Annotated in this window: 45 protein-coding genes (2 of these 45 running past the window's edge); 19 read left to right on the top strand and 26 right to left on the bottom strand. The window is 36.2% G+C overall.

Annotated features, from left to right (window positions below):
- The 4 genes from EV201_RS13770 to EV201_RS13785 all read right to left on the bottom strand — a co-directional run.
- On the bottom strand, nt 1-338 hold the 5' end (the start) of the coding sequence (locus EV201_RS13770) for a hypothetical protein (protein WP_130308225.1). The gene continues 874 nt to the left of window position 1, outside the view; 338 of the gene's 1,212 nt are visible here — the first part of the coding sequence; it begins with the start codon at nt 336-338; its stop codon lies beyond the left edge, outside the window.
- 104 nt (nt 339-442) lie between these two features.
- Nucleotides 443-1,219: an ImmA/IrrE family metallo-endopeptidase gene (locus EV201_RS13775; RefSeq protein WP_130308226.1), complete on the bottom strand. Its 777-nt coding sequence runs from the start codon at nt 1,217-1,219 to the stop codon at nt 443-445.
- Nucleotides 1,206-1,613, bottom strand: coding sequence for a hypothetical protein (locus EV201_RS13780; protein WP_130308227.1), 408 nt, complete (start codon nt 1,611-1,613; stop codon nt 1,206-1,208). The genes EV201_RS13775 and EV201_RS13780 overlap by 14 nt, the downstream gene beginning before the upstream one ends.
- Entirely contained in the window at nt 1,610-2,197 is a 588-nt protein-coding gene (locus tag EV201_RS13785) for a hypothetical protein (RefSeq protein ID WP_130308228.1), read from the bottom strand. Before EV201_RS13785 ends, EV201_RS13780 begins: the two co-directional genes overlap by 4 nt.
- A 310-nt stretch (nt 2,198-2,507) precedes the next feature.
- On the opposite strand from EV201_RS13785, the gene EV201_RS13790 reads away from it, so the two are divergent.
- Nucleotides 2,508-2,648 carry a zinc ribbon-containing protein gene (locus EV201_RS13790; protein WP_130308229.1) on the top strand — a complete coding sequence of 47 codons (141 nt, stop codon included), beginning with the start codon at nt 2,508-2,510 and terminating at the stop codon, nt 2,646-2,648.
- A 1,480-nt stretch (nt 2,649-4,128) separates the two neighbouring features.
- Nucleotides 4,129-5,136, top strand: coding sequence for an NADPH-dependent aldehyde reductase Ahr (gene ahr / locus EV201_RS13795; RefSeq protein ID WP_130308230.1), 1,008 nt, complete (start codon nt 4,129-4,131; stop codon nt 5,134-5,136).
- A 45-nt stretch (nt 5,137-5,181) separates the two neighbouring features.
- On the opposite strand, the gene EV201_RS13800 is transcribed toward ahr, so the two are convergent.
- Entirely contained in the window at nt 5,182-6,873 is a 1,692-nt protein-coding gene (locus EV201_RS13800) for a M56 family metallopeptidase (RefSeq protein WP_130308231.1), read from the bottom strand.
- A gap of 2 nt (nt 6,874-6,875) precedes the next feature.
- On the bottom strand, nt 6,876-7,241 hold the full coding sequence (locus EV201_RS13805; protein ID WP_130308232.1) for a BlaI/MecI/CopY family transcriptional regulator: 366 nt from the start codon (nt 7,239-7,241) through the stop codon (nt 6,876-6,878).
- Between the two features lie 379 nt (nt 7,242-7,620).
- Here EV201_RS13805 and EV201_RS13810 point away from each other — a divergent pair, with 379 nt between their 5' ends.
- Nucleotides 7,621-7,956, top strand: coding sequence for a rhodanese-like domain-containing protein (locus EV201_RS13810; protein ID WP_130308233.1), 336 nt, complete (start codon nt 7,621-7,623; stop codon nt 7,954-7,956).
- Between the two features lie 306 nt (nt 7,957-8,262).
- Nucleotides 8,263-8,655 carry a carboxymuconolactone decarboxylase family protein gene (locus tag EV201_RS13815; RefSeq protein WP_165389667.1) on the top strand — a complete coding sequence of 131 codons (393 nt, stop codon included), beginning with the start codon at nt 8,263-8,265 and terminating at the stop codon, nt 8,653-8,655.
- Between the two features lie 84 nt (nt 8,656-8,739).
- Here EV201_RS13815 and EV201_RS13820 read toward each other — a convergent pair whose 3' ends face one another.
- From EV201_RS13820 to EV201_RS13875, 12 genes are all read right to left on the bottom strand, one after another.
- A complete protein-coding gene (locus EV201_RS13820; RefSeq protein ID WP_130308235.1) occupies nt 8,740-9,447 on the bottom strand; it encodes a hypothetical protein in 708 nt (235 codons plus the stop codon).
- Nucleotides 9,448-9,507: 60 nt separating this feature from the next.
- Nucleotides 9,508-14,256, bottom strand: coding sequence for an efflux RND transporter permease subunit (locus tag EV201_RS13825; RefSeq protein ID WP_130308236.1), 4,749 nt, complete (start codon nt 14,254-14,256; stop codon nt 9,508-9,510).
- A 46-nt stretch (nt 14,257-14,302) separates the two neighbouring features.
- The gene (locus tag EV201_RS13830) at nt 14,303-17,407 is read right to left on the bottom strand and encodes an efflux RND transporter permease subunit (protein WP_130308237.1); all 3,105 of its coding nucleotides are present in this window, start codon (nt 17,405-17,407) and stop codon (nt 14,303-14,305) included.
- Between the two features lie 70 nt (nt 17,408-17,477).
- The gene (locus tag EV201_RS13835) at nt 17,478-18,527 is read right to left on the bottom strand and encodes an efflux RND transporter periplasmic adaptor subunit (RefSeq protein WP_165389668.1); all 1,050 of its coding nucleotides are present in this window, start codon (nt 18,525-18,527) and stop codon (nt 17,478-17,480) included.
- Nucleotides 18,528-18,568: 41 nt separating this feature from the next.
- The gene (locus EV201_RS13840) at nt 18,569-20,041 is read right to left on the bottom strand and encodes a TolC family protein (protein WP_130308239.1); all 1,473 of its coding nucleotides are present in this window, start codon (nt 20,039-20,041) and stop codon (nt 18,569-18,571) included.
- A gap of 52 nt (nt 20,042-20,093) precedes the next feature.
- Nucleotides 20,094-23,441: a golvesin C-terminal-like domain-containing protein gene (locus EV201_RS13845; protein WP_130308240.1), complete on the bottom strand. Its 3,348-nt coding sequence runs from the start codon at nt 23,439-23,441 to the stop codon at nt 20,094-20,096.
- Nucleotides 23,442-23,452: 11 nt separating this feature from the next.
- Nucleotides 23,453-24,337 (bottom strand): ABC transporter ATP-binding protein, encoded by an 885-nt coding sequence (locus EV201_RS13850; protein ID WP_130308241.1) that lies wholly within the window; start codon nt 24,335-24,337, stop codon nt 23,453-23,455.
- A 291-nt stretch (nt 24,338-24,628) separates the two neighbouring features.
- Nucleotides 24,629-26,746: a hypothetical protein gene (locus tag EV201_RS13855; RefSeq protein ID WP_130308242.1), complete on the bottom strand. Its 2,118-nt coding sequence runs from the start codon at nt 26,744-26,746 to the stop codon at nt 24,629-24,631.
- Nucleotides 26,747-26,750: 4 nt separating this feature from the next.
- On the bottom strand, nt 26,751-29,474 hold the full coding sequence (locus EV201_RS13860) for a TonB-dependent receptor (RefSeq protein ID WP_130308243.1): 2,724 nt from the start codon (nt 29,472-29,474) through the stop codon (nt 26,751-26,753).
- A 5-nt stretch (nt 29,475-29,479) separates the two neighbouring features.
- Complete coding sequence (locus EV201_RS13865; protein ID WP_130308244.1) at nt 29,480-30,166, bottom strand: hypothetical protein; 687 nt, start codon at nt 30,164-30,166, stop codon at nt 29,480-29,482.
- Nucleotides 30,167-30,179: 13 nt separating this feature from the next.
- On the bottom strand, nt 30,180-31,361 hold the full coding sequence (locus EV201_RS13870; RefSeq protein WP_130308245.1) for a DUF4249 domain-containing protein: 1,182 nt from the start codon (nt 31,359-31,361) through the stop codon (nt 30,180-30,182).
- 150 nt (nt 31,362-31,511) lie between these two features.
- Complete coding sequence (locus EV201_RS13875; RefSeq protein WP_130308246.1) at nt 31,512-32,090, bottom strand: HutD/Ves family protein; 579 nt, start codon at nt 32,088-32,090, stop codon at nt 31,512-31,514.
- A gap of 107 nt (nt 32,091-32,197) precedes the next feature.
- Here EV201_RS13875 and EV201_RS13880 point away from each other — a divergent pair, with 107 nt between their 5' ends.
- A complete protein-coding gene (locus tag EV201_RS13880) occupies nt 32,198-33,973 on the top strand; it encodes a chloride channel protein (RefSeq protein WP_130308247.1) in 1,776 nt (591 codons plus the stop codon).
- Nucleotide 33,974: 1 nt separating this feature from the next.
- Here EV201_RS13880 and EV201_RS13885 read toward each other — a convergent pair whose 3' ends face one another.
- On the bottom strand, nt 33,975-34,427 hold the full coding sequence (locus EV201_RS13885) for a DUF4268 domain-containing protein (RefSeq protein ID WP_130308248.1): 453 nt from the start codon (nt 34,425-34,427) through the stop codon (nt 33,975-33,977).
- Between the two features lie 217 nt (nt 34,428-34,644).
- On the opposite strand from EV201_RS13885, the gene EV201_RS13890 reads away from it, so the two are divergent.
- From EV201_RS13890 to rnhA, 6 genes are all read left to right on the top strand, one after another.
- Complete coding sequence (locus EV201_RS13890; RefSeq protein WP_165389669.1) at nt 34,645-35,730, top strand: metallophosphoesterase; 1,086 nt, start codon at nt 34,645-34,647, stop codon at nt 35,728-35,730.
- 7 nt (nt 35,731-35,737) lie between these two features.
- Entirely contained in the window at nt 35,738-36,406 is a 669-nt protein-coding gene (locus tag EV201_RS13895; protein ID WP_130308250.1) for a DUF4956 domain-containing protein, read from the top strand.
- A 78-nt stretch (nt 36,407-36,484) separates the two neighbouring features.
- Nucleotides 36,485-37,552 (top strand): hypothetical protein, encoded by a 1,068-nt coding sequence (locus EV201_RS13900; RefSeq protein ID WP_130308251.1) that lies wholly within the window; start codon nt 36,485-36,487, stop codon nt 37,550-37,552.
- Nucleotides 37,553-37,642: 90 nt separating this feature from the next.
- Nucleotides 37,643-38,245: a ribonuclease HII gene (locus tag EV201_RS13905; RefSeq protein WP_130308252.1), complete on the top strand. Its 603-nt coding sequence runs from the start codon at nt 37,643-37,645 to the stop codon at nt 38,243-38,245.
- 341 nt (nt 38,246-38,586) lie between these two features.
- On the top strand, nt 38,587-40,767 hold the full coding sequence (locus EV201_RS13910; protein WP_130308253.1) for a S46 family peptidase: 2,181 nt from the start codon (nt 38,587-38,589) through the stop codon (nt 40,765-40,767).
- Between the two features lie 144 nt (nt 40,768-40,911).
- Entirely contained in the window at nt 40,912-41,367 is a 456-nt protein-coding gene (rnhA, locus tag EV201_RS13915; RefSeq protein WP_130308254.1) for a ribonuclease HI, read from the top strand.
- A gap of 21 nt (nt 41,368-41,388) precedes the next feature.
- Here the strand turns inward: rnhA and EV201_RS13920 are convergent, their stop codons facing one another.
- From EV201_RS13920 to EV201_RS13930, 3 genes are all read right to left on the bottom strand, one after another.
- The gene (locus EV201_RS13920; protein WP_130308255.1) at nt 41,389-41,814 is read right to left on the bottom strand and encodes a hypothetical protein; all 426 of its coding nucleotides are present in this window, start codon (nt 41,812-41,814) and stop codon (nt 41,389-41,391) included.
- Nucleotides 41,815-41,876: 62 nt separating this feature from the next.
- Nucleotides 41,877-42,734, bottom strand: coding sequence for a YjjW family glycine radical enzyme activase (locus EV201_RS13925; RefSeq protein ID WP_165389670.1), 858 nt, complete (start codon nt 42,732-42,734; stop codon nt 41,877-41,879).
- Nucleotides 42,709-44,250, bottom strand: coding sequence for a YjjI family glycine radical enzyme (locus EV201_RS13930; protein ID WP_130308257.1), 1,542 nt, complete (start codon nt 44,248-44,250; stop codon nt 42,709-42,711). The genes EV201_RS13925 and EV201_RS13930 overlap by 26 nt, the downstream gene beginning before the upstream one ends.
- A 303-nt stretch (nt 44,251-44,553) precedes the next feature.
- Here EV201_RS13930 and EV201_RS13935 point away from each other — a divergent pair, with 303 nt between their 5' ends.
- Genes EV201_RS13935 through EV201_RS13945 form a run of 3 tightly spaced genes read left to right on the top strand, consistent with a single transcriptional unit; the run spans nt 44,554 to nt 46,499 of the window.
- Nucleotides 44,554-45,390: an alpha/beta fold hydrolase gene (locus EV201_RS13935; RefSeq protein WP_130308258.1), complete on the top strand. Its 837-nt coding sequence runs from the start codon at nt 44,554-44,556 to the stop codon at nt 45,388-45,390.
- A gap of 7 nt (nt 45,391-45,397) precedes the next feature.
- Nucleotides 45,398-45,904 (top strand): RNA polymerase sigma factor, encoded by a 507-nt coding sequence (locus tag EV201_RS13940; protein WP_130308259.1) that lies wholly within the window; start codon nt 45,398-45,400, stop codon nt 45,902-45,904.
- Between the two features lie 16 nt (nt 45,905-45,920).
- Nucleotides 45,921-46,499: a hypothetical protein gene (locus tag EV201_RS13945; RefSeq protein ID WP_130308260.1), complete on the top strand. Its 579-nt coding sequence runs from the start codon at nt 45,921-45,923 to the stop codon at nt 46,497-46,499.
- A gap of 21 nt (nt 46,500-46,520) precedes the next feature.
- On the opposite strand, the gene EV201_RS13950 is transcribed toward EV201_RS13945, so the two are convergent.
- A complete protein-coding gene (locus EV201_RS13950) occupies nt 46,521-47,525 on the bottom strand; it encodes an NAD-dependent epimerase/dehydratase family protein (RefSeq protein WP_130308261.1) in 1,005 nt (334 codons plus the stop codon).
- 73 nt (nt 47,526-47,598) lie between these two features.
- Nucleotides 47,599-48,009: an OsmC family protein gene (locus EV201_RS13955; protein WP_130308262.1), complete on the bottom strand. Its 411-nt coding sequence runs from the start codon at nt 48,007-48,009 to the stop codon at nt 47,599-47,601.
- 354 nt (nt 48,010-48,363) lie between these two features.
- On the opposite strand from EV201_RS13955, the gene ileS reads away from it, so the two are divergent.
- From ileS to EV201_RS13970, 3 genes are all read left to right on the top strand, one after another.
- The gene (gene ileS, locus EV201_RS13960; RefSeq protein ID WP_130308263.1) at nt 48,364-51,804 is read left to right on the top strand and encodes an isoleucine--tRNA ligase; all 3,441 of its coding nucleotides are present in this window, start codon (nt 48,364-48,366) and stop codon (nt 51,802-51,804) included.
- Nucleotides 51,805-51,841: 37 nt separating this feature from the next.
- Nucleotides 51,842-52,219, top strand: coding sequence for a TraR/DksA family transcriptional regulator (locus EV201_RS13965; protein ID WP_130308264.1), 378 nt, complete (start codon nt 51,842-51,844; stop codon nt 52,217-52,219).
- 188 nt (nt 52,220-52,407) lie between these two features.
- Nucleotides 52,408-53,025, top strand: coding sequence for a lipoprotein signal peptidase (locus EV201_RS13970; RefSeq protein ID WP_130308265.1), 618 nt, complete (start codon nt 52,408-52,410; stop codon nt 53,023-53,025).
- 72 nt (nt 53,026-53,097) lie between these two features.
- On the opposite strand, the gene gltX is transcribed toward EV201_RS13970, so the two are convergent.
- Entirely contained in the window at nt 53,098-54,624 is a 1,527-nt protein-coding gene (gene gltX, locus EV201_RS13975) for a glutamate--tRNA ligase (protein ID WP_130308266.1), read from the bottom strand.
- A gap of 207 nt (nt 54,625-54,831) precedes the next feature.
- Complete coding sequence (locus EV201_RS13980; RefSeq protein WP_130308267.1) at nt 54,832-55,788, bottom strand: HU domain-containing protein; 957 nt, start codon at nt 55,786-55,788, stop codon at nt 54,832-54,834.
- Between the two features lie 289 nt (nt 55,789-56,077).
- On the opposite strand from EV201_RS13980, the gene EV201_RS13985 reads away from it, so the two are divergent.
- The gene (locus EV201_RS13985) at nt 56,078-56,854 is read left to right on the top strand and encodes a radical SAM protein (RefSeq protein ID WP_130308268.1); all 777 of its coding nucleotides are present in this window, start codon (nt 56,078-56,080) and stop codon (nt 56,852-56,854) included.
- Between the two features lie 132 nt (nt 56,855-56,986).
- A protein-coding gene (locus EV201_RS13990; RefSeq protein ID WP_130308269.1) for a hypothetical protein crosses the window boundary here: on the top strand, nt 56,987-57,671 show its 5' portion. Its footprint extends 212 nt past the window's final position; the window shows 685 of its 897 coding nt (coding positions 1-685); it begins with the start codon at nt 56,987-56,989; the stop codon falls past the right edge of the window.

Raw genomic sequence — 57,671 nt, forward strand, 5'->3', positions numbered from 1 at the left:
GCTGTATTAGCCTCAAGATATTCATCAGTATCTGGGAAATAAAATCTTAATTTGACAGTATTTTTATCTATCATTTCGACGCAAGAAACATCTGAAATATGACAGTCTACATCAACTTTTTCATATTCTAAATCTCGTGTAATTATGGAGTCTACAATTTTCTTTAAACCTGGAATGCAAAGAGTATCATTCTTTATAGATTCGATATCAAACAATTTAAATAATTGATCTTTGAATTCACTGTCTTCAATTAATGCCACTAGATCAGATACTTTAATCAAAGTATCATCTATAGACAATTCCTGAAAACCTAAATAGTCATTATAAAATTTTGTCATAACATTGTATTTTGATATTAGTATTCTTAGTTGTTTGCTTATTGTTTTGATATCTATGAAAATACCTTGGTTTGTTTAGAGGTATTAAAGCTTGTTGAGTTCAATTAATCCTCCCATACCACACTTAAAACAGTATTATAATCTTTTGTCACAATTGCATATTCATAGTATTCGTCCTCATTATCATATTCATCAGTTTCAAACCAAGTGGATTTGTAAATTTCTTGTGCTGAGTCTTCTTCTCTATAGATTGTTCCATCATTAAAAAACTCCATTGCAACTGAATCCGTAGGAGGTTGAAGCTTTGTGATATCTTTAATTCTACGATAATAATCAGGAGAATTCTTCCAATAGATTACCTTTTTGTCTCTGCAATGAAAAAGTGAAATAGGATGCTGACCAATTTCTAAATATCGGAAAGTTGCAGAAGTTAAGCTTGTTTGGAAATGTTCTGCAATTTCACGAAGTAGATCAGGAGAAAATTGTTTCCCTTTTGTAAAAGAGACAAAAGAAGCACTAGGCATTAAGAGTTCAACTGCAAACTGATTTGCTTCATATTCTTGTCCGCCATATTTAAAATAATCTAAAGTCAATGTATTATCTTCTAAGTGAGTGTTTTCATTGTGGTGTAGTTCAAAGTGTCCAAGTTCATGAGCTAAAGTAAATCGGCGTCTACCAGAATATTTTATTTCTGAATTGATCGAAATTTTAGTTTTTGATTTCCCAAAAACAATGCGACCGTCAGAATTTAAAATTTTCTTTTCCTCAAAAATTATATCTCTTGCATAAATCAATTCTTCTATTGAAAAATCCTGTGGGTTCTCAAGACCAAATTCATTTATGATTTTTTTTGCAGCAATTGCTCCTTTATTGATTGGCATTATCGTTCTTTTCTAAGTCTTCAATTATATCAATTACATCAAGATCACCTAATAGTTCTTTGATATCATCTTTTTCTAACTTTTCAATATTTCGAAATTGAAATTGTGGTGAACGTGCAAGAATTAACCTCTCTAATTCTTCTTTAACACCTTCATTTGCAGAATTAATTATGCTTTGAACTTTTTGTAAAGCAATCTCAAGCAAACTATCATTCTTTGCTTTATTAATTTGAGCTCTAGATTTCAACTTTAATCGTTTAATCATTTTTAGTTTATTGCTTAAAAAATCTTCTTTTGAAATTCCTAAATCTTCATAAACTGATTCATTATCTGATTCAAAAGCTTCATTAGACAACTCAAAGAATTTATCAATTTTATTAGCTTTTATTTTCATCTTGTCAGCTCTTTTTTAGTTTCTAAATACGATAATACTCTTCTGGTCATTTTCTTTTGGAGTGAATACAGTTTCTTTTTCTCAAACCCTAAAACCTTGACCATTTCATCGAAAGAATTACATTCGTCAAGAGCCATTGTGTATAACTGTAACTCTTCATCATCTTTCGAGCATTTTTCTAATGCCTCCTTAAATATATCGTAATCTTCACTTGATTCATCATCAAATTGATTTTCCGCAAGTACAGCTAACTGCTCTTCCTCTTTTAGAGAAATAGGTTTCTTTTTGGTTTTATATTTTTCTACATTGTTTGAAATCATACTACCAACAATTCTTTGAAGCTGTTCGAGTAGTGAATACTTTTTAAATTGCCACTTCCATTCTAAACTGAATAGTTTTCCTATAGCTTCATCAATGTAGAAATCTATAGGATTAACACCTAAATTTTGTTCAGAGTGAGCTCCAAACAGGGTGCGTCCTTTGAGTTTAAAATGGATGTAGGTAGTCAACTTATCGACAACTTCATACCATTCCCTTTCGGGTATTGCATTCAATTGTTCTAATATTTCATTGTCTTTATCCATGCACATACTTTCATTATTAAATTAACTGGATATTATTTTTTTTCGTCACTGACGAAAATTTATTTTGCTCGGTTAAGTAATAGGTGAGAACAGTTTTATAATTAAATATTAAAAAATCATGAGTAAAACATCTACAAGAGTCAGAGATGCTCGAACTGGACAATTTGTCCCTGAAAGAGAAGCTACAAGAAGACCAGCTACTACTGTAACTGAGAAAATAAAAGTTGGTCCAACAAAAAAACGTAGTAAGTAATGTTTCAATACTTAATTTAGTTTTGAAGCTAGTTTTTAACCTTTTAAATATATTAATATGTACACTACAGGAGAAAAACCTGGAAAAGGACGCTATAAATGCGTAAAATGTGGAGAGATAATCAGATTGGATGATAATTCTGATACTCTTCCACCATGTCCAAGCTGTCATGGCACCAAATGGACTAAAGTTGGTTAGGTGATAGGGCTGTTTCTTTATTGAAGCGGCTCTTTTCATTTTGTTTTTATTATTTTCTTGACTTTTTTACTGTAGTGGATTTAAATTAAGTAAAGTTAATTAATATTGAATTAAATTCATGTTGTCAAATCTGTCAAGTTCAAGTGTTAGTTAATCAGATTCATAAGAAAGTCATTGTCTTGTAAATGGGTGAATTGAATGTTGAGTGTGGAGAAGTTATGTTTTTACTTGGAGGCAAGAGACCTTATCGTTAGATAAATAGGTACATGTAGAGAATAAAATGGAATAATAGAGCTATAATAAAGGGTCTTATAGGGTATTTATCCCGATCCGATCTAGATCCCCTGTTAGTCCGAGCTTGTCAAGAAGGTGCGAGCGTTTCGCTCGTATCTGTTTTCGGAGAAAATATAAAGTCTGTACAGTATCTCATTTGCATTAATTTGTAAGTGGGTTTATTATGCAAAAAATTGATATCGTTATTCTAATTCTGCATGTGCAGAGCACGAGAGAAAAGCTCACGCTAACTTTTGGAATTTATATACTTGGACTATCTGGGGAATTAGTTCCTTCTACTCTTTATTTTTAGTAGTCATTTTTTTTAAAATCGCTAATTGATATTCTATTTTTCTTTATATATAACTTATAAATCTGATCTCATCCAGGCAAAACAGGTCGCTAATAATTAACAATAAGTTAGACTTAATTTTTCGGGTCAATATTTTCATTTTAAGAATTTGACTTTCTGTTGAGCCATATTTTTTTCTTCCTTTTAGATGCTGTTTTACAAGAATGCCCGTATTTAAAGGGATAGATAAAGATTCAGGCTTATTTTGGTGAATTCTCGTGCCTAAAAATCCTCATTTTATAGTGCGAGAGTCATTCTCTCACGTGCGAGAGTGAAAGTTTCACGTGAAAATGTCAAGCTTTCATGCTTTTTATTGATTCTCGCATTCGAAACTCCGGAGTTTCACATGAAAATCCTCATCCCACATGTTTTTGGCGATTCTCGCATGTGAAAATGCTCAAAAAATGGTGCGAGAGTGAGTCTCGCACGTGAGAGAATTGCTCCCGCATCGTTTTCTTTGACATTTTAACCTATTTCTTGAGTTTTTTCACCTAAAAATGAGTTTAAAACGGGTGAAAATTTGGCTCCCGCAGCCAAAAATGGGTTCTAAAATCGTCGGAAAGTTGCACTCGCATCTCTATTTGTCTAACATAAGTTTGTGCATTTTTTCGGCTTGTAAATTCGAGGATGCAGACAGTTGATTTTGGTCTTTTTTCTTTTCCGCATTTAGGCTTTGTTCAGGACCGAATTCGTTTAGGAAAACGTTCAGCCTGTCAATTATTTTTTATTCCTCGTACTTTTTTCGGTAAATTGAATGAATCGGATTTTCAGACTCATTGGCTTTGTTTCTAAAGACTTAAATTATTGGGAGGCATGTGAGTCGAAATAATAAAGTCATTTTAAAAACAGCTTGTTATGAAAAAAGTAAAGGCGTATGCTGCTAGCGAGGCAGGAGGACAATTAAAACCTTTTGAGTACGAATTAGCTGAACTCGGCAAGGATGAGGTGGATATCAAGGTGCATTATTGTGGTATTTGTCATTCTGATTTAAGCATGTTGAATGATGAATGGGGCATGACGAAATACCCCTTTGTTCCCGGACACGAAATAGTGGGCGAGGTTGCAGCTGTAGGTGAGAATGTGAAAACGCTCAAACTGGGTGATTTAGTTGGTTTGGGTTGGAATTCAGCATCCTGTATGCACTGTAAACAATGTATGGATGGGAGTCATCATCTGTGCAATTCAGTAGAAGGGACTATTGTTGGGCGACATGGTGGTTTTGCTGATTACGTCAGAGGGCATTGGTCCTGGGCTATTTCACTTCCCGAGGGTATCGATATGAAGAAAGCCGGTCCCTTGCTTTGTGGTGGAATTACGGTCTTTAATCCAATCATTTTAGCGGGTGTAAAAGCCACCGATCGGGTAGGCGTTATTGGCATAGGTGGACTGGGGCATATGGCTTTAAAATTCCTGAACAAGTGGGGCTGTGAGGTGATCGCTTTTAGCTCAAATCCGGATAAAAAAAGGCAGATACTCTCCATGGGGGCAAGCAAAGTGATCGATTCGCGAAATCCTGATGAATTAGAAAGCATTGCGGGCTGTTTAGATTTTATACTGAACACCACCAATGTGAGTTTGGATTGGAATGCCTATTTATCAGCTCTCGGACCTAAGGGGAGATTGCATACGGTAGGTGCTGTTTTAGAACCGATGGCTATACCTGCTTTTTCGCTGATTATGGGTGAAAAATCGGTTGCAGGTAGTCCATTGGGGAGTCCGGCACTCACACTTAAGATGTTGGAGTTTTGTGTTCGTCATGATATTTACCCTATGGTGGAAGAGTTTCCTTTGTCTGAAGTGAACGAGGCCATGAAACATTTGGAAGAGGGAAAGGCCAGATATCGCATTGTGTTGAAGGTTTAATTCATGAAAAACGAGCTTTTTATAAGCTCGTTTTTTTAATGATTTTTATTTAGCGTCTTTGTATGTTTCATATCTCAGTGTCTTGATGCCAGCTAGAGTCAATTGTTTTTTCACGTCGTCGATAATACCCATTTTGAGTTCAACATCAACCAACAATTTTAGCACCATATTCGGGGTTTTCTTTACAAAGGGTTTGATCCGATTTGCCAATTGATCAAGAGGGCAAGGTTTATCGTCAAAGTAGATACCATTGGGTGAGACTTTCAGATTCATTGTTAAGCCTGCTGTACTTTGACTTTTGAGCTTTGCAATGTGAATGGGAACGATTTTATCGATGAAGCTGCGTTCCGATCCTTTTAGATCAAAATAAGCTTTGTTGAAAAAGGTTTTTGCTTTCTCTTCTCTGACTTGTAGATACGCTTTCCCTATGGCTTTCATGGTGAAATTCAGGCCTTCCTTACTTGTTTCTTTGTCGAATCCGCAAACAATTACGCCTTTGTTAATTTGGGTCTTGTTTCCACCAAAACTCATTTCCTGACCTTCAGGTCCGGTTTTCCCCCAATAGTCTTTACCCTGAACAAAGCATTTTACAATTGCGGGAATTTCATCCTGTGTTGCGATTTTTCCGTTAACAAGATAGGCGTCTCGTCTGTTTTGCAATATTTTCAGAACATTTCTTGCCTTTATTCGGGATTGGCCAGACTCCGTCCCCTTTTCTGCCATATTAGCCAGTTTGGTGATCACTTGATTGTTTTGTGGCAGATTTTCGGGAGTCCAGTGACTTAGCCAAATCTGGCTACTATCTGCTTGAACAATAAGAGGCGGTAGTGTATTGACTTTCTTAATGATTTCGGGCTGCGTAAAGGCCTGTAAGAGCAGAAGCCCCATGGGTAAAAAGAGTAGTGCCTTTGCAACGCCCCATCGTTTAACTTGTTTCTTTTTCATCATTTTTAATCGTTTTGAAATTGAACCTTGTTTGAAATGATTCGCTGAAGCAAAACGTCTTTTGCCTACAGCTTTTTCTAAAATCAACAGTTGATATTGTGTTGCATCGATGCCAGTGTTGAGTACGGCCTGATCGGCCTGAAATTCATGAACCAGTTTGAGTTCCTTCTTAAGTAACCATGCAAAGGGGTTGAACCATTGCAGATAACAAATCAGTTCGATTAGGATCACATCAAATGAATGATGCAATCGGATATGTGCTTCTTCGTGCAGAAGAATCGGTGTTTTATTCTGTTCGTAATCCTGTTTCGAAAGCACAATGTATTTCGAAAAGGAGAATGCCTGTATGGTATCGCTAACAATGGCTATCAGGATATCTTTATAGGGCTTTATGGTGGCTTTTCTAAGCCATTTTAAAATACTTAGGTATGAGAGAAAAAACTGGACACCAAGCAGACTTAGAATGCACCAATAGACGATTGCGGTCCAGTTTATTGGGATAGATTCAGATGTCTCTGCTAGTGTTTGTTTTTGATTAGGACTGATAACAGCTGTTTCGGTCAAAGGCATTTCAATCAATTCTCGCACCTTTTGTATGGGAGCAGATCTGATTTCGTTTGCCGGAATCAAATGCGCCACTAAAGGCATGGCAAAGGCCGCACATATCGATAGTAAAAGTGTTAGCCTTTTGTATTTATGATTGGCATCCCTGTTTAGTAATAGCTTGTATAGCATATAAAAGAATGCCAGGCTGATACCAACCTTTATCATATAGCTTATGAAGATGAGCATAATTAGCTTTTTTTAGATTTTTCGATATCCTTAATCAGCTTTTTAAGCTCGTCAAGCGACAGATTTTCTTCTTCAACAAACATGGAAACCACGCGCTGGTACGAGTTGTCGAAGTATTTTTGAACGACATTTCCCAAGGTTTTTTTGCGATAATTGGCTTCGCTAATTGCAGCAAAATAACGATGTGTTTTACCGAATGTCTCATGCGAGATAAAGCCTTTTTCTTCCAAAGCTCTTACCATAGTCGACAGGGTGTTGTAATGCAATTTCTGATCGGGATACTTCTTTTGAAGATCTTTGACAAACATGGGACCTTCTGCCCAAAACAACTGCATAATTTCTTCTTCCTTTTGTGTTAGCTTCTTCATAATGGAAATATTTTAAATCAAATATAACTATAAAGTTTAGTTATATAACTATATTTTATAGTTTTCGATATCTAGGGCTTTGTTTCTTTGTGATGTGTGTATGGTTTTAGTTAACTAAATCCTTTATATTCGGAGCTTACAGGCTGAATCATATTTATCAATTCTTTTTCCTTTAAGAGTCTCAGTTTCTTATTTTAATCGGCTTAAGCAAAATATTTCTCTATTGCTTTAACAGAATTTAAGTCAGAAATTCGCTCAACTTTTCTCAATATCAACTTTAAGGCTCATGAATTTTTCTATATTTGTTAGAACAAGCCGGAATGATATTGTAAAGATCCGCAGAGGCTTGAAAAAGTGTTTCATTTAAAAATTATAGACTATGTTATTTTTCTCAAACAATAATGCTCCCAAAACAAGTTATACACCACAGGAATTAATCAGCGAAATGGAAAAGCGAGATGATATTCTACTGATCGATATTCGTGAATCGCATGAGCTGGCTCAGGGTGGGATAGAAAATGCCATTCACATTCCTATGGGGCAAATCCCTGAGAAAATGGGTACCCTACCAAGAGATAAAGATTTGGTTGTATTTTGCCACTTGGGTTTCAGAAGTAAGCAAGTGAGAAACTACTTACAAAAGAGTGGTTTTCACAGAACAGCACATTTAAAAGGAGGCATCAACCGTTGGCACAGAGAGGTGAGTGTTCAGTAGTATAACCCCTCATTAATCTTGTTTAAAAGCTCAGCAATTCATTTTGTTGAGCTTTTTATTTATTCGATCATTCTAAATAAGAGCTGTTTCAGTATTTTTTTTACTATGATCCTTTGGGTTTCATTTCTTAATGGGGGCTTTGGTAAATGAATATCTTAAACTGGTGAATGGAATATGGGCTTTCATGTTTATTGCTGTTAAATGTCTGGTAAATAGTTGTGCTTATGTTTATTTAGAATCAGTCTGTATATTGACTTAGGCACGTGAAAGCCGTAACTTTATTCTTTTAAAATGTGGGAGGATATTATGGAGAGAAGTAAGATTTATGAGGAGATGGAACAGATGCTAGGACTTGTTCCCAGTATGTTTAAATCAATTCCTGATGCGAGTTTGGAATTGGAATGGCGTTTATTTAAAACGGTACAGCTCGAAGGGGCGAGTCTTGATGGGAAACAGCGGGAACTTATAGGCTTGGGTATTTCAGCGGTTTCTAAATGTCGTTATTGTATTTATTTTCATACCATGTTGGCCAAACTAAATGGGGCTACTGATGAGGAGATTCAGGAAACCATGCACTATGCTAAAGCATCAGCTGGTTGGAGTGCCTATATAAATGGGATGCAAATCGATTTTGATGCGTTTACCAAAGAAATTGATGCTGTTTGTGCTCATGTTAGAGAAATGAACATGCAAAATTGAGAGAGTTCTCATTTTTTTTGATGTGCTTAGATTGGAACGTATTCAGGGAGAATTTCAAAATTCTCCCATTTTATTGTTTGAGATTTAAACAAATTTCTCTCGTTTCTGTAGGTTGATTAAACTCCAAAGAATAGAGACGACTGATCCCACAACCAACATCATTCTGTTTTGATAGAGCACATTTTGCCAAATGGCGTAACTCATATCACTAGGCACATCAAATGGATTTAAAAAGATATTCCATTTACTCGATTCCAAGGGTTCTGCAAGAATCAGAAAGATCAAACCAATAATAACCATGATAACGGCAGCTCCACTGGCATTTTTGATGAGAGAGGCCAGTAAAAAAGCTAAACTCGCTAAGAATATCAGGCTATACATCAGCTCGTAGACCATATGAAAAACGGGTATCCGGATAATGGTAAACACCACAATCCACGACATGAAGCTTATGAGAACCAGCAAGAGCATGATGCTGAGTAAAAAACGCACCAGGTAGACTTTGTAACGGTAATTGGGGATACCGAATATGATCTCGAGCATACGGGTATCCTTGTCAGATTGAATGTTGTAGATAACGGGATAGAACAAAATCAGTATCCCAGGAAATAGCAACGTTGAAAAGATATCTGCCTCTTCGGGACTCGAATCGGAAAATAGCATAATGCCTGTGACCATTAGGAAAAAGGCAAAGGCTGCAATGAGAAAATAGATGAACTTATTGGCAAATATAATCTTGACATTGTAGCGTATAAAATCGCGAATGAGTTTTACTTGTTCTATTCCTTTCATAAATATGAGATTTTAGATGTGAGTTAAACCATCTAACTTTAATCTTTATCCTTTTTTCCTTTATCCTTTAACATTATGCTTGCTGAGTGGAGTCGAAGCATCTTGTTCATTCAACAGACAGAGATATGCATCTTCCAGATTGGCTTTTGTGCTTATGGCACCGTAGCCCGGATTTTCATCTGACAGACAACGAACACGAATTTGATCCTTATCCCTCATATGATGGATAATGACATGCTCAGCTTTTAACTGTTCAAACTCCTCCGTTGAAACCGTCAGCACCCATACTTTTCCGTTAGCAATACCAGCCATATGAACGGGCTCTCCCAGATACTTAAGTTCTCCTTTTTTCACAACACCAACTCGGTTACACGAACTGGCCACATCTTCGATAATATGGGTGGAGAAGATCACAATTCTATCCTGACTTAATTCGACCAGAAGATTTCTGAATCGAATTCTTTCGCGAGGATCGAGACCTGCAGTAGGTTCATCAACCACTAATATTCGCGGTAAGTGGAGTAGAATTTGAGCGATACCGATTCTTTGTTTCATACCACCAGAGAATGAACCAATTTTATCATCCTTTTGATCGAGCATATGTACGGCACTTAAAACATATTTAATGCGTTCGTGTCTTTCTTTATTGTTTTTCAATTTTTTGATGATTCCCATATAGTTGAGGAAATCCCATGCCGTCATATTTTCGTACATTCCAAATTCCTGAGGAAGATAGCCGATCAATCCTTGCAGTTCTTCACGTTTCTCACGAACATCAATCCCATTGATTGTGATTTGCCCATAGCTTTGTTCCAGTATGCCGCAAATGATTCGCATGAGTGTGGATTTACCTGCTCCATTGGGGCCCAATAAACCAAACATACCGTTTCCTATATTTAGGGATATGCCTTTAACTGCCTTAAAGGGGACTTTCTTTTTCCCGATAACCGGTATGATCAGGACAAAGCGATAGAAGTTTTTACGTAGGCCACTAAAACGCCCTTTTAGTCTATTGATATTGATTTTATCACGGTAAATTTTATCAGAAGAAAGCTTAATCGTCAGAGCCAGATACCAGATGACAGCGATAGGAATAAGCAGCCCAATAAGATCGTATTTCTGATAGGCATAGTAGAGTACAAATAGAGGGAAAAACCAAAAAATAGCTTTCTGACTCACAGAAATGAGGAATTGAATCCACTTGCTTTTAGCCTCTGTTTTTAGATGATCACGATAGGCCATGATTGGCTTTATGAAACTCAATAACATGATTTGGAAAAGGATGGACAAAATAAGCACCCAGATCTGAATTTGTATGTGGTAGAAGATGAAAAAGACCATAAAAGCGATCAGAGGAATCTGCCAGATTAGGACGACAAAATCATGAATTGAATGGTAAGCTTGTTTTAAACCAAGGCGTTCTCTGATTTTGAGTCCTGATTTCCATTCGCGTGTAAATCGATTATCCCAATCGTAAATTTTTACCAGGTTTTTAATTTCAATATGCAAGGCTTCATCAGGAGCAATCAGTTCTTCGTTGGCCTTTCGTAAGCTGGCCGAGATGAAATAAATGCAGGCGGGTACAGACAGAAGTAAAACAAGGAAAGCGATGATTTGCCATATTTTACTATCAACTTCGGTATAGATGAAATAAGTTCCTAAAATCCAGAAGGTAAACTGAATGCCCTTAACCCATATTTTTTGACCCCGTAGCCATGTGAGGCTGGTTTGTAATCCGGCATAGACCGTAGGTATAAATACCAATGTTAGAACGGTACTTAAGCTTAAACCACCAATGACGGTGATGGCAAATGGCACACCAATTTCAGTAACATACTCGGCTCGCCCAAGTGCCAGTGGCATCAGTGCAATTATGGTTGTGATAGCGGTAATGAGAATAGGTCGGATACGTGCCAAACCAGCCATAATAAGTGCACGAGATTCTCTATAGCCTCGTTTCTGCAGAACATTGGAATAATCGATCATGATAATTCCGTTGTTGACCACGATTCCCAAAAGGATAATAAAGCCTGTAAACACATTGGCATTTATAAGTGAAGTCCCGGTCAGAATAAGAGCGACCAATGAGCCAATTGCAGCCATTGGGATAGAAAACATCATGACAATGGGCATGGTAAAAGATTCGAATACCGATGCCAGAATCATAAAGATGAGAATAAAAGCCATCAGAAAGAGAAAGCCAAACTCGTCCAAGGGGTTCTCTTCGTGTATGATTTCAATGGCAATGCCTGAAGGCAGATTCATCCGCTCTACAAGCTCATCAACCTCAACTCGTGCAGCTGTTAGGAGATCTTTCTCATCATTGACTTCAGCAATAAACTGATATTCAACCTCCAATTGCTTCTCCTGATTGGTTCGTTTAATGCTCGATAAACCATCAGTGAAATTGAGTTGACTGATGGTTTGCAATTCAAACTCAGCCCCCTGGTTTCCTTTAACAGTCAGTTTTCTCAAATCTTTTGCATCTCGTGTTTCCTGACTTGATTCTCCTTGTGTTTTTATGACGATATCGTATTCGTCAGTTCCATCTTTGAAGGTCACGCCGCTTGAAAATTCCTTCTGAAATGAGTTTAACTCTGATAAAACGGAGTTGACAGGAATATCGTAAATCGCCATAATTTGCTTATCCATCTCAAGAAGCATTTCTGGTCGCTTACTGGGTATTTTTACTGAAACTTGTTCCATAGATGAGAGTTGCTCCAGATAATATTGAAGATCTTCAGACAGATCTAACATCTTGTCGAAATCCTGTCCTTTAATAACGAGTTTCTCTTTTTGTGTTCCCAGGCCCAGCATTCCCATAAAAGGATTATCACCGCCAAAATCACCACCGCCGCCACCAAATCGGCGCCCTTTTGCAGGTGCTTCCCAGCTGAATGAAGCTCGTGGAATATTTTCGAGACGTTCTAATATATTTTTCTTAATGGCCGGAATAGATCGGTTTAGTATATCACGATAGTCATCGACTAATGAGATGCTTAAGACGGCCTCTTCTTCGTAAACCTGACTCGTGATATCTTTCTTCTCTTCAAGGGATTCAAGATTTTTCTCGACTTCTCTAATAACAAGATCCGTATTGTTGAGAGTGGTGCCGCCCGGAAGTGTTACATAGAGCTTGATGTCCTTTATTTCAGCTTCGTTTTTTGACATAAAGCTCAGGCCTAAGCTGATTAAGAGTGTGATGAAAAATAGCCCAAGTGCCCCCAGAATTGTTTTTCCAGGGAATCGCATGCAAGATTTTAAAAGAACCAGATAGATTTGAACCAATCGGTTATGAAGCGAGATGCTTTCGAAATTTACAGGACGGCTTTTACCCTTACGTTTTAGAAACGTATGCGTAATCATAGGAATCAAAAGCAGAGCGACGACTAATGAAACCAAAAGCGTTGAAATAATGGAAACACCAATGTGTTTTCCCATCAGTCCAATCATGAAGTTTGAAGAAAACAAAAAGGGCAGAAACACGGTTATGGTCGTCAGTGTGGCTGCAAATATTGAACGCCATACTTCTTTAGTGCCTTGAATAACCGCCGTATCGGCATCAATTTTTTTAGCTGCCAGTCGATATATATTTTCGAGGACGACGATACTATTATCGAGCAACATACCAATGGCAAGAGCCATTCCTAAAAGGGTTAAGGTGTTAATGCTGATGCCATAGGCATAGAAAAAGTTAAATGCCGTATAAACTGAGATGGGAATAGCCAAAGCAATGGCGACAACTAAACGAATATTTTTCAAGAAAATCCATAGAACAAAGATGGCCAGTAAGCCACCTACCAGCGCTAATTCGATAATTAAATCGATATTGGTTTTCATGATTTCAGCACTGTTGGATTGGACAACAATACTCACATCTTTGTTTTCTAATTCGTGATTAAGTTCCGCAATCTTTTCAATAACCGTCTCAGACAAGTCAATAATATTCGCCTGTGCATCTCTGGTCAATTGCAGCGTAACGGCTTCTTTCCCATTGACGCGACTATATGAGTTTTGTTCTTTTACACCAAAATGAATATCGGCAATATCTTTAAGTTTGATTTTGCCTTGTTCCTTTACAACCAATTCGTGAATATCTGTTATATCAGTAAATTCTGAAACCACATTAACAAAGTGCATTCTGTTATTCTCGATAACCTTACCTGCAAAGCTTCTTTTACTGTCATTTTGGCTAAGAGCTGAGCGAACCAGTGATGGACTGATGCCGTAACTTTTGCAAACATCATCGCGAAGTAAAATTTCAATCGATTTTTCACGTCCACCAAAAATGGCAACATTCGCTATACCATCTATATTTTTAATCTGATCCAGTATCTCATTCTGAGTGACTTGTCGAACACGATCGACTCCTCCACTGCCACGAACCTGAATATTCATGAACATATTGGTGAGTTGTTCTAAATCGAATTTCACAACCTGAACCATGAATTCTTTAGGAAGATCTTTTTTTGCTTGCTCAACCTTTTCAGCAAGTTTCAGATAAGCATATTTCGTGTTGGTTCCTTGTTCGAAAGAGATCTGAATATTACCGCTTTGCTGTCCGGCAGTAGATGTTATCTTTTCAACCCCCTCAAGACTTCCAACGATCCCTTCAAGCGGTATGATGGCTTGGTTTTCCATATAGCGAGGATCGACTTCCTGACGCGCGCTAACCTGAATAAAGAGCATCGGAAGCTGGGCATTGGGAATTAATTCGACCGGAAGTTGCTTGTAGGAGAAGACCCCCAACATGCTAAGTCCGGTGAAGAGCATTGCGATTAAAACCTTTCGTTTTATAATGAAATTCATTTCTGTTCAGATTTTAGTATCAGGCTTTGATTAGCTTCGTTGATTTTTATTCTGCGTTTACTGATCTTGAAAAATAGTTTTGTATTCTATCGAACACATAGTAAACACATGGAATAACCACCAAAGTCAGTAATGTTGAGGTAATCAAACCTGCAATAACGGCTATGGCCATTGGAGCTCTTAAGGCTGCACTCTCACCAAAGCCAATGGTAAGGGGTAGCAGGGCCAAAATAGTTGTGATACTTGTCATGATGATAGGTCGAATCCTATTCTCACCCGCCATGACAATTGAATTGATTAAGGGCTCTCCTTGTTGCTTAAACTGATTAATGGCATCAACCAGAATAATAGAGTCGTTGACGGCTATGCCTCCCAGCATAATAATCCCAATATAGGCCATAATATTCATGGGAATACCCAAAAGGAAGAAGGCCCAAACAGCACCAACTCCAGCCAATGGGATGGTTAAGAGTATGGTGAAAGGGTGTATTAATGATTCGAACTGTGACGCCATAACCATATAGACCAAAATGATAGAAAGCATCAGTGCAAAACTTAAATTTGAGAGTGCTTCTTGTCGTTTTTGTTCTTCACCAATCAGGTTCACCTGATAGCCTTGTGGTAAATCGATACCTTTGAGTTTGCTGTTTATTTTATCAATAACCTGATCAAATGCTTCTGATCCTTGAATATCGGCACTAATCTTTCCTATTCGAGTCTGGTTTCGTCTGAGCATTTGCTTAGGCGATGAGGATTTCTTGATATGAGCCAGCTCGTAAAGAGGAATTTCAGCATTGCCACTTTTAATACCAATGGTATTTAATTCGGATAGGCTATGTTCTGGTAGTTGAATATTAATATCATTCATCTCACCCCCTTTTTCGAATTTCCCAGCACTTTTTCCCATTAGTATATCTTGAAGCTGATTGGTAATGGCCTCGGTACTTAAATTAAAAATTCCAGCTTTGTAACGATCTATCACAACATCAACTTCAGGAGCACCTTCTTCGATATTGGTTTTGATATTCGTTAAATCGGGTACCTGATTTAAACGATCCTTAACTACATTTGAAAGTCGTTCCAGGATTTCCATATCTTTCCCTTTTACCTCAACTTCAATTGGGGCATTCTCGGTTCCAATGGTTGATTGCAAGGCTGTTTCGTCTCGAACAATTGTAATTTCAGCATTCGGAATTCCAGCGATTAAGGTGCTGACGTGATTCAGGATACTTTCGGATTGAGCCAGATACTCACTTTTAAGACGAATTTTAATATTGGCTGTATTCTCATTCTGGAATACAGATTTGTCTGTTGATGAGCTGCTTCCCGGGCCTATTTGGCTATAAATTGTTTCGAATTGCTCTCCCATAGATTGGTTAAGCATGGATTCTATTGCGATTACGGTTTGGCTGGTTCTTTCAAGCTGTGTGCCTTCTTTCAGTTCGATATTAAGACTGAACTCGCCAATACCAGCTTTAGGCAGGTATTCATTGCCTACATAAGGCAGGATGAGGCCTGTAATGATTAAAAGAATTGTTGCCCCACCAATAATTAAAACTCGTTTACTGAGTAATTTCTTAAGTAGGACGCCGTACCAACCAATCTTCACTGATTTGAATTTGATGTTTTTCCTTTTTCCTTTGTAAGCATAGTGGAATAGCATTGGAATCATCAGGATAGCCACAAAAAGAGAGGCTATAAGTGAAAATGCAACCGTCCATGCCTGATCTTTAAATAAGGCTCCTGAAGCCCCATGCATATACACAATCGGAAGAAAAACGACTATGGTGGTTAGTGTTGAAGCCACAATGGCTCCGCCAACTTCGGAGGTTCCTTCAATGGCAGCATCCTTTACGGATAGACCCAATTCCATTTTCCGGAAGATATTTTCAATAACGACAATCGCATTGTCAACTAACATTCCAGCACCAAGAGCCAGCCCTCCTAAAGTCATGATGTTTAGACTGAGTCCATTGAAATACATGAGGTTGAAAGTGGCAATGATAGAAACGGGGATTGCAAAACTGACAATAGCCGTTACTTTTATTCTACGTAAGAAAACAAAGAGAACCAAAATGGCAATCAGGACACCAAGTAAAGCGGTTTCTTCGACTTCATCAATAGCTTTTTGAATAAACTGCCCCTGGTTCTGAACTGTGATAAATTGGTAACCCGGTAAGGCTTTTTTGATGGAAACCATCGTCTTTTCAAAATCCTCTACCGCTTGTACAGTATTCGATCCGGTTTCTTTATAAATGGATAAACCGATACATCTAATACCATTAATTCGAACAATGTTTTGAGCCTTTTTAGCAACAAAACTCACTTTTGCGATGTCTTTTAGAAGGATGGGTACTTTTCCTTTTATCAGCGCTTGTTTTTCTGTATTTGATGGAGGTGAATCTGTTTTAGTTCCTACTATGACGTTTTCAATTTCATTGATGTTTCGGATTAAACCAGCCCCTTTTATAATATACTTGGTGCCCATTTCCACAATGCTTCCGCCCGAAAGATTTTGGTTGAGACTTTGTATCTTTTGTACAATCTGATCGATAGTTATGTTGTGAGCATCAAGTAAATATTGATTGGTTTCGATACGAACTTCCTTCTCTTGAGCACCTGTTAACTCAACCTCCGCAATTCCGTCTAATCGAATCAGTTCGTTGCGAATATAATTCTCACCCACTTTACGCAATTCATTCATATCCTGTATTTCAGGATGCAGCATACCGACTATCAGAATTGGTGAAGCATTGGGATCGTGTTGAGTGATTGTAAATTCATCAATATCGCTATTTTGGCTATACGAAGAGAGTGTTTTTTGTAAATCAAGTAAAGCCTCGTCCATATCACTTCCCCATGTGTACTCTACTGTAAGTCTTGCCGATCCGACCATACAAACGGATGAAACCTGACTCACACCTTTCTGACGAATAGCTTGTGCTTCGATGGCCTCAATGAATTGTTTTTCGATCTCTTCGGGAGGACGTTCACCTGCCTTTATTTCCACAAATATGCGTGGCGCATTCATTTCTGGAAACAGATCAACGTTTAACTTGCCAAGCGAGACGTATCCCAAGAGCAATATCGCCATAATGATCATGGATACTGTCACTGGATAGTTGACCGAAAATTGAGTTATTTTCTTCATTTTGTAAGACTTTATAATAGTTTGTTATGCTATTTTGAATTGAGAAGGTGCTGATTTCAAAATAACAAGCCTATTTTACAATTTTAATCTTCGATCTGTTTCTTAAGGTTTCAAAACCTTTAATAACTAAACGATCCTTTTCTTCCAAACCAGAAACGATCTGAACCTCTTTAGGATTTTCTAATCCAAACTGAACAACTCTTTCCTCAGCCAAACCCTTGTTTACCACAAATACGATATTCCCATTCTGTTTGCTTAAGATGATATCTTTAGGAATAACAATTGAATTATCGGCTTTTGCAACGATGATTTCACCTTTTGCAAACATTCCTGGACGCAATAAAAGCTTGGAGTTATTGATGTTGATAACCGCTTTGAACGATCTGGTTTCTGAGTTTATAGCAGGTGAAATTTGGGCCAATACACCACTTAGGGTATCACCAGGAATGGTATAGTTCACGATCTTAACTTTCTGACCCGTTTTAACCGAAGCGATATTTTTTTCGGCAAGATTAATTTCCATAAGAAGCTTGCTGTAATCCATAATACCGAATAGAGGTGAAGCAGCTTCAACCCTCGTATTTTCTGTGTAGTGGTTTAGACTCGTAATTGTGCCTGAAAAGGGCGCTTTGATTTTTAATTTAGCTAAACGATATAGGGCATCTTCGTATGCGTATTTTGCATTTATCAAGTCGATTTCAGCTTTTTTCACATCAGATAGTGTGACGCCTCCTTTTTCATATAAAGATTGTTGCTTATCGAACCCTTGTTGAGAAATTTGTAAACTTAATTCCTGAGATTTGATTTTGATATTGTTCTCGTATTCCTTGTCCTCAAATGCAATGATTTCAGTTCCTTCTTTTACAAAATCACCCAAAGCAAATTTTCGTCCTGTTGCAGGGTTAATTTTCAAGTGATATTTTCCTGCAACTTCACTTTTTACATCTACTGTTTTTACAGGATTTACGGTACCGGTTGTGCTGATGAATTTTTCGATACTTTTAGTTGCAACTTCCTTTACAGAAACCTGTACAGCGATGTCTTTATTGAGATCAGTTGCCTTATCGTTACAGGCTAAAAGGATGGCAAGACTTAAAATTAAGAAGGCGATTCGTTTCATTGTTATGGCGTTTGTATGGTATATCATGATTGAATTGGTGATTAGTCTTTGATCAAATTTTCTTGTAACTCCTGAGGAACAAAAGATCTGTTGTGTTCGAAATCCCAAAGGGATTGGATTTTCAAATTCAGCAGTTCAAGTTTGTAGTTGATTAGCGAGTTTGCAAGGTTCATTTTCTTTTCAGAAAGCTGATTTTGGAAGCGTTCCAAATCGATACTCGTCAAATCCCCATTTCTATAGCGCTCCAAATTGATGTTGTAGGTCAGTTCAGCATTCTTTTGATTTTGCTCAGCAATTTCGATTTGCTGTACCAGGTTTTTCAAATTTCGGTAGATCTTTCGAATGTTGATCGTGATATCGTTTTTTAAACTATTCATATCTATTTCGCGACTTTCGATCTCAAGTTCGGCAGCTCTAATTCGAGCTTTTCTCTCTCCCCAATCGAAAATTGGGATAGAGAAGGTGACTCCAACTCGGGGACTTTTGGTCGGTCTGTCGTAAACTTTCCGCCATTCCTCATTATTTCCCATCAGGCCAACCGAAAGATTGACGTTTCCTTTAAAAGCATTTTGTGCAGTGGTCTCAATCAGATCAAAATGGGCATTATTTAAATCGATTTGTCGCTGAGTCAATTCCAATCTCTGGCTTAAACCGTTTTGAATTGCTTTTTCGAGATCTACGATAACAGGCATATATTTAATATCTGTACGCACCGCAACATCTTCGTATAGAGAGATTCCCAAGAGGAGTTTAAATTCATCTTTTGCATTCTCAAGTTCTACCCGATTGTTATCTAAGTTGGATTTACTGGTCGCATAATTTAATTCGGCCTGATAAAGTTCTTCCTTAGCCGATAAACCGCCTTCAACCTTACTGGCAATAATCTCTTTGCTAACTTTCTGATTTTCAAACTCCTCCTCGGCAATTTTTAAAGCCATTTGTTTTTGATATATCGTGTAAAATGCTTGATTTACTTGTTTTTCCATATTTAGCATTTGTATGGAGTAGGACAGGGTAGCATTTTCCAGATTTAACTCATTACGAGTCAAATCCATCTTTGTTTTATTGAATGTGAATAAAGGTTGATCGTATTGAATGTAAAGCGAGTTGTTGTATCCGGCATAATTCGAAGTACTTGCTTCAGAATAATTATCCTGATAGCCAAATTCATTACTTAAGGATAAACGCCCATCAGATAATTTTATGGGTTGTGAAACCGTAAATATTCCTTTAGAACCCTTATTCTCGGAGGTATTCCATTTCGAAAAATATTCGTTGTAAGATTCTGTCTTGTCATAGGTTATAGGAGTAATGTCAAGAGTGAAACGTGATCGTAATGAAGCGAGTTGAGCATTTAGGCGTTCTTTATTTTGCTCCATGTTTATTTTCGATTTTTTAATATCGGGACTGTTCGAAAAGGCTATTAAAAGAGCTTCATCAAGAGTAATTTCTTTTTGAGCTTGAGAGCTTAGGGAGCTGAATAGAATTGCTCCTGCACATATTAAAATCTTCATTAATACAAGCTGTAGTTTCGTTTTGATCATGCCTTATATAGTTTCTGGTTATTTACTTGTTTTCGACCCACTTAATTGCATCTGCAAAAAGGTAAGCTCCTTTGGATTTATTGGTTAATTCAACTTTTGAAGTTTCTGGTGTAATGAAATAAGTTCCCAGATAGTTCCATCCATTTTCCAATTCCTGATCACTCTTATTAATCTCTTCGAATCCGGATTCGTGATAGATTTTAAAATTATAATCCGTCTTTTTTTGTTGCCTTCTTCGGCTATATCCACTTACTTTCTCGATATGACAGAATACATCGTAATAAGCCCCCTTTTTGAGATCTGCTTTCCAAGTTGCGGAACGATCACCTTGTCCTGATTTTGTAAAAAAGGCCGAACGAACATATTTTCCAAAGAAGCCGGAACGAAGAACATTTTTCCATTCATTAGGCGGGTTCCATGTACGCAGACGAGAATACTCGTGAGTTGAAATACGGTTTTCATCTATCCATTGTTTCAAAGAACTTTTGTTTGATACCTGAACGTATTCGAAACCTTTGTCTTCGTTGTCAACAACAAATTCGTTATCGGCAAGAATGCCTTCAAATGCCTCACAATCCTTTACATCATTGAAAAACTTTGTTTTTTTCGTTTCCGAAAATGTACTGAAATCGTAAACCAGACTATTAGGTAAATTTTCAGAAATGTGAGTCGAGATATTCATTCTGCTTGGTTGAGAAGGAAAAACAAAACCGATTTCACGAGCTGAATTTGCAGGAATGAAAATAGATTTAGAAAAGGGTGGTTTTGAATTCCCTTGATTTCGGCGATTTCGTCTTCCGTTTTGATCATTCAATTCAACACTAACCGTGACTATTCCATCAGACGATTCCGGGTTTGAAATTTTGTATCGAATTTGATATTTGATGTGATCACCATCTTTTACTTTGTAGGTTTGGAGATCTTTGATTAGAAATCCGGGTAGTTTATTAGTGGTGTACCAGTTTTTCACATCCTCCTCAATCGATTTACCGCAATTGAGTTTTATCAAGTTATCAAAGTCTGTAAAGCTGAATTTTCTGTGTTTGTTATTTTCGATATAAGATTTGATTAAAGTATTAAATTTCGCCTCTCCATAGCGAGCTTTGAGTAATGAAAAAAGATGTATGCCTTTGGCTTGCAGGATATCATTCAGATAGATTTGTTCTTCATTTTTATTTGAAGGTTTCAAACCTGTTCTTGTAATGTCTTGAAGAGATGCTTTCTTCAACTCCAGATTAATCCGTTCTTCTTTGCTTATTCCATCGAATCGCCATCGAGAATACGATTGTGATGTGACATTCTTTTCTTTCAGATAAACTCCCAAAGCCATGTTCAATGCCGGATAATCTGGTGAGCTTAATTGTGTTGAATAGCCATAATAGTTTGGAAATGGCGAGTAGGTGTTTCTATCAATACTATTGAATTGATACCATTCTGTTGCAGAGGGCATTATATTGCTACGGACAAATTGTTTGAACATTCGTGATTGGAGTTCCTCATCCGAGACTTCTTCATTGTCACGCTTCATCCGTGTTTCAAATCGTTTTTTTCTCTTTTTAAAATCTGTTTCCTTCATTAAAACACCTTTCTCAGGATAAAAAATAATTTCAGGTTGGACTGCATCACTACTGATAGACCAAATGTGTTTATCAAGTGCAAATTGAATGGGGACTTCGGCTAAAGCGAATCGCTTAAATGGATATTCTAAATCCAACTTCGTTTCGTATTCGTTTTTCAATTCCCGTATTAATGAGGGTAAACTATCTTGTATTGAATCAAAATGTTGCAGGAAAAATTGATTCCCTTTGATGGAATAGATAGAATATTCTATAGAATCAACAGTTGTACGATATTGTTGATAATCTCCAATCAACAAACTGATTTTTGGAAGTGCTGATTCGGGTTGGAATTCAAAAACGCTATCTGAAAGAGTTGTTCGTTTCCCTTGTGAAATAGGTATTAGATTGTTTTTTGTATGAACTTTTAGTTTGAAATTTGTGAAATCAGGAGAATGCAAAACAGGATTGAGAGAGGCAAAGCCTACCCCCGAAATGGGATACCACAGAGCTTCATTCGTTAGACAAACAAAGTTGTTCTGTAGATAAGAAAATCTTTTCCTTATTCTGAACATGACTGCATTGAAATTATCTTCTACAAGCTTGGGATTAAGATCGAGAAAGTGGATTCTTTCATCGATTGAACCTTCGTAGCAAATAACCAATTCGGTATATTTTGCCTTATTCAATTTATTAGAAAGCGCGATTTTGAGCAAATGAGTCTCTCTTTTATATTCCAGCTTTTTATTATTTTCGGTAATAGAAGTAATTTTCAAAGAAGGATTTAAGCTAAAGAGTAAGGTATCTAATTCTGAATTTGATGAATTGTAAAGTTTGAGTTTACTTGCTGCTGATATTTTTTCACCTAGGTGATTTAAATCGATATGGCAATCTCTAATTTCGGCTTTCGGATATGAGAGGTATTTGTTATTTAAACTTATAACTTTATGCCTAAATGAATCATTATCAACTTTTATATTGATGTATTTCCAAATTAATCCACCACCGCAAAGAAATGCCAGTAAAGCCAAATAAATTGGTAAAGAAACCAAGCGTTTGGATTGGGGTAAACGATTCAATTTTGAGATGGTAAAGAAGATGAAGCCTATTCCTAAGAAGAAATAAATTCCCCTATGTATGATGACTTCAGTAAGATTTCCAAAGCCCCCAATCGTGGAATTCATCATTGGCACTTGATAGGCGATATAATCGAAGATGTGATAGAATTTTGTATTCAGATAAAAAATAGTGAGCGCAATATAACCTAGAAGGATGATAAAGGTGATGGCCTGATTTTTCAATATCGTCATAAAAAAGAAGGCCAAACCAAGTATAAAAACCAAGGTTGGTACTGAAATCAAAAGGGGGTAATATAAGAGTTGCAGCACACTTTGAGAAGACTCATTACTTAAAAAAGAAAAGCCAATCCCCATCAATAGAATCAAGATATTGAGAATGATAAAAACGGTGATTATTCCAAAAGATTTTCCAAGAATATACTCACTATTGGTCATCGATCTTGCATAGATAACCTCAACGGAGTCGTTTTTATTATCCTGTTTTAAAAACTCGGAGGCTAAAAATATGGCTACAATTGCTTGTCCTAAATTGAGAATAATTAGGTTGGCATAAGGGATAGCAGCAGGTAAGGCTCTAAAAATCCATGGCGAATCACTACCTTCTACAAAAGCAGCAATATTAAAAATTCCAACGAAAAGGATTGATAAGCCTGCAAATATCCTGAAAAACCAGGATCTAAGTAAGGTTCGGGTTTCAAATTTAGCGACAGTACGAATTGTGTGAATTGAGATCATATTTATAGTTGCTAAATGAGTTCTGAAGTTTCTTCCATGAAATAAACATAGGCATGTTCAAGGTTTGGCTCAATTTCTATGGCGTTTTTTAATTGACTGCCATCGCCTATGAGTTGAATATCCCATCCTTCCTGAGTTGGAATCGTAGAAACAACTGCGTATTTATCTTTGATTAAATCATATTCGTAGCCAGATGTACTGACTTGCCAAACGTGCCCCTTAGCTTTTTCTATTAAAGCTTCGGGTGTCCCTTTAAAAGCCAATTCTCCATTATTTAATAGGGCAAGGTTATTACAAACACTTGATATGTCACCAACAATGTGAGTTGATAAAATGATGGAAACATCTTGCTGGCTGATTTCAGATAAAATGTTTCGAAATCGAATTCTTTCTTCAGGATCAAGCCCCGTTGTGGGTTCGTCTACGATAATTATTTTAGGATCGCCTATCAATGTTTGAGCAATTCCTAATCGACGTTTCATACCTCCGGAGAGCTTGTTTGCATCGCGTTCGCGAACATCGAATAGACCGACTTTCTCTAGCCATTCATCAACCTTATTTTTTCTCATTTGTTTACTTCTGATACCAGCTAAAGAGGCTGCATAATCAAGAAATTCCCAGGTTTTTAATTTTGAAAAGAAACGAAAATCCTGGGGTAAGTAGCCGAGTATACTTCTTATTTCTTTTCGGTCTCTGTGAAGATCGAATGAGTTGAAACGTGCAGTTCCTGTTGTGGGTTCCATTAGGGTAACCAATATCCTCATCAGGCTTGATTTTCCAGCGCCATTAGGGCCTAATAAGCCAAACATCCCATTGCCAATTTCCAGATTTATATTATTGAGAGCTTTCTTTCCGTTGGGATAAATTTTGCTGAGTTCATTGATATTAATCTGCATCTAGAGGCATGTTTTAATTCAAGTTAATGATATTCGGATTCGATGACACAAGGAAAGCTTGGTATCATAATTTTATATTGAATTTCTATCAAATATACAATTTATGCTAAATTATCTATGTTTGATAATTCAATTTTAGATGAAGTCTCTTGTTTACCTGTTCTACACATGACATAAGACAAGAAATGAGCTGATGAGGTTACATTATCAGCTCAAAGATTTGATGAAAAAATAAATATTTGAGGAACTTGGAAAAAAAAGGCTCAGCAATTTAGTTTGCTGAGCCTGTTGTTATTCTATTAAAATACTTTGTTTTATTACGATCGGTTCTCCTTTTTCAGAGATTCCCTCAACAGTTAGTTCGTATTCTCCCTCTACATCACTACTGATAAATTCCAAATTGAAGTCTTTATCACGAGTCAGTTTTATATTGGGCTCCCAAAGTAAATCGGTTCTAAAGTCAGCATAGTGTTTGGGTTGATTTTCTTTTGCTTTTAAGTATTCAACATCTTTAGTAAAGAGAGGTAAATAATATCGTTCGGTATTTTTTGGAAGTTCAGATAATTGACAATCTTTTTGCTTTGATGTAACACTTATGATCCCATATAAGTGTGATGTACCATAATAGTATTCGTATGGTACAATCTCTATTTTATCAATCTCCTTTGAGTTTTTATTCAGTATTTTGGAAGCGTCAGATAGGATAAGTCCATCGAAGAGGATCAGAGGATCTTGTTTAAAAGTATGAGCTGCATCTGGGCTGAAGACATACATGTGGGGCTTCTTTTTTCTGTACTTAATTTTAACAGTAGCTATGAATTCATGGAAATATTCTTCTAGTGAATCCAATTGTACATAATTATCTGCTCTGATGGAATATTTAGTTTCTCCATAAAAGTTCTCTTGTCCTCTGTAGAGACAGGTGTCTTTTATCTCACAAAAAGTTTGTTGTTTGTAAATATCTCGGATCCTTTGATTTTCGTATAGCTGTTTTAGATAGGCTAAATATTTTCCTTTAAGTTTATGATGATCCCAAGGTATGGGAGCGACTCCTCTTGTATTGAATTTATTTTTTAGTTCAATATTTAAATCTAATTTATTTTTATTTACAACTTGGATTGAGATATCGTGGAGACCTTTTTTGAGAGGTAAATTAAAATAAAATTGACCTTGAGCATTCGTACGAAAAGTATTGATGTCAGCATAAGCTCCAATTTTTGAAAGGAATATATTTTCATTGGCAAATGGGATTTGTGTTCTTCTATTTTTAACAGTACCCCCTATTGTATATGCCTCATTTTCGGGATATCGATTGGCGTTTACTGTATATAAGTTGGCATTTTTTAGCCAGAGTGTTTCAGGACCATTTTCCACAATCCAGCTTTTTTTTTCAACTTGATTAAATTTCTCATAATAAGGCAGCATATTTGCACTAAAATCTTGATAGAGATTTAAGTAATCAATAATATTTATTGAAGACTGATACGGTTCTTTTAGTTTTATACTTGCAGACAAGAATAAACTATCCGCATGATTAGAAAGATCTTCTAAATGAAGATTTAATTTTATTTTTTCTCTTCTTGAACTTGTTATTCTGGGTTTTTCAATAAAAAGACCTTGATGTGGTTTCTGTATATGTATGACAGCCGTTCTTATAAGGTGATTTTCTTTATCAAGAATACTAATATTATAATTTGACGATTTTAGGTCTTTTATAGGTAGTGTTACCTCCCAGTTTTGTTGATTGAATTGAAACTTTTTTTCTAATGTTTTACCACTTCTGCAAAAAAGCTGTAATTTGTAGGGTTCATTAATTTGGATGCAGTTATTAGCAATTGAAATTCTAAGAATTCTGTTAAGATCTTCAATTTTTGTTTTTATTAGTATATTCTCTTCTTTCTTTTCTGAACTGAGATGAATTAAATCGTTGTTCTTTAAATCACGAAATGCCCCGCAAGAGAATTGCGTTTTAGGAGTCTTATTATCTTCAGTAATTGGGTTGTTGAATATGAAAATTGAACTGACACTTATGAAATCAGGGGAGCTTGTTTTCATCCAATGAGTATATGCATTTATGGCATAATTCCCAGTTGGGATTTGTGTTGACGTGATAAATCCTCCTTCTCCCATACCATGTTCTAGTATAACATCTGTTTGAGCCACAGGATATCCATTTTCTCCGATTAATTCAACATACGCGACTTTACTAATTCTGGATAATTTTTGATCTTCAGTGTTAAGACAATAAAGTTTGAAATGTATAGCTTCTCCGGCAATATAATTGTTTTTAAGTATATGCACATGGATGCGTTCACTGGCATATTTTATAGTCTCACCTTTAACTTGAAGATTGATAGAATGAACTGCTATCAAAATGAGAAATATATATATTGATATCTTATTATTCATAGCTTTAGAATTCAATGTTATAAGTTATAGTAGGAATAACTTCTCCGAAAATAGATAGTTTATAACCTACCAAAAAGTTATCTTCTGTTTTGAAATACACTGAGTATGCGTTATTCCGACCAGTAAGATTATATAAACCGAAAGACCAAGATGTATGGTACGGTTTGTTTTTCTTTAAATTTCCTTCAACTAATAATGTAACATCTGTTCTGAAATAGTTGGGTAATCTGTATTGATTTCTGTCAGAGTAATGTATTATTGGTACATTCTGTAGTTTATATTTTGCTGTCGGGAATGTTGCGGGGCGACCAGTGTGATATACTAAATTTGTAGAAAATATAAATCGTCTTGATAGCTTAAAATTTAGGAAGACCTTAAGATTATGAGGTTTATCATATGGGGCTCGATACCATTCTCCATTATTTACAGCAAATTCGCCAGTTTTATCTTTTGACTTTAAATAGCTTCTCGAATAAGAATAGCTAATCATAGCATTAAATCGACCTGAATTTTTGCGTAATAAAAACTCCAATCCGTAGTTTTTACCATCTGCATTTAAAACTTCCGTTTCAGTTAATTCATTTAAATAGAGTTCAGCACCATTTTTATAATCTTTAGCATTTTTAATATTTTTCCAATAAGCTTCCACTGAAAATTCAGCTAAAGAGCCTAAGATATTGCGGTAATATCCCAAAGAAAACTGGTCGCCTATTTGAGGTTTAAGATAACGATCGCTAAGTTTCCATGTGTCGGTTGGAGATATCGAAGTTGTATTAGATAATAAATGGATGTATTGGCGTGTTCTATTATAACTAGCTTTAATTGAATTATTATTATTTATGGTATAGTTAGTTGAAAATCTTATTTCAGGGCCATGATAAATATTGTTGAGTCCACCCGAAGTACTCCGAATTTCTGTTCTATTGAGGCTACTGGGTATGCCATCTTTATATTGTGCCTCTTGTCTTTTTCCAAGATTACCATATAATGAATAACGCAAACCAGCTTCAGTATTGATGAATCCTAATAGGTCAAATTTAGCTCCAGCAAATATTGCTGTTTCTAAGCTTTTCTCAAGATCAATTTTATACATTTTAATAAATGAAGATTTTGAGTAAGGGCTTAACTCTCCTGGACTTATTTCATAATATTTTGCTGCTGCTCCAAAATCAAGTTTGGTAAATATATTTTTGTCATAAGTGAGATGAGATTTAAAGCCAATATCTTTAACTTTATGTGTGAGCTTAAATGCATTACTTGGAACATCATCTGAGGTTATATCATACGAGAAACTTGTGAAATGAGCACTGTTTTTCATTTTAAGTTTTTCACTGAAACGATATCTCCAATTGATAGAACTAACAAAATTATTGAAATTATAAACCGTGTCAGAATGTAACTGAAATTCGTCCTTACTTTTATAGTAACTAAGTTCTAGTTGATTTTTAGAGTTTGGCTTATATAGTATTTTTCCGTGTAAGTCTGAAAAATCAGATTTTGAATCGACTAATTCTTTTGAGTCAATTTTCTTGATAATCCAATCCGAGTAGGTAAATCGGAATGAATTCATTATTGAGAGTTTATTTTTCAGTAACGGAAGGTTGAAATATGTTTTGGTGGTAATGGGGCTGACTCCAACTTTTCCGCTAAACTTGTTATTAATACTCTCAGAAGAATGAATATCATATGTTGATGAAATACGACCGCCAAATTGGATGGGAATACTTGATTTGTACAAGTTTGCATCTTGAATTAAATCGTTGTTAAAGGCGGAGAAGAAACCAAAAAAATGAGCCGGATAATAAATAGGAGCATTATCAATTAGGATAAGATTTTGATCAGAAGAACCACCTCTTACGTTAAAACCAATTGCCCCTTCCCCTGAACTTTCAACTCCAGGGAGCATTGTTGTACTTTTAATAATATCTGGTTCGCCTAATGCAGATGGTAAGCTTTCAATGTCTTTGGATTCAAAGTGTTCTAATCCCATTGCAGTTCGCTTAATTTTATTGTCTTGGGCAAATACTTTAACCTCTTTAATGGCTCTAGTCTCTTTTCTCATTTGAACATTTAAACGACCACTACCTCTAAGGTTAATTTTACGAACAGTTTGTTTTAGCCCCATATGTTTAAAATTTAAAACATAACTGCCTTGAGGTAATTCTATTTCAAAATAACCATTATCATCAGAAGTTACACCTTTTTTCTTCGTCGGAAGGAATATCTCAACACCATTTAGAGGTACTCCTGCTCCAAAAAGGCTAATATTTCCAAAAACTTTAGCTTTTTTATGTCCGATTGCAACTCCAACTTCATGGATAATATATTCTTGTTGTTGTAAAGTCGAGATATCGTTCTTAAATTCTTCTTTAGGTTGAGTATCTGGTTGTACTTCGACTTCTTCTCTTTTAAGATTAAATTCCTGATTTAAATCCTCAAAATCAGTTAGAATTAAGTTGTTCTCTCTAATGATAAATTGGACTTTTGTTTCAGATAAAATATCAGTTATCAAGCTGTGAAGATCGGTGTTTGAGTAGGCTTTTTTAAGCTTAATATCTTTAATCCAAGTTTCATAATAAAAGGTATGAATTTGGTATTTACTTTCGAGTTCTTCAGTAAATTTTATAAATGACATGCCTTCGTACCCAATGCTAATTCCCATTCTGTTTTGAGCAGAAATGGAATTAATAGACATAAGACAGAAGAGGAGGATGAGTATTTTTTTCATAGTATTTACTGGTCAAATTTTGAAAGTAGAACAATTACATCCATTGGTGTTTTGGCTCGTATTTTTAATTTATTATTTCTAATAAATCGTTTTATCTCTTTCTTTTTTGAAGGGAAAATCTCAAGTATATCATTTTTTCTATTGACGGGTACAAGCTTATCATCTTTAATTAAATATAAGTCGTTGTTGATGGTATATTTAAAATTTTTAGATCCGTCAGATTTAAGTGTCTTGTGTTTTTTTCGGTTGATGACATATTGGGTATTATTAAATTTCACAATTTGATAATAATCGTTAGGGGCTAATTTTTCATGAATTAATTTTCCTTTAAGAAATTCATATTTAATGGATGAGTCATCAATACTAAAACCGTCAAGAAAATAGGGATTGACGACGATATACCTTTTTGTTTTATATTCTGTTTCAATACTTGTGATGATAGTTTGTGATGATAAATCATATGCAAATTCAATATTATCGTATTGAATTCCCTTGTAAAGGAATTTTCCTTTCAAGTCCATTCTTTCCAAAAAAAACTGTTTTGCCTCGGAGATAGATGTGTTGGGAACCCAGACTTTACCATTTTTAATCATATTTATATTTGTTCTGGGTGTAGGTTGTCCATATAAATTTGGACTGCATCCTAATTTGCTAAGGATTAGAATGGAAATGATTAGAAGTTTCGTTTTCATAGGTATTAATGGATTAGGGCCAAAATGAAGGTTTTAATGGAGAGTAAATTAGGTTGCAATCATAACAATACCCACGCCTTACAGTGTATACAATTATACCATCGAGCACTTCTGAAGATATCTCGATATAATTTTCCCCATCAGGGGGGACTAAAGTCTGGAAATTTTCACATCCTTTAGAAAAATCTGAGAATTTCATATTGAAGTCTGCAGTGGAAAATATTTTATTTTTAGAGTTTACTGATGAGGCTTCAAAATACCCCAGAACAGAATCATCAGAATTGCAAGCACATATGTTTCCAGTTATATTGCCTGGAATGTTGTCATAAATTCCGCCATTGTTCTGATTTATTTTCTGCATGCTTTCCCAGAATTCATAGCTTTCCAAGCTGATGGAATATAAAGAAACATTTAAAAAGTAAGCGTAGTTGAGTTTGACTTCTTCTTGGTTTACGAATGAAGTGGCAAGGTGATTGAATTGTTTGATATCATACTGGGATCCATCAAAAACTGAAATATTGTTGGATATATTGTAGGGATAACATATTCGTGATGGATTATCAGTAATTGGGCGAAAGTAGGGGCTTTGCCATTCCCAACTTTCTTGATAATCCCATTTCAGGTAAATATTCTGATTTGTATTCGATTTAGCATCTACAAAAAAGCCTGCACCCTTTAGTTTTTCACCATCAGGCATTATTTTAGTTATTTCTTCACCGTAAATTTTCTCAATTTCTATTTGAGGAGGGATTGTTTCCGGAGTGGATTCGTATTTCTTTCCATCTAAGGTCTGTATTTCAATCCAGTAAGAATGTCCAACCTTTCCTTTAAAATCAGGGGAGATATTATGGTAAAGCCCAGGTGTCGTTTCTGTAAAGCTGTCTGAGTTTCCGTCATTATCATAAATTGATATAACGGCTCCTATCTCAGGTAACAGGGTGTCTGCTATGTTTATACTAACTGTTCTAAATAATCGGACTTCATAAGGACCTTGACCATTTGTTATTTTTCCATCGATAACAAGGGTTGATACATCTTCATTGGTGTCTGGGTAAAATTTTTCAGTGCAAGAATTTAATAATATTAGCAAGACTGAAAAATACAATAATTTTTCTTTTAAGAGCATTATGAATAGGGGGTTAGGGTTTGCATAAAAATAACAAATTAATTTACATATAAATATGATGGTGTTCATTTTCAGGGCTTCTGGATTTAATTTATAATAAAAAAGCCATCTCTTTTCTTATGAGATGGCCACGTTTCTTTTGATAAGTAGGGGTTCTGATGAATTTTATCAGAACAATATTTTTTGACGAATTTTACTTTTTGTGTGATTAAAAATAAATCATAATGATATTTCTGATATAATTAAATGACTGTCCTGTAATGCTGAGAATTTAAGCTCGTCCTGAGAAGGATTATCAAGAATTAATAATTCACCTTTTTTTAAGACGAGATCGTTTTGTTCGATATTTAGACCTATTTTTCCTGTATAGAGGTAGATGAATATCATAGAATGCTTGGAGATCGGGTAATCAGTTGCTTGTTTTTGCAAAAGAGATAGCGAACTTAATTCACCCTTGGTTTTTCCTCTCGTCATTAAATTAAAATCGGTGCACATTCCTACTGATGAGGTTTCCCAATCACCTTCGAATGCATCAACATCAAATTCGTGTAGTATTTTGTTATAATGATTTTTGTGCGAAATTTTTATTTGGCCATCAAGAATCATAATTTTTCTTGAGACACCTGGTAGAGAGGTGAAGTTTGATTGTTCAACTTCAACCTTAGCTGTACTTAATCTGAAATCGAAATTTCTCAGTCCATATTCAGCTGTTTCGGGATAGATATAGAGTTGGGTGCTGGTTCCACCTGACCAGTTTATGGTCTTAAAATTTTCTGCGTGTATGATTGAAAATGACATGGGATTTTAACTCTTAGTTTATAATAATTAAGTCCAAACTTAATAATTTGTTTTTCCATTCACATTCTATTTGGTAAATTAGAAGGTAACAACTCCAAATAAGTTTCATGGCGAAAACAACTCGATGGCGGCGTTTTTTAATATGGAGACTCCGTCATATCAATAACCGGACTTTTATTTTAATACTTAGCGTTCTTGTTGGGATCACTTCCGGCATGACGGCTCTTGTATTAAAAACGGCCGTGTATAGAGGGAGGGAATTTCTTTTGGAGGGCATAAACTGGAGCTATCAAAACTATCTGTTTTTTCTTTATCCCATGATGGGAGTGGGTTTGACATTGGTTTTCAAAAAATACATCATCCGCGATTTTGTAAAGCATAATATAACCTCTCTTTTGCATGCAATTTCAAAACGAAATAGTATTGTCAAACTACACAAGACTTATTCCTCAGTTATTGGGTCGATCATAACCGCAGGTTTTGGGGGAAGTATTGGTCTTGAGTCACCCATTATATCCTCAGGTGCAGCGATAGGGTCAAATATGGCCCGAAATTTTCATCTCAACTATAAAGAGGTGACTATTATGCTGGCTTGTGGAGCCTCGGGAGCCATTGCGGCTATCTTTAATACCCCTATTGCCGCGATTGTCTTTGCTTTGGAAGTTTTATTGATTGATTTATCCCGATTTTCCTTAATTCCTCTTCTAATTGCATCGGTTAGCGGGGCGATAACGACCAAATTATTTCTTGATGAAAGTATTTTAATTGAATTCACTATTACGCATCCTTTTGAAATAAAAGACATTCCATTTTTCATCCTTTTAGGTATTTTATCGGGTCTCATATCCGTGTATTTTACGAGAATGTTTCTTTGGATTGAAGGACGGTTTGGAAATATTCGCCTACTCAGAAATAGAATGCTAATTGGCGGATTGAGTTTAGGTGTACTTATTTTCTATTTTCCGGCTCTTTATGGTGAGGGATATAATATGGTTAAGGCTTTAATTGTAGGGAACCTTGAAGAAGTGTTTCATTCTAGTCTTTTCGAAAATTATACCCACGTTGGTTATATGGTGGTGATTTTTATTGGGGCAATGGTTTTTCTCAAGGTTATTGCAACTTCAATCACAATAGGTGCGGGAGGTATTGGAGGTATTTTTGCACCTTCAGTCTTTACAGGTGCTATGCTTGGTTTTCTTTTTGTGTATATTATCAACCATTTTCAATTAGCAGAGCCCTTATCAGCCAGCAATTTCACCTTGGTAGGTATGGCAAGTGTGCTTGGAGGGGTATTGCATGCGCCTTTAACGGGTATTTTTCTGATTGCAGAAATTACCAGTGGTTATGAATTGATTGTGCCCTTAATGTTGTCGACGACCATTTCATTTATCACCGTAAAAAGTTTTCAAAAAGAGTCTATAATTACGATACAGCTTGCGCAAAAGGGAGAATTGATTACACACGATAAAGATCAGGCAGTTCTCCGATTTATGCAGCTTTCAAAGGTTATTGAAAGAGATCTGTTAAGTATTGATGAAGATGCAAATCTGGGTGACTTGATTCATGTGATATCCAAATCGAAAAGAAATATTTACCCGGTACTTACCGAGGAGGGGTTCCTAATAGGCGTTGTTCTTCTCGATCAGGTTCGGGATATCATGTTTAATAAAGAGATGTACGATACGCCTATTAGTAACTTGATGATTATGCCACCAGCGTCGATCTCTTTTGAAGATTCAATGGAAACGGTTTTGAAAAAGTTTACTGAAACCGGAGTCTGGAATTTACCCGTTTTAGATAATGGAAAGTATATTGGTTTTGTTTCGAAAGCCAAGTTATTTTCTGCTTATCGTCAACTTTTGGTTAAAATCACAGCCCAATAGTTTAGGCTTTATACATCACAACTTCTTTCACATCAAGAAATGCTTCTTCAAGTAGTACCATATGCTTAAAGAAAAAATCATAACATTTTTCCCAGTCTTCCTTATTAAAAATTGAAACCTCAGGAAGCTGGTAGTAGATCACACTCACTTCTTTGAAACCTTTTATAAAGTAATGTTTGTTCCAAACTAATTCTTGTCCGCAAGTTTCATTAATTACAGGTTTGTATTTTTCAAAACGTTCGAAGACAGATAACCTGTTTGTATCCAATTTGCTGTCAACTTGAAGCATTACAAAAGCACCTTGTTCATTTAAATCGAATTTAAGCTGAACTTCTTTTATTTGCGTTCCCTTTAGTACCCAGGAAGTCATTTTGCGCCCCTTTTTCTTAGAGTACCGCTTAAATCCATCCCAAAATCCAATCTTTATAGCTTTAGCTTCTTCCTTTGTGTACATTTTGTCTTCTATTATAAATAAACCAATTTTAGCAATCAGGTATGATTGTCGTCTGTCTTTAGAACTGCAAAATTACGGATTCCTTAAGATTAAAAGGTCTTAGAAAAGGATAAAAAAATAATACTATCTTTAAATTTCAAATACCTGGAAATTAATGTCTCGATATAATATATTCAAATACCTGTGCCCGCTATTACTCTTACTTTCTGTTAAAAGTATGGCATATTTTGATCCTGATTCGACTTATATTGATTCACTTAGGGTGCCTAGTTATATTGAGGGACCTCATGTGAAATACAGTGCGCCAAATCGAGTTGAGGCTTTTTATATCAAGCATGATAGTTTGAAAAATAAAACGAAAATTATTCGTAAATATTTTAGATATAAAAACGACACAGTTCGTTTCAAAGGCTTTGCGGGCACAGATACGGCAGACTATATCATCCCCCGGAATATTAAACCGCAGTCGAGTTTGATTCAAACGGAGGGGAAGATTGCTGTTTTTGGAGATATACATGGCGAGTATGAATCCTTGGTTGCTATGCTGCGTTACAATAAGATTATCGACAAGCATAACAATTGGATTTGGGCAAATGGGCAACTCGTTTTTACAGGTGATGTTTTTGACCGCGGGGATAAAGTTACTGAGTGTTTGTGGTTATTATTTAATTTGGAAATGCAAGCGCAAAAAGCAGGAGGCAATGTTCATTTTCTTTTGGGCAATCACGAAATGATGGCCCTGTTGTTTGATAATCGTTATGTTGACGATAAATATTTGCATGCAGCACATGCATATAAATATCATTATTCTCATTTTTTTGGTAAACACACCATCCTTGGTAAATGGTTGAGAGCTCGAAATACGGTAATCCGTATTAATAAGCTCCTGTTTGTTCATGCTGGTCTATCACCTAAATTTATGGAAAAGAAGATGAGTATTCAGAATATTAATGAGGGGATGCGTTATCATATCAATAATTACACTGAGCTATCGGATACTTCCATGGTTGATTTATTCTTATATTCAGAGAGTCCTTTGTGGTATAGAGGCTATCTTTCAAGGACTGAAACATATTCGAGAATAAGCCTGAGTGAGGTGGTTCAGACTTTAGATTTTTATGACGCTATAGTTATTATATTCGGGCATACACCCGTTGCTAAGGTTTATCCTTTTTATTCGTTTAAACTGATTGCAATGGATGTCCCTATTGGGGATCCGAATTTTATTGACCAAGGCTTATTGATAGATAATCAGATGTATTACCGTATATTTGCACACAAGGAAAAAGAACGAATAAAATAGATAAAACATGGATCTACTTTTAAATTCACCCGAGATACCCACAGAAATGTTAGGAGGCAATTTTATTGATTTGGTGTTACGTTTTGGACTAAATCTTTTGGCAACCATATTCGTTATTATATTCGTCTATTTTAGAGCGACAGGTAAGCGGTCTTATGTGTTCACCTATATTTTAATTTCAACAACCATATTCTTTTTGTGTTTCCTTTTGGGGAGTATCGATCTGCAATTGGGATTTGCATTAGGTTTATTCGCCATATTTGGTATTATTCGTTATCGAACCGATACCATTCCAATTAAGGAAATGACCTATCTATTTTTGGTCATTACGCTTTCTGTAATTAATTCGTTAGCTAGTATAGAGGTCAGTTTGAGTACAATTGTATTTACCAATCTGACTTTGATGGCAACCACTTGGTTGATGGAAAGAGTTTGGATGAAGCGTCATTTGGCTCGAAGAAGTTTGATATACGATCGGATGGATTTAATTCATCCAGACAAGAGGCAAGAACTAATAGATGATATTTATGAAAGAACTGGCATTGAAGTTGTTCGGTTCAAATTAGGCCAAATTGATTTGTCAAAGAAAAGTGTGAGACTCACTATTTTTTATAAAGAAGATATTACCCCTAATGTTCTTTCTGATCCGGAAATGTCTGATAAAGACTTTGAATAAGGCTTATATACTTAATCTCTAAATGTGAGATTTTCATAATATTGAATCTTTAGACTTAACTTTAATAATAAGCTCCAGATGAAATTATCATTTAAAATAACTGTCTTATTTGCTTTGCTTTTCTTCTTTGCTCAAGGTTCATATGCCCAAGTTGAAGAATTGGATAAGCCATATGTCGCCTCTGATTTATTTGAATCTGACACATTAATTGAGTTATCCATTACTACAAATCTGAAGGAACTCATAAAAGATACGGGAAAGAAGAGCAAATACCATCAAGCACGTTTATCCTACCATCAAGGTGATTCTATTGTCAGTATAATAGTCGAATTAAAAACGAGGGGGCATTATAGAAAAAATAAGAATGTGTGTGCTTTTCCACCACTTCGAATCAAATTCAATCAAGCAACTTCGAGTTACACTCTTTTTCACGATCAAGATAAATTAAAAATTGTGGGGCATTGTCGTAATAGTAATCCCCGGTTTCAGCAGATGGTTTTTCAAGAATATCTGATTTATAAAGCCTACCAGATTCTAAGCCCGGAAAGTTTCAGAGTTCGTCTGGCAAGGGTGACTTACAAGGACAGTGCTGATGAAATAAAGCCCTTAACCGAATACATTTTCTTTATTGAAGATTTTGAAAAAATGGCCAGGCGGAATGGCAAAATTCCAATTTATAAAGAACGTATCCATCAGGAGCATACAATGATATTTGAGGCGACAAGGATGGCTGTATTTCAATTTATGGTAGGTAATACCGATTGGGGAGTCCCAACGCTTCATAATATTAAACTGATTGCAAGTACACCTACATCCCGACCTGTAACTGTTCCATACGATTTTGATTGGTCTAGTTTAGTAAATGCACCTTATGCCGTTCCAAATGAAAAACTGGATGTCGATAATATTCACCAAAGGCTCTATAGGGGCTATAAGCGGACACCTGAAGAGCTGGAGTTTGTGTTTAAGGAGTTTAGAATGAAGAAGGATGCGATTTATTCGCTTTATCAAAACAACACTTTACTTAATGAGAAAGAGAAAAAGCGTGTTCTGGATTATTTCGACGAATTCTATGAAATTATTGATGACCCAAAGCAAATACAACGGTTTTTTATTGATGATGCTCGCCAGCTGAAGTATAAATAATCTGATAAAAGTTCCTCTTTTGTTTTAAGCAATTTTTAAAAAGTTTTTCTTTGTACCCTCAAAATCACGAATCATCAGATATTAATAATAATGGGATTACTTTTAGCATTTGATAAAGATAAAATTGAGGCAGGTTGCGATGAAGCTGGTCGAGGTTGTTTGGCTGGACCAGTTGTAGCAGCAGCGGTGATTCTTCCTCCCAAATTCAAGAATGGCATTCTTGATGATTCTAAAAAGCTTAGCGAAAAAAAACGATATGCCCTTAGAGATATTATTGAAAAGGAAGCCTTAGCCTGGGCTGTAGGAATTGTTAGTCCTGAGGAGATTGATAAGATTAATATTCTGAACGCTTCTTTTTTAGCTATGCACAGAGCCATTGATCAGCTTGGTGTTAAGCCGGAGCAACTCTTAATCGATGGGAATCGTTTTAATCCTTATCACAATACACCACATCATTGTATTATAAAAGGCGATGGGAAATACTTATCTATAGCCGCAGCTTCTGTTTTAGCAAAAACATATCGCGACGATCTGATGTTGGAGATGCACAACAAGTATCCTGCATATGATTGGGATAGTAACAAAGGCTATCCGACAAAAAAACATCGACTAGCCATTCGTGAATTTGGTATCACACCGCATCATCGCAAAACGTTTGGTATGCAACCTGACCAACTGTGCTTAAAATTGTAGGTGATTTCAACGTCAAAACAACACGTTTTTTGAATTGTTGATATTTAAATATCAGATGATTATGTTTATTCTGTCCAGTGAGTTGACTGAATATTAGGATGAGTTCAACGAGAAAATTCCCGAGTTAATCTAAATTAGTTCTGAGTACAGGTTGTTAATAGTTTGATTTGTAATGTTATACATACATTATTGTTTTTGCTTGCGAAGGTCGCTTATTTTCAGATTCAGGAATAATATTAACTTTGTGTTCTTTGGTGTACTTATAATCAACATTCATTAATAGTGGAGTTACTTACCAATTGAAAGTAAGAACTTCACAATAGATTTTAAATTAAAACAAAATGAGAAAATTAGCATCATTGGTTTTGGTTTTAAGCCTTTTGTTGAGTTTTAGCCCTGCTAAAGCTGACGAAGGAATGTGGCTTTTATCATTACTTAAGAAACAAAATGTTGCAGAAATGCAGGAAATGGGCCTTAAATTAAGCGCTCAGGATATTTATGACATTAACAACAATTGCTTGAAAGATGCGATTGTTGGTTTAGGAAGAGAAGGAAGACCTTTCCGTCATTTCTGTACTGGTGAAATTATTTCTGATCAGGGATTATTTCTAACCAACCACCACTGTGGATTCCCGTCTATTCAATCTCACTCTACAACTGAGCACGACTATCTTGCTGATGGTTTTTGGGCTTATGACAAGAGTGAAGAGTTGACTAATGAAGGCTTAACTGCTTCTATCTTGGTTCGTATGGAAGACGTAACGAAGAAAGTTTTATCAACAGTAAATGATAAAATGACAGAAGATGAGCGTTATGCTGCAATTGAAAAAGTTGCTAAAGAAATTGAAACTGAGACAGAGAAAGATTCAGAATACAAGGCTAGCGTTAAAAGCATGTTCGAAGGCAATCAGTACTTCCTTTTTGTTTATCAAATTTATCAGGATGTGCGTTTGGTAGGTGCTCCTCCATCATCAATGGGTAAATTTGGTGGTGATACCGACAACTGGATGTGGCCACGTCATACTGCAGACTTCTCGATGTTCCGTATCTATACCGATGCTAACGGAAAACCAGCTAAATATTCACCTGATAATGTACCATTGAAACCTAAGCATCACTTACCTGTTTCAATTAAAGGTGTTCAGGAAAAAGATTTCGCAATGATTATGGGTTTCCCTGGAACTACAAACCGTTACCTAACTTCTTTTGGTTTGGAGGAAACAATGAAAATTACGAATCAGAATCGTTACGATATCAGAACAGTTAAGCTGAATACTCTTAAAGAAGATATGGCTGCTGATCAGAAGATTCGTATTCAGTATGCTTCAAAATATGCAGGTTCGGCTAACTATTGGAAATACTCAAATGAGCAGAATAAAGCTTTAAAGAGCTTAAACACAATGGCTGCGAAAAAAGAGATTGAAGCTGATTATTTAGCTTGGGTTAATAAAAAGACCAAAAGAGTTGCTAAATATGGCGAAGCATTAAACTTGATTGAGAAAGCTTATGCTGATCGAAAAGAAACTCGTAATGCTTTATCATATCTAGGTGAAGCTCTTTTACAAGGTCCTGAAATGTATATGTTTGCAGTTAAATCTACTGGTTTAATGAAGAAACTATCTGCTGAGGAACAAGATAAAGACGCTATAACTAAAACTATTGAAGGCCTTAAAGGAGCTGCAAAAGCATTCTATAAGGACTACAATATGTCAACTGATCAGAAGTTAATGGTTGCTCTTTTTACCAAATATGCTGAAGATATTGAATTGGAAAAACGTCCCGAGATCTTTAAGGTAATCGCTGAAGAATACAATAACAACTTTGGAAAATTCGCAGAAGCCGTTTATTCAAAATCAGTATTTGCTAATCAAGAGTCCTTTGATAAGTTTATTGAGAATCCAACTGCCGAAGCTATTTCAAATGATATGGCATTCAAAGTAGGGAGTTCAATAATTGATGCATATAGAGCGATTGCCGGCGAAATGAGTGCGGGTGCTGAGCAACTTCAGAAAGGTAAGCGTTTGTTTGTTGACGGTTTATTGCAAATGAACAAGAAGAAGAATATGGCTCCGGATGCAAATTCAACTTTGCGTCTTACTTATGGTACTGTTGGCGGTTATTCTCCTAAGGATGCTGTTTACTACAAGCATTTCACAACTCTTAAAGGTGTGATGGAGAAGGAAGATGCGACAAATCCTGAATTTGTTGTTCCTGCTAAATTGAAAGAATTATACAGCAACAAAGATTTTGGTCAATATGCAGATCAGGATGGCAGACTTCACACGTGTTTCTTAACCAACAGTGATATTACTGGTGGTAATTCAGGTTCTCCTGTGATTAACGGAAACGGTGAATTAATTGGTACTGCTTTTGATGGTAATTCTGAAGCAATGTCTGGCGATATCGATTTTGAAGATAACCTACAAAGATGTATCAACCTTGATGTTCGTTATACTCTTTTCATCATTGAAAAATACGCAGGTGCTAAAAACCTAATCGAGGAGATGACTATTGTAAAATAATCTCTCTTAAGATATTATCAGTTTAAAACTGAGTCTATAAAATAAAAGGATGTTCGATTGACCGAACATCCTTTTTTGTTATCTTAATATCCACTAAATTTGAGCAGAATATCATATTTGTATCTCGAATAAATCGAAACTTGAATGGGAAGAAAAATTACCATGTATACCGATGGCGCATGTAGTGGCAATCCTGGCCCTGGAGGCTACGGAACTGTCTTGATATCGGGCAAACACCGCAAAGATTTAGCAGAAGGATACAAATTAACAACCAATAACCGTATGGAGCTTCTTGCCGTAATCGTTGGTTTGGAAGCTCTGAAGGAAGAGGGGTGTGATGTGACAATTTATTCTGACTCGAAATATGTTGTTGATGCGGTTGAGAAGAAGTGGGTTTTTGGTTGGGAAAAAAAACGTTTTAAGGACAAGAAGAATCCTGATCTTTGGCTGCGATTTCTTAAAATATATCGCAAACATCAGGTCAAATTTATTTGGGTGAAAGGACATGCCAATATACCTGGTAATGAATTGGCCGATAAATTGGCAGTAATGGCTTCTCAAAAGCCGAATCTACCTGAAGATACCGGATATAAAGCTTAAGTATTTCTCAGAAAATTTCCTTTAGCTTATAAGAATGAAGAAGGTAATTGCCAGCGTGTATAAACCAATCAGGATAATCAACAATATACCGATATAACGGTAACAGGCTTTTAGTTCCTGAAAAGCATGTCTTAACACATCCTGATCATTTTGATTTAGTGCTCTTCGGGTATATCTGGCAAAAAGATAAAGGTAATTCGAAGGAAAATAAACCAATAGGGCCATTAGTAGGAAAAAGAGAGATATTGCTAGTCTGGGTAGTTTGAAATTGAGATGACATTCGATGTTGGCAGCGACAAATGGGAAAACAATTGTAAGAAGCAACAAAATGCCAAGTTTGATAAAACCCAGAATGGCCATAAACTTACCCCATTGGGCAATTTCCCGGAGATAGTTTTTTGATCGCTCATCGATACAAATAGGCTTGAAATCTGTTGTCTCTTTCATAACGAAGGAATTTAGCACATCCTTTAAGTTACAAAATTTCAGTGAGAAAATATGGATTCTAACTAGATAACAATGAGCTGATGTTTGTCAGCCTTAAGTATTTTGACTGCTTGCTCTATTTCCTGCTGAGTGGGTTCTGACAGATAATGATATTTATCCCGAATACCATGCTTACGTAATTTGATTAACACTTTTCTTACCTCAGGAGAAAGGGATTGTATCAAATTTGATATGTTTTCGATTTCTGCTTTGTCGTTATTAAAACCCGGTACAAGTACAAAACGGATTTCATCTAACTTGTTTTCGGAGTTTAGATATTGAATTGATTTCAATATTTTTTCATTTGCGTAGCCCGTAATTCTGTTGTGATTTTGAGGGGAGTATGCTTTAATGTCAAGCATGAAACCATCAACCCAATCGAGTAGAAGATCCCATTTGTTTTGCTCGGTATTTCCATTGGAATCAACCAAAATCGAAAGTTTATTAAGCTCAGGATGCTTTTTTACTGCAGTAAATAATTGATGTAAGAATTTTGCTTGCAACATGACTTCGCCACCTGAAACTGTAATTCCTGAAATAAAATTCTTTACCTCAATAATCTCTGAAATCAGGTCATCAACAGTCATCTTCTTATAGAAAGGGCTGCTGTTTTCAGGACAATTTTTTAAGCAGGAGTCACAATGCGTACAGGTACTCGTGTTATGTATGATGTGTTTGTTCGAGGCATCAATTTTTAAACTTTGTGTCGGGCAGTTTTGTACACAAAGCCCGCACATATTGCACAGTCCGATCGTGTGTGAATTGTGACAATACATGCAATTGAGGTTACAGCCTTGAAAGAAAATAACCATTCTGTTTCCGGGGCCATCAATCACACTCGATTTGATGATGCCACTAATATTGGCCTGCAGTTCGCTCATGTGAATCAATTCTTTTTGCGATACGCTTATCGACATCGGCATTATCCATAGAATTGGCTGCAAAAAGTGCGCTGCCATATCTTGAACCTTCCTCTCTAAAATCTTTCAGATCACTTCGGCGAACCAAGTAGCCCGTAATTCGAATAAATTCACTATTTGATAAGTTAAACGTGAACATTCGCATTCCCTTTTTAAAGGCCCCTTTGATAATATCTACAATAGCAGAGGGGTTTCTTTTAATGGTTTCATTAAAATGGAATATGTCGCTAATCCCCCCATTGAACAAATGATGATGCGGGGCGACGGCGTTTATGTGAGCGTAAATATCAGGTTCTTCGCCGATTGGAATTCGGGCTCCGGCGGTTTCTTCAATATCGATATCTATTCCTGATTGGGAATGGAAAAAGGCTTTGCCATTATTGGCTTCACAATATGGTAATTGTCTTGAATCAACCTGCCTTTTCATTTCCTCAAGGATTCGATGTCCCAGTTGATTGGCTACTTCATCTTTACCATAGCTGAAGTTCTGACCACTATTCTTCATCAATTGATTCACGCACTCTGCTAGGGCGTAGAAACCAAACATAGCAGAGAAGTTTTTAAGAGATATGATACCTTCCTGAGCCAGAAAATCGTTTTGAAAATAGTTGACTGTTTCAACCAAATATTTAATCCTTGCTTCAATAATGTCCAGAGTCATTTGGCAATATTTAGGAAGGGTGTCTGATATAAAAGCTTCGGTACTTCCTTTGTGACTGTCCGTAATTTTTTTCAGGTTAAGACGAATAAGAGTATGAGAACCGCCGCCTTCGGGCAGGGAATTATAACAGCTTACAACACCATAATCAGCTTTAAAATCGGCAGCCGTCATTTTGTGGTTGGTAATATGAGGTTTCGCGACTTCGAAAACTGTTTTTGCAGCCTCAATTAGAAATTCTTCAGATGTTTTATCTGTATCGTATTTTAATGTCAGATTTGGAACCACCTGTTTGAGTTCTCGCTCTATTCTCAATATTGTCCGGGCAATCACATTATCCTCAGGACCAATGTTGGCATGAACAAAAGCGTCAGGCAGAGTTCTGTCGATGTATCGCCAAAAGAGTTTTAACTTTTTGTAAATAGCTTCCTCTGATAAATCGCTTACAAAGGGAAGTAATAGCTGATCGATATTCCCCAAATAAACCGAATAACCAGTTATTGAAGGGATATGAACATAAAGAATGGAAAGAAAATTGATGGCTTCATCCAAATCTGTTGGCGGTTCAAGTTCGAGGTATTTTACCCCTTTTTTTAAAGCCAACTTGTAATCAGGAAGAATGTAGCGGGGGCGATAGGGTGCTGAGCCTTCGAATAAATCACAAATCACCTTCTCATTTAAAGCAGTCATCGCTTCGGTCGATACCTCAGGATAGCTTTGTGTGCTTTCGGCAATATAGGCTAAGTGGTGTTTTTTTTGCTTGTAATCCAGACTTCCATCTGTTAAAACTGTGTGGACTCTATTCTTAATCTCTTCCATAATCCGGTTTTTCCTTTTCGCTCAATATTCGTCATCAAAAATAGCTAAATCCCACTTTATATAAAATCTTCTTAAATGTAATCTTTTACTATCAGCAAAAAGATATATAGATGATTTCATCGGAATATGCGGTTTATGTTTAGAATAAATATACTTAGGGAGTTAGGGGTTTGTGCTTTCATTCCAAGTTATATTTTGTTTTGAACATGTGTAATTAGAGGCACAAAATATTTTTTATCGAAAGTGTAACATTTCAATTGTTCTTGCATCAAAAAGGCAAACAAACAATTTAAATAAGAACTTATGAAGAAGATTACAACAACTATTACACTTTTAGTATTATTCAGTCTTAGTGTATCGGCAAATTTACAATCAATACAAGTTGAGGTAAAAGGAAAAGGTAAGCCCGTTTTGTTGCTGCCAGGTTTCACATGTACAGGTGATGTTTGGAATGAGACCGTAGCAGAGATATCAGAGACTAACGAATGTCATATTGTTACCTATGCTGGTTTTGGGAATGTTCCTGCTCTTGATACTTTGTGGTTGCAAACTATAAAACAAGATTTAGATATGTATATTGAGCAGAACAAATTTGAAGATTTATCGATTATAGGTCATAGCATGGGCGGAACTCTCGCTCTTTGGTTAGCTAGTGATAAAAAACACGATATAAAAAACCTATTAGTTGTTGACGCTTTACCTTGTATGGGTGCATTGATGATCCCCAATTACTCAAGTGAGACGATTACTTATGATACGCCATATGCTAGGAATTTATTAAGCATGTCTGATTCCGATTTTAGTGGAATGGCTATGAATTTTGCAAAGTTTATGTGTAAAAATACATCTAAACATGAACAGATCGCAAATTGGATAAAGATATCAGATAGAAAAACATATGTGCATGGTTATTTCGATCTATTAAAGATCGATTTGCGAAAATCGCTTTCTAAAATTGATATTCCAGTTAGAATATTGGCTGCAGCCAATCCATCAAAGAGTATGGTAGAAAATGCATATAATGAGCAGTATGCTCTTTTAGATAATAAAGACGTTATATATATTGAAAATTCAGCACATTTTATTATGTATGATCAATATGATGTTTATATTGAGAATGTAAAACAGATTCTAGAGTAAAGTAATTATGAGTAAAGATAAGATGTTTAATACCCTGTATAAGGATAATTATGCGACGGTATATCGATTGTGTTTATCTTATGTATCGGGGAATAATGAAATTGCTGATGACCTGGTGCAAGAGGTATTTGTTAAGATTTGGCAAAACTCAGATAGCTTTCGAGAAGAATCCCAGATAAGCACCTGGATATATAGAATAACCGTGAACACCTGTTTAATGCATCTTCGTAAAGTTAAGAAACTACAGGAGAGGTATACCGATGAAATACCTGACCTAGCTAATGACGATGAGGATGAGTTGAAGGTTGAAAAATTGAAGTTATTACGCTCATGTATGCACAAGCTAAATGAGATGGGTAAGATTTTGATATCACTCGTTTTAGAGGATGTTTCGCAGAAGGAAATTGCAGAGATAGTAGGCTTGACCAATGAAAATGTAAGGGTTAAGATTCACAGAAATAAAGGCAAGCTTTTTAAATGTATCAGCAGTAAGGAAATGCAAAATACTTTATAGATAATAGATAGAAATCATGAATAATTTTAAAGATATACAGTCGATTTGGGATAGTCAGGAAAATGATAACACAATTGAAATTCCTAAAACCCTGAGAAAAAAAATCAAAAAGGCTAACAGTGTAGTGAATGATAGTCATGCAAAAACTATCATTATTTTAGCGATAACAGCAATTTTAGTAACAGTGGGCTATTTCCTGATTATTAAGCAAGGCTCGCTTATAACAATTACAGGGCTAGTAGCTATGCTATTGGCTTTAATCGTAAGAATTGGAATAGAAGTCATGAGTTTAAATAGAAAAAAGAAGTTGGATGTTTTAGCTACGTCTAAGCACTTAGCTAAGGACTTGTCGAATTATTATATGTGGCGAAAAAGAATTCACAAGTTCCCAACTCTGCTTACAGTTTCAGCTTACATACTTGGTGTAGGTCTTTTATTTATTGAGTTTAGGGTACATCTTACATCTTTTTGGTTCAATTTCTTCTTGATGGAGTTTGTAGTCATAGCGATTGTCCTATTTTTCTTTATTCGAAAGAAAATAAGACAAGAGGTAAATTCTCTTGCAGAACTCATTGCGATGTACGAGGCAGAATAAATATTTAAGAAAAGTATTGGGCTATTGTGGAAAATACTTTACAGTATCTTCAATACTTTTCTTAATATCAATAAATTTAAAATCCAAAGTCTCCTTAATTTTCTGATTGGAGTAATAGGTGCAGTTGTGTGATGATCGAGCAGTGGCTTTAGTGAAGCTGGGTTCTTTAAATAGGAAAATCTTTTTTAAATAAGCCAGTCTCCAGGCAATTCCTGTTAAAAAGGGTGAAGCATATTTGTTTGGCTCCGGTAGGTTCAATGCTTTTGCAATCGTCTTGAAGATGAATTCGTAGCTGCAATTATCAGAATTCAGTAGAAAACGTTGATTTTTAATATCTGAATCCATAAGCTGAATCATAGCTTTACTGACATCTCTGACATCGACATAACCGGTAATGCCACGGGTAAAGTATTTCATGCCTTTAGCTACAGATGTGAATAGTAGTGATGATCCTTTGTGCCAATGACCTGGTCCCAATATGATAGAGGGGTTGACAATAACGGCATCTAATCCTTCTTCGATACCCCGCCAAACTTCAAGTTCCGAATTGAATTTACTCATCGAATAATCAGAGCGTTTATCTTCAGGACTCCAGGGTGTTGTTTCGGATACAACTTCGTCTTTTTCTTCGGGAGTCCCCAGCGCTGCAACAGAACTAACAAAGCAGAGTTTTTGAATTTTATGATCCAAGCAGGTATTAACGAGATTGCGTGTGCCTTCTACATTAATTCGTTTTATTTTTGCCTTATCAGCTTTTTTGAATGAAACAATAGCGGCACAATGATAGACTTTTGTGATGCCTTCGAGGGCATTTTCCAAAGACTCAATATCCAGCATATCACCATTTACCCATTCAATCTTATCAAAGAGTTCATCTGCAGAATCGGTATAATAGGAAAAGCATTCACGGACATCCAGTAAAGAGCTGTTTTCTCTTTTTAAGGCACGAATGCTTTCGCCTTTTTTTGCCAAATCGAAAAGTAAGTGTGAACCGACCAGACCGGTACCGCCAGTAACTAGAATCATCTTGTAAAATTAATGAGAAAACGGGAGTAGAGTTAATGAGCCGAAATGAACTCATTAACTCAAAATTCATTCACTATTTAGGCCAAATTATTTTAATGCTTTGCTTCATGTTTGGACTCACACTTAGTGGGACCGGACTTGTTCCTGCGACTGATTCGATGATTTTCTTTTCATCATCCGTGTAGGCTTTGTCAGGGAAAATAAATTCAGCAACCACTTCATCGACACGACGAGGATCAGCTGCCATTATTTTAGTAATGTTCAATTCTGTTCCAACAATATCGATATTGTTATCACGAGCCACAATGCCCATGATGGTCATAATGCACGATCCAAATGAGGTAGCCATCAAATCGGTTGGCGAAAAAGCTTCGCCTTTACCTTGGTTGTCAACGGGCGCATCGGTGTAAATTTTATTTCCCGATTGCAAGTGAATATTTTCAGTTCTTAGATCGCCTAAGTAGGTTGTTTTTACTGTTGTCATCGTATTATCCTTTTAATTGTAATTCCTATTATTCTTCAAGGAATTCTTATGAATTCAAAGCTAAATATATTTATTAATTTCGGATTATAAGTATTTTTCCCATTGAGCTTAAAATTTGTCCTTTAGCCAGCTCATTTGCATGCTCTTATTCCTTTGATTAAGTGTTGAGTATCGTTATCATGTCTTGTATTTTTTCTATATTTGTGAACTTTTGAGAAGAAGTATCGTATTCTGATTGATAATAATTAGGGCTAAACTGCAACTTATTTGGAGTTTGATTTAGTTGTGTCAATCAATTATTTTTTCTTAACCCGTTGATTTACGGGATGATTTGTTAAGTATCAAAATTAAAATATGAGCACAAAATTTCCAGATTACAAGAACTTAGATCTTTCACAGATCAATAAAGATGTCTTAAAAGAATGGGAAGAAAACAAGACTTTCGACAGGAGTTTAGAAACTCGTGAAGGAAATCCATCTTTTGTTTTCTACGAGGGACCCCCATCAGCAAATGGGATGCCTGGTATTCACCACGTGATGGCCCGTGCATTGAAAGATATTGTATGTCGTTATAAAACGCTTAAGGGTTTCAAAGTAGATCGTAAAGCAGGTTGGGATACCCACGGACTTCCGGTTGAGTTGGGTGTTGAGAAGGAATTAGGTATTACCAAAGAAGATATTGGTAAGAAGATTTCTGTTGATGAATATAACGAAGCTTGTAGAACAAACGTGATGAAATATACACGTGAGTGGGAAGATTTGACTTCGAAGATGGGTTACTGGGTGAATATGGATGAGCCATATATCACTTACGATAACCGTTATATTGAGACTTTGTGGTGGTTGCTTAAGCAATTATTCGAGAAGGGATTCTTGTATAAGGGCTATACCATTCAGCCATTTTCTCCGGCTGCCGGAACAGGATTATCAACTCACGAGTTGAACCAACCGGGCTGTTATAAAGATGTAAAAGACACAACGGCAGTTGGTCTGTTTAAGATTGAAAAAGACGCTAAGAGTGATTTCCTTTTCGAAGGAATCGACTGTGATGCTTATTTCATGGCCTGGACAACTACGCCCTGGACTTTACCATCGAATACGGCTCTAGCTGTTGGTCCTAAGATCACTTATGTGCGTGTGCGTACTTTCAACCCATACACAGGTAAGGATTGTGTTGTTGTTTTAGCTAAAGATTTGTTCAACAATTTCTTCGATACTAATTTGAAGGATGTTGAACTAAGCGAATATAAAATTGGGGATAAGAAAATTCCTTACAAGCCACTTTCAGAGTGCGTCGGAACCGATCTTGAAGGCATTCGTTATGAGCAATTATTGCCATGGGTGAAGCCTGAAGGTGATGCGTTCCGTGTCATTTTAGGTGACTTTGTAACCATTGAAGATGGTACAGGTATTGTTCATATTGCGCCTACTTTCGGTGCAGATGATGATAGAGTAGCCAAGGCAGCTGGTATTTCGCCACTTATCTTCCGCGATAAGGAAGGTAAAATGCAACCTATGGTTGACCGTACGGGTAAATTCTTCAAAATTGAAGAGTTGGATGAGGAGTTCGTAAAGAACCATGTAAATGTTGAGCTTTATGCACCTTATGCTGGTCGTTATGTGAAGAATGCTTTCGATTCTACTTTAACTGAGAAAGATCCTACTTTGGATGTTGATATTTCTGTTGACTTGAAAAAGAACAGTCAGGCATTTAAGGTTGAAAAGCACGTTCACAACTACCCACACTGTTGGAGAACTGATAAGCCAGTATTGTATTATCCATTGGATTCATGGTTTATTAAGACTACTGCTGTTCGCGATCGTATGATCGAACTCAACAAAACCATTAACTGGAAACCGAAATCAACAGGTGAAGGTCGTTTTGGTAAGTGGTTAGAGAACTTACAGGATTGGAATCTATCCCGTTCTCGTTACTGGGGTACACCTCTGCCTATCTGGGTTAGCGAAGACCGCAGCGAGATGAAATGTATTGGTTCTGTATCTGAGCTGAAAGCTGAGATTGTTAAGTCAATCGAAAAAGGATACATGAGCGAAAACATGCTTGAGAAATATGTAGATGGTGACAACACAAAAGAGAACTACGAGAAGTTCGATCTTCACCGTCCGTATGTTGATGATATCGTATTGGTGAGTGAGTCGGGACAGAAACTTTTCCGTGAGCTTGATCTTATTGATGTTTGGTTCGACTCAGGAGCGATGCCATATGCACAGCAACATTATCCATTTGAGAACAAAGAGGATTTCGATAAGAAATTCCCTGCCCAGTTTATTGCTGAGGGTGTGGACCAAACTCGTGGATGGTTCTTTACGCTGCATGCCATTGCAACAATGTGTTTTGATGGAGTCGCATTCGAGAATATCATCTCGAACGGATTGGTACTTGATGCAACTGGAAATAAAATGTCGAAGCGTTTGGGTAATGCGGTTGACCCATTCTCTACAATTGAGAAGTATGGTTCTGATCCATTACGTTGGTATATGATTACCAATGCTCAGCCTTGGGATAATTTGAAATTTGATTTAAATGGTGTTGAAGAAGTTCGTCGTAAATTCTTCGGAACACTTTACAATACATACAGTTTCTTCCAATTGTACGCTAATGTGGATGGATTTACCTATTCAGAAGCTGATGTACCAATGGAAAAACGCCCTGAGATTGATCGCTGGATTCTTTCTCTTCTGAACTCATTGGTGAAAGAAGTAGAGGAGTGTTACGAGGCTTATGAGCCAACTCGTGCGGGTCGTGCTATTCAGGATTTCGTAAATGAGAATTTATCAAACTGGTACGTTCGTTTATGTCGTAAGCGTTATTGGGGAGGTGACTATTCTACAGATAAGATTTCGGCTTATCAAACACTTTATAAGTGTCTTGAGACGATCTCTATTTTGGGATCACCAATTGCACCATTCTTTATGGATCGTTTATTCTTAGACTTAAATTCTGTGACCAAACGTTACACTGAGAATTCTGTTCATTTGGTAGATTTCCCAGCTGCTGACGAGTCTGTTATTGACAAAGCTCTTGAGGAAAGACAGGATATGGCTCAGAAGATTTCTTCAATGGTATTAGGTCTTCGTCGTAAAGTGAAGATTCGTGTACGTCAGCCATTGAGCAAGATTATGGTGCCAATTCTTGACGAAAGTATGATTCCTCAGTTGGAAGCTGTAAAAGGCATTATTCTTTCTGAGATTAATGTGAAGGAAATGGAGTTCATTACCGACACATCTGGTGTTCTGATTAAGAGAATCAAGCCTAATTTCAAGACTCTTGGACCTAAGCATGGTAAAATCATGAAGCAAATTGCTGGTGAGATTGCTAAAATGACTCAGGATGATATTGTAAATTTTGAAAAGGCTGCTGAATTCTCTATTGTTGTTAACGATGAGACTGTTGTCTTGACGCTTCAGGATGTTGAAATCATTTCGGAAGATATTCCAGGATGGTTGGTTGCGAATGAAGGTAAGCTAACAGTTGCCCTTGATGTAAACATAACTGAAGAATTACGTCAGGAAGGTATTGCTCGTGAATTTATCAATAGAATTCAAAACTTGCGTAAGGATAGCGATTTTGATGTAACGGATAAGATTACATTGGAAATTGCGATGCACGATGCGATAAATGATGCTGTTTCAACTCACAAAGATTATATTGGAAGTCAAACTCTGGCAGAATCAGTGAGTTTAGTTGAAAAAATAGACGGAGCAGATGCAAAAGAAGTAGAAATCGAGGCTGGAATCGAAACTTATATTCGAATTAAAAAGCTTAGTGTGTAATACTTTTTTTGTTATCTTTAGGATCAAATCCAAAATTATGACTGAAAAAAAACGCTATACAGACGAAGAATTACTTGAGTTCAAAGAATTGATTTCTCAGAAACTCGTAAAAGCTAAGAAAGACTATGAAACCTTGAAGGCTGTTATTTCTAATAGCTCGGGAAACGATATTGAAGATACTTCTCCTACGTTTAAAGTTCTTGAAGAAGGAGCATCAGTTTTATCGAAAGAAGAGGCTGGAAGATTGGCTCAGCGTCAAGCTAAATTCATTAGTCATTTGGAAGCTGCTCTAATTAGAATAGAGAATAAGAACTATGGTATTTGTCGTGAGACTGGTAATTTGATTTCTAAAGAAAGATTGCGCGCTGTTCCTCATGCTACGCTAAGCATAGCTGCGAAGAACAAGCAAGTCTGATAAAAATATAAGACACAGAAAATGATTGGGAGAGGAATCTTCCAATCATTTTTGTTTATATTCGGGGCTGTAAGTTATAAACGTGAAATTAGGCTTCTGTTTTGTAGGTAGTGATTTTGTTTTTTCAGATGATCTGAGTGATCACTCAAATAGTCCTGTCGTTGAAATATTAACATTAAAACAATAGCATGTCATTAATAAAAAAATCAGCACTCTTTATTGTTGTGCTTTTAATACTCGATCAGGTTTTTAAAATATGGATTAAAACCCACATGATGCTTGGTGAGGAATTCCCAGTATTTGATGATTGGTTTATCATTCATTTTATCGAGAATAATGGAATGGCCTTCGGGATGGAGTTGGAAGGTAAAATGGGTAAAATTCTTCTAAGTTTATTTCGTATCGTGGCAATCTGCGGTATTGGCTGGTATTTAAATGATATTTGTAAGAAGAAAGCGCCCAGAGGCTTGATTATATCTATTGGGTTAATCTTTGCCGGAGCTATGGGTAATATTATTGATAGTGCCTTTTATGGTATGATTTTTAACGATAGCTATTATCAGGTAGCCAGCTTTTTACCTGAAGCAGGAGGCTATTCGTCATTCCTACATGGTAAGGTTGTTGATATGTTATATTTCCCTTTAGTTGATGGGAATTTTCCATCATGGGTTCCATTCTGGGGAGGTGATCATTTTGTGTTCTTCCGTCCCGTATTTAATGTCGCGGATTCCTATATTACGATTGGGGTCACCTTAATTCTTCTTTTTCACAAGAAATACTTTGTACAGGAAATATCTAAGAAATAGATTTTTTGATAAATGCATAAAAAAATAGCCTTGGAGATTCTCCAAGGCTATTTTTGTTAGTTATTGATTGTGTTACAGTGTTTCACATGCAAAATCAATTCGGGATAAAGTTTCTTCTTTACCCAATAACTCAATAATATCGAACATATGTGGACCTTTTCCAGCACCAACCATAGCCAACCGGAATGGATTCATAACCTTACCAAAGCCAATTTCTTTAGCAGTAATCCATTCTTTTACGATAGCTTCGGTATTTGCTGAAGAGAAGTCAGAAATATCAGTCAGGATTGTTTTTAGCTCTTGCATTAATTCCGGAGCATCAGCTTTCCAGGATTTCTTGGCTGTTTTGGCATCAAATTCTTTTGGAGCTTCGAAAAAGAAATTCACTTGCTCCCAAAGTTCGGCGATAAAATCAACGCGATCTTTTACCATAGCACAAATACGTTTCACCTTGTCCTGATCGGCTTCAATCCCTTTCTCTGCAAGGACTTCCTGAGTGAAAAGCTGACCAATTTCATCATCCGATTTAGCCATTAAGTATTGGCGATTGAACCATTTTGTTTTCTCTGGATCGAATTTAGAACCTGACTTGCCCACTCTTTCCAATGAGAAAGCTTGTGACAATTCTTCCATAGAGAAGATTTCTTGTTCTGTTCCCGGATTCCAACCTAAAAAGGCAAGCATATTGATAAATGCTTCAGGAAAATAACCATCTTCACGGTAACCCGATGAAATATCCTGTGATTTTGGATCAGTCCAAAGCAATGGGAATACAGGGAATCCAAGTTTATCACCATCGCGCTTGCTTAGTTTACCTTTTCCAACGGGTTTAAGAATAAGAGGAAGGTGAGCAAATTTTGGCATCGCAGCTTCCCAACCCAGTTTTTTGTACAATAAAACGTGAAGAGGCATAGAGGGTAACCACTCTTCGCCACGAATAACGTGAGAAATCTTCATCAAATAATCATCAACGACATTAGCCAAATGATAAGTTGGCATGCCGTCTGATTTGAAAAGAACTTTATCATCAAGAGCCGAAGTGTTGAATACAACTTGCTGTCTGATTTCATCTTCAAGATGAAGTTCTTCATTTACAGGCATTTTGAAACGAACCACATAAGCCTCTCCTGACTCCAGTTTAGCTTTAACCTCTTCAGCACTTAAAGCTAATGAGTTGTTCAACTGACCACGAGTTTCAGAGTTGTAGGTAAAGGTTTTCTTTTCCGCTTCATATTCGTTACGAATAGCATCCAATTCTTCAGCAGTATCAAATGCGTAGTAGGCATCACCTGAAGCGATCAGTTTTTCAGCATACTCGCGATACAAAGGTTTTCTTTCAGACTGACGGTATGGGCCATATTCCCCACCAACAGTAGCACCCTCGTCAATCGTAATACCACACCATTTCAGGGCCTCAACAATATAATCTTCAGCACCTGGAACATAACGGGTTTGATCGGTATCTTCAATTCTTAATAGAAATTCGCCACCATGCTTACGGGCAAACAGATAGTTGAAAAGGGCTGTTCTCACACCTCCCATATGCAATGGTCCTGTTGGACTAGGGGCAAATCGAACTCTGACTTTATTATCGCTCATGATTTTATCCTTATAATATTTTAATTCCTGACGACCAGGTTTGATAATTCAAATTTTGACAAAGATAACAATTATTGTATCATCTGTGTTCGCTAATATGGAGCTTGAATGCTCTATTAAAGAAATATTTGACTTCGATTTTCTGGAAATAAGAAAGGAGCTCCTTTTTAAAGAAACTCCTTAGAAATATTTTAAAACAGATCGTTGTTATTTTTGTAGAACCCAACAAGATGCATTGGGGTTTCTTTGTAAGACTTTTTTTCGGAATCGATCGGCTTCTTTCTTTGAGTTGAATTTGTTTAGAGCAACTGCATAGAGGTTTTTATTCTTAATAATCTTTGCCGGATATGAGTTGGCTTCAATAACAGTTTTCAAGATCTTAGCGTTCTCGATATTTGAAAAACTTCCTGCGATTAAGTAATATTTACCCTTAATCGATTTATTTTTAATGGCAGCCTTCGGTTTTGCATAAATGATTCGAGGCTCAAAACTAACCAACTCGTTTGCTGGAGAGATTCTATCATTTTGGCTAAGCAGTTTTGTTTTCTGTACGTCAGGTCTGCTCTCCATCACACTGAAAGAAGCTGAAGCCTGATGTTGATTATTATTCAGATTAACCGGAATAAGTGCCAAACCTAAAAAGAAAGGAATGGTAACTGCAGCATAAACTTTACGTTTTAGGCTAACCCGTCCCCAGAAATTCTCCTTAATGATAAGGGAACGAACCTGAGGGTTTTCCTGGATGACCTGATCAGGAAGCTCAAAACTCTCCATGCCGAACAAATCTGCAAGAAAGTTGATGTCTTTAGCCGGTTCAAATTGCAATTTATGGCGTTTGTTGTAAAACAATTCCCCTAATTCACTAAATATGACCCTTTCGTTTCTGCGTAAACGGACACTAACATCTTCGATATAAAGTTCAATTGATCGTTTTGCTTCAGAATAAGTTAGTCTCTCCTCTTCAGCTAAACAATTAATAAGTAATCCATCGTTCTGTTTTAGATTTCGGTTGAAACTAACAGCCTTTGATGGAGGAAGCATCTCATTGGTGAGAGGATTCTCTTGAGCCGGACAATAGTTGGCTACAAAGCCACCTAAGCCAGGAAGAATCACACAGTCGTGAATGAATAATAAATCCTTTATATATCTTGATATTTCTAGCATAAAAGCAAAGATAAAAATTCTAGATTCTAATTAAAATTGAATACCAACAGAAATATACTAAAAGCTTAGTAATCAAAAGTAAAAAAATGAAAGTTTTTTTTAATAGAAATTGAAACACACCTTTCTGCTGATTTATTATTTAATGACTCTGATTGTTTCATTATAAGTAGGATATGGGCTGTCTTTTAAGACTTCGGTATTATTGATGATTCTTTGGTTTAAAATCAGTCCGTGTGGCTTGTCATATGGCAATATTTCCATAGCTTTGCTTCTCTAAAATTCAAGATGTATGGCAACTTTTCTTTTTGATAAAATCATTTTTGGTCCTGTAAAGAGCAGACGTTTGGGTGTTTCTTTGGGAATTAACTTACTGCCTAACGATAGTAAGTTATGTAGTTTCAATTGTATTTATTGTGAGTGCGGTTGGAATCCGGAGAAAACCTTTAAGGTCGACTTTCATCCGAGATCTGTTGTAAAAGAAAGGCTTGAGCAAAAGCTTAATGAAATGAAAGAGCAAGCTGAGGCTCCGGATGTGATCACTTTTGCAGGAAATGGCGAACCTTGTATGCATCCTGAGTTTGCAGGAATTATTGATGACACCATTGAGGTTAGAAACAGAATATTTCCTAAGGCAAGAATTGCAGTTCTTTCTAATGCCACAATGATTCACAAGCCTGATGTTTTTGATGCATTGAATAAGGTTGAGGATAATATCCTCAAATTGGATGGGGGAAAAGAACAAACCATTATCGATTTGGATCAGCCTGTGGGAACGTTTAATTTGGAACGAACAGTTGATTTGTTATCAAAATTCAGTGGAAATCTTACTATTCAGACTTTATTTATAAAAGGTGAATATAATGGAAAGTCTATTGATAATACTTCGCAGGAAGAAATTGCCTTATGGTTGGAACATCTGAAAAAAATTCAGCCGCGTGAAGTTATGATTTACACCATATCCAGAGACACACCTGTTGATACACTGCAGAAGGTTGATCTTCCAGAATTAGAGAGGATTGCCAGCTTGGTTGAACAGGCCGGATTTTCTACGCAAATCAGTGGTTAGGTTGATTATTGATTAAGAATTAATCTGTATTTTTTATGAATCACTAAAAAATACAGATTAGGAATTGAAATATTGAGATAAATGGCTTAGTTTTATTGGATTGAAATTATAATGCCAATAAACTATTCTACTATGCTCAGATTTAGCATTCGATTGTTCTATTTTTTTATATTCTTGGGTTTCACATTTGTTTCGACAGCCTGTCAAAATAAAACGAAAGCTGATACTTCCAAAGCGCAGGAATTAGCAGTAAATACTCAGAGTTTAAAGAAGGTCAAGAATATTTTCTATAATGTTCCATCACCTGTAGAGGTGACTGATATTATTCAGAAAATGAATCTTCCTTACTACCCCGATTTATTAAACCCAAGTACAAATTCAGATAATTATTTGACCCAAGCTAACAAAGCTTTGAATATGGGGGTTTACGGTGCTGACCTAAGCTATATTCGCATTTATGAACAATATCAGGATGCAGCTAAGTTTTTAGTGGTTGTTAAGAAGTTTACTCGTGATCTGGGAATACCGGAGGAAGGAGAAAGGGCCATTTCTAAGCGTTTGGAGAAGAATATACAAAATCAGGATTCCTTATTAAATATCATTACTGAGACTTTCACGGATTCGGATAGTTACTTGAAGGAAAATCGTAGAGGAAGTACAGCAGCCCTTATTATTTTTGGTGGTTGGATAGAAACTTTATATTTGGCCACGAATATCATCGATATTAATTCACCTCAGGACGAATTGTTGAAATTGATTGTTGAGCAACGTTATTCTGTGAAGAATTTATTGGCTCTTATGAAGCAGTTTGATGATG

The organism is Ancylomarina subtilis (genome assembly GCF_004217115.1).
GTDB classification, from domain to species: Bacteria; Bacteroidota; Bacteroidia; order Bacteroidales; family Marinifilaceae; genus Ancylomarina; species Ancylomarina subtilis.

Bases quoted from the DNA above. Each gene is read 5' to 3' on its own strand.
- EV201_RS13775 (WP_130308226.1), bottom strand. From the start codon at position 1,219: ATGCCAATCAATAAAGGAGCAATTGCTGCAAAAAAAATCATAAATGAA.
- EV201_RS13780 (WP_130308227.1), bottom strand. From the start codon at position 1,613: ATGAAAATAAAAGCTAATAAAATTGATAAATTCTTTGAGTTGTCTAAT.
- EV201_RS13785 (WP_130308228.1), bottom strand. From the start codon at position 2,197: ATGGATAAAGACAATGAAATATTAGAACAATTGAATGCAATACCCGAA.
- EV201_RS13790 (WP_130308229.1), top strand. From the start codon at position 2,508: ATGTACACTACAGGAGAAAAACCTGGAAAAGGACGCTATAAATGCGTA.
- ahr (WP_130308230.1), top strand. From the start codon at position 4,129: ATGAAAAAAGTAAAGGCGTATGCTGCTAGCGAGGCAGGAGGACAATTA.
- EV201_RS13800 (WP_130308231.1), bottom strand. From the start codon at position 6,873: ATGCTCATCTTCATAAGCTATATGATAAAGGTTGGTATCAGCCTGGCA.
- EV201_RS13805 (WP_130308232.1), bottom strand. From the start codon at position 7,241: ATGAAGAAGCTAACACAAAAGGAAGAAGAAATTATGCAGTTGTTTTGG.
- EV201_RS13810 (WP_130308233.1), top strand. From the start codon at position 7,621: ATGTTATTTTTCTCAAACAATAATGCTCCCAAAACAAGTTATACACCA.
- EV201_RS13815 (WP_165389667.1), top strand. From the start codon at position 8,263: ATGGAGAGAAGTAAGATTTATGAGGAGATGGAACAGATGCTAGGACTT.
- EV201_RS13820 (WP_130308235.1), bottom strand. From the start codon at position 9,447: ATGAAAGGAATAGAACAAGTAAAACTCATTCGCGATTTTATACGCTAC.
- EV201_RS13825 (WP_130308236.1), bottom strand. From the start codon at position 14,256: ATGAATTTCATTATAAAACGAAAGGTTTTAATCGCAATGCTCTTCACC.
- EV201_RS13830 (WP_130308237.1), bottom strand. From the start codon at position 17,407: ATGAAGAAAATAACTCAATTTTCGGTCAACTATCCAGTGACAGTATCC.
- EV201_RS13835 (WP_165389668.1), bottom strand. From the start codon at position 18,527: ATGAAACGAATCGCCTTCTTAATTTTAAGTCTTGCCATCCTTTTAGCC.
- EV201_RS13840 (WP_130308239.1), bottom strand. From the start codon at position 20,041: ATGAAGATTTTAATATGTGCAGGAGCAATTCTATTCAGCTCCCTAAGC.
- EV201_RS13845 (WP_130308240.1), bottom strand. From the start codon at position 23,441: ATGATCTCAATTCACACAATTCGTACTGTCGCTAAATTTGAAACCCGA.
- EV201_RS13850 (WP_130308241.1), bottom strand. From the start codon at position 24,337: ATGCAGATTAATATCAATGAACTCAGCAAAATTTATCCCAACGGAAAG.
- EV201_RS13855 (WP_130308242.1), bottom strand. From the start codon at position 26,746: ATGAATAATAAGATATCAATATATATATTTCTCATTTTGATAGCAGTT.
- EV201_RS13860 (WP_130308243.1), bottom strand. From the start codon at position 29,474: ATGAAAAAAATACTCATCCTCCTCTTCTGTCTTATGTCTATTAATTCC.
- EV201_RS13865 (WP_130308244.1), bottom strand. From the start codon at position 30,166: ATGAAAACGAAACTTCTAATCATTTCCATTCTAATCCTTAGCAAATTA.
- EV201_RS13870 (WP_130308245.1), bottom strand. From the start codon at position 31,361: ATGAACACCATCATATTTATATGTAAATTAATTTGTTATTTTTATGCA.
- EV201_RS13875 (WP_130308246.1), bottom strand. From the start codon at position 32,090: ATGTCATTTTCAATCATACACGCAGAAAATTTTAAGACCATAAACTGG.
- EV201_RS13880 (WP_130308247.1), top strand. From the start codon at position 32,198: ATGGCGAAAACAACTCGATGGCGGCGTTTTTTAATATGGAGACTCCGT.
- EV201_RS13885 (WP_130308248.1), bottom strand. From the start codon at position 34,427: ATGTACACAAAGGAAGAAGCTAAAGCTATAAAGATTGGATTTTGGGAT.
- EV201_RS13890 (WP_165389669.1), top strand. From the start codon at position 34,645: ATGGCATATTTTGATCCTGATTCGACTTATATTGATTCACTTAGGGTG.
- EV201_RS13895 (WP_130308250.1), top strand. From the start codon at position 35,738: ATGGATCTACTTTTAAATTCACCCGAGATACCCACAGAAATGTTAGGA.
- EV201_RS13900 (WP_130308251.1), top strand. From the start codon at position 36,485: ATGAAATTATCATTTAAAATAACTGTCTTATTTGCTTTGCTTTTCTTC.
- EV201_RS13905 (WP_130308252.1), top strand. From the start codon at position 37,643: ATGGGATTACTTTTAGCATTTGATAAAGATAAAATTGAGGCAGGTTGC.
- EV201_RS13910 (WP_130308253.1), top strand. From the start codon at position 38,587: ATGAGAAAATTAGCATCATTGGTTTTGGTTTTAAGCCTTTTGTTGAGT.
- rnhA (WP_130308254.1), top strand. From the start codon at position 40,912: ATGGGAAGAAAAATTACCATGTATACCGATGGCGCATGTAGTGGCAAT.
- EV201_RS13920 (WP_130308255.1), bottom strand. From the start codon at position 41,814: ATGAAAGAGACAACAGATTTCAAGCCTATTTGTATCGATGAGCGATCA.
- EV201_RS13925 (WP_165389670.1), bottom strand. From the start codon at position 42,734: ATGAGCGAACTGCAGGCCAATATTAGTGGCATCATCAAATCGAGTGTG.
- EV201_RS13930 (WP_130308257.1), bottom strand. From the start codon at position 44,250: ATGGAAGAGATTAAGAATAGAGTCCACACAGTTTTAACAGATGGAAGT.
- EV201_RS13935 (WP_130308258.1), top strand. From the start codon at position 44,554: ATGAAGAAGATTACAACAACTATTACACTTTTAGTATTATTCAGTCTT.
- EV201_RS13940 (WP_130308259.1), top strand. From the start codon at position 45,398: ATGAGTAAAGATAAGATGTTTAATACCCTGTATAAGGATAATTATGCG.
- EV201_RS13945 (WP_130308260.1), top strand. From the start codon at position 45,921: ATGAATAATTTTAAAGATATACAGTCGATTTGGGATAGTCAGGAAAAT.
- EV201_RS13950 (WP_130308261.1), bottom strand. From the start codon at position 47,525: ATGATTCTAGTTACTGGCGGTACCGGTCTGGTCGGTTCACACTTACTT.
- EV201_RS13955 (WP_130308262.1), bottom strand. From the start codon at position 48,009: ATGACAACAGTAAAAACAACCTACTTAGGCGATCTAAGAACTGAAAAT.
- ileS (WP_130308263.1), top strand. From the start codon at position 48,364: ATGAGCACAAAATTTCCAGATTACAAGAACTTAGATCTTTCACAGATC.
- EV201_RS13965 (WP_130308264.1), top strand. From the start codon at position 51,842: ATGACTGAAAAAAAACGCTATACAGACGAAGAATTACTTGAGTTCAAA.
- EV201_RS13970 (WP_130308265.1), top strand. From the start codon at position 52,408: ATGTCATTAATAAAAAAATCAGCACTCTTTATTGTTGTGCTTTTAATA.
- gltX (WP_130308266.1), bottom strand. From the start codon at position 54,624: ATGAGCGATAATAAAGTCAGAGTTCGATTTGCCCCTAGTCCAACAGGA.
- EV201_RS13980 (WP_130308267.1), bottom strand. From the start codon at position 55,788: ATGCTAGAAATATCAAGATATATAAAGGATTTATTATTCATTCACGAC.
- EV201_RS13985 (WP_130308268.1), top strand. From the start codon at position 56,078: ATGGCAACTTTTCTTTTTGATAAAATCATTTTTGGTCCTGTAAAGAGC.